This is a genomic window from Paenibacillus barengoltzii G22, assembly GCF_000403375.2.
GTDB classification, from domain to species: Bacteria; Bacillota; Bacilli; order Paenibacillales; family Paenibacillaceae; genus Fontibacillus; species Fontibacillus barengoltzii.
The window spans coordinates 636,928-687,047 of the sequence record NZ_KE159654.1 but is presented as its reverse complement, the minus strand read 5'-3'; the positions used below and the strand labels follow the sequence as shown (position 1 = coordinate 687,047).

General features: G+C 52.9%; 46 protein-coding genes, 8 tRNA genes and 1 rRNA gene (1 of these 55 running past the window's edge). 43 read left to right on the top strand and 12 right to left on the bottom strand.

The genetic code is table 11. The features are described from left to right. The first annotated feature begins 16 nt into the window (after nt 1–16). From C812_RS17875 to C812_RS17805, 15 genes are all read left to right on the top strand, one after another. Nucleotides 17–2,947, top strand: a 23S ribosomal RNA gene (locus tag C812_RS17875). A 67-nt stretch (nt 2,948–3,014) separates the two neighbouring features. Then, nucleotides 3,015–3,106, top strand: a tRNA-Ser gene (locus C812_RS17870). 19 nt (nt 3,107–3,125) lie between these two features. After that, a tRNA-Met gene (locus C812_RS17865) sits at nt 3,126–3,202 on the top strand. A 9-nt stretch (nt 3,203–3,211) separates the two neighbouring features. Then, nucleotides 3,212–3,287: transfer RNA gene (locus C812_RS17860), tRNA-Val, on the top strand. 34 nt (nt 3,288–3,321) lie between these two features. Beyond that, a tRNA-Thr gene (locus tag C812_RS17855) sits at nt 3,322–3,397 on the top strand. A gap of 9 nt (nt 3,398–3,406) precedes the next feature. Beyond that, nucleotides 3,407–3,483: transfer RNA gene (locus C812_RS17850), tRNA-Asp, on the top strand. An 83-nt stretch (nt 3,484–3,566) separates the two neighbouring features. Next, nucleotides 3,567–3,639, top strand: a tRNA-Phe gene (locus C812_RS17845). A gap of 52 nt (nt 3,640–3,691) precedes the next feature. Continuing rightward, nucleotides 3,692–3,777, top strand: a tRNA-Tyr gene (locus C812_RS17840). Nucleotides 3,778–3,785: 8 nt separating this feature from the next. Continuing rightward, a tRNA-Lys gene (locus C812_RS17835) sits at nt 3,786–3,858 on the top strand. Between the two features lie 134 nt (nt 3,859–3,992). Beyond that, nucleotides 3,993–5,093 carry a PucR family transcriptional regulator gene (locus tag C812_RS17830; protein ID WP_016314058.1) on the top strand — a complete coding sequence of 367 codons (1,101 nt, stop codon included), beginning with the start codon at nt 3,993–3,995 and terminating at the stop codon, nt 5,091–5,093. A gap of 134 nt (nt 5,094–5,227) precedes the next feature. Then, nucleotides 5,228–6,349 (top strand): ABC transporter ATP-binding protein, encoded by a 1,122-nt coding sequence (locus C812_RS17825; RefSeq protein ID WP_016314057.1) that lies wholly within the window; start codon nt 5,228–5,230, stop codon nt 6,347–6,349. A gap of 260 nt (nt 6,350–6,609) precedes the next feature. Then, on the top strand, nt 6,610–7,551 hold the full coding sequence (gene hprK, locus C812_RS17820; RefSeq protein WP_016314056.1) for an HPr(Ser) kinase/phosphatase: 942 nt from the start codon (nt 6,610–6,612) through the stop codon (nt 7,549–7,551). An 11-nt stretch (nt 7,552–7,562) separates the two neighbouring features. Next, nucleotides 7,563–8,603, top strand: a complete 1,041-nt coding sequence (gene lgt, locus C812_RS17815; RefSeq protein WP_016314055.1) for a prolipoprotein diacylglyceryl transferase — start codon at nt 7,563–7,565, stop codon at nt 8,601–8,603. Between the two features lie 7 nt (nt 8,604–8,610). Further along, nucleotides 8,611–9,264 carry a pyrophosphatase PpaX gene (ppaX, locus tag C812_RS17810; protein WP_016314054.1) on the top strand — a complete coding sequence of 218 codons (654 nt, stop codon included), beginning with the start codon at nt 8,611–8,613 and terminating at the stop codon, nt 9,262–9,264. Continuing rightward, nucleotides 9,261–9,749: an acyltransferase gene (locus C812_RS17805; RefSeq protein WP_016314053.1), complete on the top strand. Its 489-nt coding sequence runs from the start codon at nt 9,261–9,263 to the stop codon at nt 9,747–9,749. Before ppaX ends, C812_RS17805 begins: the two co-directional genes overlap by 4 nt. 308 nt (nt 9,750–10,057) lie before the next feature. Here C812_RS17805 and C812_RS17800 read toward each other — a convergent pair whose 3' ends face one another. Then, nucleotides 10,058–11,464 (bottom strand): DUF4179 domain-containing protein, encoded by a 1,407-nt coding sequence (locus C812_RS17800; protein WP_016314052.1) that lies wholly within the window; start codon nt 11,462–11,464, stop codon nt 10,058–10,060. Further along, nucleotides 11,457–11,981 (bottom strand): sigma-70 family RNA polymerase sigma factor, encoded by a 525-nt coding sequence (locus tag C812_RS17795; RefSeq protein ID WP_016314051.1) that lies wholly within the window; start codon nt 11,979–11,981, stop codon nt 11,457–11,459. Before C812_RS17795 ends, C812_RS17800 begins: the two co-directional genes overlap by 8 nt. Nucleotides 11,982–12,194: 213 nt before the next feature. Between C812_RS17795 and C812_RS17790 the strand changes: the two genes are divergently transcribed. From C812_RS17790 to tnpA, 12 genes are all read left to right on the top strand, one after another. Beyond that, nucleotides 12,195–13,412, top strand: coding sequence for an acyltransferase (locus C812_RS17790; protein ID WP_016314050.1), 1,218 nt, complete (start codon nt 12,195–12,197; stop codon nt 13,410–13,412). Between the two features lie 255 nt (nt 13,413–13,667). After that, nucleotides 13,668–14,867: an ATP phosphoribosyltransferase regulatory subunit gene (locus C812_RS17785; RefSeq protein WP_016314049.1), complete on the top strand. Its 1,200-nt coding sequence runs from the start codon at nt 13,668–13,670 to the stop codon at nt 14,865–14,867. A 60-nt stretch (nt 14,868–14,927) separates the two neighbouring features. Beyond that, nucleotides 14,928–15,548, top strand: a complete 621-nt coding sequence (hisG, locus tag C812_RS17780; protein WP_397376636.1) for an ATP phosphoribosyltransferase — start codon at nt 14,928–14,930, stop codon at nt 15,546–15,548. A 67-nt stretch (nt 15,549–15,615) separates the two neighbouring features. Continuing rightward, nucleotides 15,616–16,926, top strand: a complete 1,311-nt coding sequence (gene hisD, locus C812_RS17775; RefSeq protein ID WP_036625905.1) for a histidinol dehydrogenase — start codon at nt 15,616–15,618, stop codon at nt 16,924–16,926. Continuing rightward, nucleotides 16,913–17,524: an imidazoleglycerol-phosphate dehydratase HisB gene (hisB, locus tag C812_RS17770; RefSeq protein ID WP_016314046.1), complete on the top strand. Its 612-nt coding sequence runs from the start codon at nt 16,913–16,915 to the stop codon at nt 17,522–17,524. Before hisD ends, hisB begins: the two co-directional genes overlap by 14 nt. Nucleotides 17,525–17,527: 3 nt before the next feature. Beyond that, entirely contained in the window at nt 17,528–18,151 is a 624-nt protein-coding gene (hisH, locus tag C812_RS17765) for an imidazole glycerol phosphate synthase subunit HisH (protein WP_016314045.1), read from the top strand. Nucleotides 18,152–18,643: 492 nt separating this feature from the next. After that, on the top strand, nt 18,644–19,387 hold the full coding sequence (gene hisA / locus C812_RS17760; protein WP_016314044.1) for a 1-(5-phosphoribosyl)-5-[(5-phosphoribosylamino)methylideneamino]imidazole-4-carboxamide isomerase: 744 nt from the start codon (nt 18,644–18,646) through the stop codon (nt 19,385–19,387). Nucleotides 19,388–19,456: 69 nt separating this feature from the next. Further along, entirely contained in the window at nt 19,457–20,215 is a 759-nt protein-coding gene (gene hisF, locus C812_RS17755; protein ID WP_016314043.1) for an imidazole glycerol phosphate synthase subunit HisF, read from the top strand. Next, the gene (gene hisIE / locus C812_RS17750) at nt 20,212–20,916 is read left to right on the top strand and encodes a bifunctional phosphoribosyl-AMP cyclohydrolase/phosphoribosyl-ATP diphosphatase HisIE (protein ID WP_016314042.1); all 705 of its coding nucleotides are present in this window, start codon (nt 20,212–20,214) and stop codon (nt 20,914–20,916) included. Before hisF ends, hisIE begins: the two co-directional genes overlap by 4 nt. Before the next feature lie 18 nt (nt 20,917–20,934). Continuing rightward, nucleotides 20,935–21,765, top strand: coding sequence for a histidinol-phosphatase HisJ (gene hisJ, locus C812_RS17745; RefSeq protein WP_016314041.1), 831 nt, complete (start codon nt 20,935–20,937; stop codon nt 21,763–21,765). A gap of 116 nt (nt 21,766–21,881) precedes the next feature. Continuing rightward, nucleotides 21,882–22,829: a ribose-phosphate diphosphokinase gene (locus C812_RS17740; protein ID WP_016314040.1), complete on the top strand. Its 948-nt coding sequence runs from the start codon at nt 21,882–21,884 to the stop codon at nt 22,827–22,829. Between the two features lie 195 nt (nt 22,830–23,024). Then, nucleotides 23,025–23,498, top strand: coding sequence for an IS200/IS605 family transposase (gene tnpA / locus C812_RS17735; protein WP_016311435.1), 474 nt, complete (start codon nt 23,025–23,027; stop codon nt 23,496–23,498). Between the two features lie 147 nt (nt 23,499–23,645). Here the strand turns inward: tnpA and C812_RS17730 are convergent, their stop codons facing one another. Then, nucleotides 23,646–24,050: an iron chaperone gene (locus C812_RS17730; protein ID WP_016314039.1), complete on the bottom strand. Its 405-nt coding sequence runs from the start codon at nt 24,048–24,050 to the stop codon at nt 23,646–23,648. A gap of 322 nt (nt 24,051–24,372) precedes the next feature. Between C812_RS17730 and C812_RS17725 the strand changes: the two genes are divergently transcribed. Both C812_RS17725 and trxB read left to right on the top strand, forming a co-directional pair. Then, nucleotides 24,373–26,109 carry a tetratricopeptide repeat protein gene (locus tag C812_RS17725; protein WP_016314037.1) on the top strand — a complete coding sequence of 579 codons (1,737 nt, stop codon included), beginning with the start codon at nt 24,373–24,375 and terminating at the stop codon, nt 26,107–26,109. Between the two features lie 108 nt (nt 26,110–26,217). After that, entirely contained in the window at nt 26,218–27,177 is a 960-nt protein-coding gene (trxB, locus tag C812_RS17720; protein WP_016314036.1) for a thioredoxin-disulfide reductase, read from the top strand. 283 nt (nt 27,178–27,460) lie between these two features. On the opposite strand, the gene C812_RS17710 is transcribed toward trxB, so the two are convergent. The 4 genes from C812_RS17710 to C812_RS17695 are packed head-to-tail and all read right to left on the bottom strand — an operon-like array spanning nt 27,461 to nt 30,932. Beyond that, a complete protein-coding gene (locus C812_RS17710; protein WP_016314035.1) occupies nt 27,461–28,063 on the bottom strand; it encodes a response regulator transcription factor in 603 nt (200 codons plus the stop codon). Then, nucleotides 28,060–29,274, bottom strand: coding sequence for a sensor histidine kinase (locus tag C812_RS17705; RefSeq protein WP_016314034.1), 1,215 nt, complete (start codon nt 29,272–29,274; stop codon nt 28,060–28,062). The genes C812_RS17710 and C812_RS17705 overlap by 4 nt, the downstream gene beginning before the upstream one ends. Before the next feature lie 6 nt (nt 29,275–29,280). After that, nucleotides 29,281–30,018: an ABC transporter permease gene (locus C812_RS17700; RefSeq protein ID WP_016314033.1), complete on the bottom strand. Its 738-nt coding sequence runs from the start codon at nt 30,016–30,018 to the stop codon at nt 29,281–29,283. 2 nt (nt 30,019–30,020) lie between these two features. After that, nucleotides 30,021–30,932 carry an ABC transporter ATP-binding protein gene (locus C812_RS17695; protein WP_016314032.1) on the bottom strand — a complete coding sequence of 304 codons (912 nt, stop codon included), beginning with the start codon at nt 30,930–30,932 and terminating at the stop codon, nt 30,021–30,023. A gap of 278 nt (nt 30,933–31,210) precedes the next feature. Here C812_RS17695 and C812_RS17690 point away from each other — a divergent pair, with 278 nt between their 5' ends. The 3 genes from C812_RS17690 to C812_RS17680 all read left to right on the top strand — a co-directional run bounded on the left by C812_RS17690 (nt 31,211) and on the right by C812_RS17680 (nt 34,520). Next, a complete protein-coding gene (locus C812_RS17690; RefSeq protein ID WP_016314031.1) occupies nt 31,211–32,620 on the top strand; it encodes an ABC transporter substrate-binding protein in 1,410 nt (469 codons plus the stop codon). 70 nt (nt 32,621–32,690) lie between these two features. After that, nucleotides 32,691–33,662 (top strand): carbohydrate ABC transporter permease, encoded by a 972-nt coding sequence (locus tag C812_RS17685; RefSeq protein WP_016314030.1) that lies wholly within the window; start codon nt 32,691–32,693, stop codon nt 33,660–33,662. A gap of 3 nt (nt 33,663–33,665) precedes the next feature. Next, nucleotides 33,666–34,520: a carbohydrate ABC transporter permease gene (locus C812_RS17680; protein ID WP_016314029.1), complete on the top strand. Its 855-nt coding sequence runs from the start codon at nt 33,666–33,668 to the stop codon at nt 34,518–34,520. A 161-nt stretch (nt 34,521–34,681) separates the two neighbouring features. Here C812_RS17680 and C812_RS17675 read toward each other — a convergent pair whose 3' ends face one another. The 5 genes from C812_RS17675 to C812_RS17655 all read right to left on the bottom strand — a co-directional run bounded on the left by C812_RS17675 (nt 34,682) and on the right by C812_RS17655 (nt 39,359). After that, on the bottom strand, nt 34,682–35,422 hold the full coding sequence (locus tag C812_RS17675; RefSeq protein ID WP_016314028.1) for an ABC transporter permease: 741 nt from the start codon (nt 35,420–35,422) through the stop codon (nt 34,682–34,684). A 1-nt stretch (nt 35,423) separates the two neighbouring features. Beyond that, nucleotides 35,424–36,140: an ABC transporter permease gene (locus C812_RS17670; protein ID WP_016314027.1), complete on the bottom strand. Its 717-nt coding sequence runs from the start codon at nt 36,138–36,140 to the stop codon at nt 35,424–35,426. Next, nucleotides 36,137–37,051: an ABC transporter ATP-binding protein gene (locus C812_RS17665; RefSeq protein ID WP_016314026.1), complete on the bottom strand. Its 915-nt coding sequence runs from the start codon at nt 37,049–37,051 to the stop codon at nt 36,137–36,139. Before C812_RS17665 ends, C812_RS17670 begins: the two co-directional genes overlap by 4 nt. A 224-nt stretch (nt 37,052–37,275) precedes the next feature. Then, nucleotides 37,276–38,682, bottom strand: coding sequence for a sensor histidine kinase (locus C812_RS17660; RefSeq protein WP_016314025.1), 1,407 nt, complete (start codon nt 38,680–38,682; stop codon nt 37,276–37,278). Beyond that, nucleotides 38,679–39,359: a response regulator transcription factor gene (locus tag C812_RS17655; RefSeq protein WP_016314024.1), complete on the bottom strand. Its 681-nt coding sequence runs from the start codon at nt 39,357–39,359 to the stop codon at nt 38,679–38,681. Before C812_RS17655 ends, C812_RS17660 begins: the two co-directional genes overlap by 4 nt. A gap of 198 nt (nt 39,360–39,557) precedes the next feature. Here C812_RS17655 and C812_RS17650 point away from each other — a divergent pair, with 198 nt between their 5' ends. The 11 genes from C812_RS17650 to C812_RS17600 all read left to right on the top strand — a co-directional run. After that, on the top strand, nt 39,558–40,829 hold the full coding sequence (locus C812_RS17650; protein WP_016314023.1) for a DUF438 domain-containing protein: 1,272 nt from the start codon (nt 39,558–39,560) through the stop codon (nt 40,827–40,829). 353 nt (nt 40,830–41,182) lie between these two features. After that, entirely contained in the window at nt 41,183–42,133 is a 951-nt protein-coding gene (locus tag C812_RS17645) for an ROK family glucokinase (RefSeq protein ID WP_009224998.1), read from the top strand. A gap of 271 nt (nt 42,134–42,404) precedes the next feature. Beyond that, nucleotides 42,405–43,295, top strand: a complete 891-nt coding sequence (gene rapZ, locus C812_RS17640) for an RNase adapter RapZ (protein WP_016314022.1) — start codon at nt 42,405–42,407, stop codon at nt 43,293–43,295. 124 nt (nt 43,296–43,419) lie between these two features. Then, nucleotides 43,420–44,364, top strand: a complete 945-nt coding sequence (locus tag C812_RS17635; protein WP_009224996.1) for a gluconeogenesis factor YvcK family protein — start codon at nt 43,420–43,422, stop codon at nt 44,362–44,364. Nucleotides 44,365–44,369: 5 nt separating this feature from the next. Continuing rightward, the gene (gene whiA, locus C812_RS17630; RefSeq protein WP_016314020.1) at nt 44,370–45,299 is read left to right on the top strand and encodes a DNA-binding protein WhiA; all 930 of its coding nucleotides are present in this window, start codon (nt 44,370–44,372) and stop codon (nt 45,297–45,299) included. A gap of 109 nt (nt 45,300–45,408) precedes the next feature. Beyond that, nucleotides 45,409–45,678, top strand: coding sequence for an HPr family phosphocarrier protein (locus C812_RS17625; RefSeq protein WP_009224994.1), 270 nt, complete (start codon nt 45,409–45,411; stop codon nt 45,676–45,678). A 157-nt stretch (nt 45,679–45,835) separates the two neighbouring features. Then, nucleotides 45,836–46,591, top strand: coding sequence for an SIMPL domain-containing protein (locus C812_RS17620; RefSeq protein ID WP_016314019.1), 756 nt, complete (start codon nt 45,836–45,838; stop codon nt 46,589–46,591). A gap of 209 nt (nt 46,592–46,800) precedes the next feature. Continuing rightward, a complete protein-coding gene (locus C812_RS17615) occupies nt 46,801–47,775 on the top strand; it encodes an ABC transporter ATP-binding protein (protein ID WP_016314018.1) in 975 nt (324 codons plus the stop codon). Next, nucleotides 47,772–48,623, top strand: coding sequence for an ABC transporter permease (locus C812_RS17610; RefSeq protein WP_016314017.1), 852 nt, complete (start codon nt 47,772–47,774; stop codon nt 48,621–48,623). Before C812_RS17615 ends, C812_RS17610 begins: the two co-directional genes overlap by 4 nt. Then, on the top strand, nt 48,620–49,426 hold the full coding sequence (locus C812_RS17605) for an ABC transporter permease (RefSeq protein ID WP_016314016.1): 807 nt from the start codon (nt 48,620–48,622) through the stop codon (nt 49,424–49,426). The genes C812_RS17610 and C812_RS17605 overlap by 4 nt, the downstream gene beginning before the upstream one ends. An 85-nt stretch (nt 49,427–49,511) precedes the next feature. After that, nucleotides 49,512–50,120, top strand: the 5' portion of a protein-coding gene (locus tag C812_RS17600) for a polyamine ABC transporter substrate-binding protein (RefSeq protein WP_157274752.1). It continues 399 nt past the right edge of the window; the window shows 609 of its 1,008 coding nt (coding positions 1–609); it begins with the start codon at nt 49,512–49,514; its stop codon lies off the right edge, out of view.

The window sequence follows — 50,120 nt, the reverse complement described above, 5'->3', positions numbered from 1 at the left end:
AACAAGTGAAGTAGTTGGTTAAGCTACTAAGAGCACACGGAGGATGCCTAGGCGCTAGGAGCCGAAGAAGGACGTGGCGAACAACGATACTGCCTCGGGGAGCTGTAAGCAAGCATCGATCCGGGGATGTCCGAATGGGGAAACCCGGCTAGGGTAATACCTAGTCACTCATCACTGAATACATAGGTGATGAAGAGGCATACCAGGGGAACTGAAACATCTAAGTACCCTGAGGAAGAGAAAACAATAGTGATTCCGTCAGTAGCGGCGAGCGAACGCGGATTAGCCTAAACCAAGGAGCTTGCTCCTTGGGGTTGTGGGACGTCTCACATGGAGTTACAAAGGTTCAGATTAGACGAAGAGGTCTGGAAAGGCCCGCCAAAGAAGGTAAAAGCCCTGTAATCGAAAATGTGGACCCTCCGAGACGGATCCCGAGTAGTGCGGGGCACGTGAAACCCCGTATGAATCTGCCAGGACCATCTGGTAAGGCTAAATACTCCCTAGCGACCGATAGTGAAGCAGTACCGTGAGGGAAAGGTGAAAAGCACCCCGGAAGGGGAGTGAAAGAGAACCTGAAACCGTGTGCTTACAAGAAGTCAGAGCCCTGTTTATGGGTGATGGCGTGCCTTTTGTAGAATGAACCGGCGAGTTACGTTTGCAAGCAAGGTTAAGGTGAGAAGCCGGAGCCGCAGCGAAAGCGAGTCTGAATAGGGCGAATAAGTTTGTAGGCGTAGACCCGAAACCGTGTGATCTACCCCTGTCCAGGGTGAAGGTGCGGTAACACGCACTGGAGGCCCGAACCCACGTACGTTGAAAAGTGCGGGGATGAGGTGGGGGTAGCGGAGAAATTCCAATCGAACTCGGAGATAGCTGGTTCTCCCCGAAATAGCTTTAGGGCTAGCCTCGGTGGGACAGTCGTGGAGGTAGAGCACTGATTGGGTGCGGGGCCCGCCAAGGGTTACCAAGCTCAGTCAAACTCCGAATGCCATAGACTGAATAACCGGGAGTCAGACAGTGAGTGCTAAGATCCATTGTCAAAAGGGAAACAGCCCAGACCATCAGCTAAGGTCCCCAAGTGTGTGTTAAGTGGGAAAGGATGTGGAGTTGCACAGACAACCAGGATGTTGGCTTAGAAGCAGCCACCATTTAAAGAGTGCGTAATAGCTCACTGGTCGAGTGACTCTGCGCCGAAAATGTAACGGGGCTAAACACACCACCGAAGCTATGGCTTGATGCTTTGCATCAGGGGTAGGGGAGCGTTGTGTACGCGTTGAAGGTGTACCGGAAGGAGTGCTGGAGTGTACACAAGTGAGAATGCCGGTATGAGTAACGAAAAGATCAGTGAGAATCTGATCCGCCGAAAGCCTAAGGGTTCCTGAGGAAGGTTCGTCCGCTCAGGGTAAGTCGGGACCTAAGGCGAGGCCGAAAGGCGTAGTCGAAGGACAACAGGTAGAAATTCCTGTACCACCGTAATCCGTTATGAGCGATGGGGTGACGCAGTAGGGTAGTGACGCGAGCTGATGGATGCTCGTCCAAGCAGTGAGGCTGGTGTGTAGGCAAATCCGCACATCGTTAAGGCTAGGCTGTGATGGGGAGGGAAAATTTACAGTACCGAAGGTCATGATCTCACACTGCCAAGAAAAGCCTCTAGCCAGGAGAAGGTGCCCGTACCGCAAACCGACACAGGTGGGCGAGAAGAGAATTCTAAGGCGCGCGGAAGAACTCTCGTTAAGGAACTCGGCAAAATGACCCCGTAACTTCGGGAGAAGGGGTGCCTCGGTAGGGTGAATAGCCCGAGGGGGCCGCAGTGAAAAGGCCCAAGCGACTGTTTAGCAAAAACACAGGTCTGTGCGAAGCCGCAAGGCGAAGTATACGGGCTGACGCCTGCCCGGTGCTGGAAGGTTAAGGGGAGCGGTTAGGGAGTCATCCCGAAGCTGTGAACCGAAGCCCCAGTAAACGGCGGCCGTAACTATAACGGTCCTAAGGTAGCGAAATTCCTTGTCAGGTAAATTCTGACCCGCACGAATGGCGTAACGACTTGGGCGCTGTCTCAACGAGAGATCCGGTGAAATTTTAATACCTGTGAAGATGCAGGTTACCCGCGACAAGACGGAAAGACCCCATGGAGCTTTACTGCAGCTTGATATTGGACTTTGATACGATTTGTACAGGATAGGTGGGAGCCTAGGAAGCCGGAGCGCCAGCTTCGGTGGAGGCGCCGTTGGGATACCACCCTGATCGTATCGGAGTTCTAACCTGGTACCGTGAACCGGTACGGGGACAGTGTCAGGTGGGCAGTTTGACTGGGGCGGTCGCCTCCTAAAGAGTAACGGAGGCGCCCCAAGGTTCCCTCAGAATGGTTGGAAATCATTCGAAGAGTGCAAAGGCAAAAGGGAGCTTGACTGCGAGACTGACAAGTCGAGCAGGGACGAAAGTCGGGCTTAGTGATCCGGTGGTACCGCATGGAAGGGCCATCGCTCAACGGATAAAAGCTACCCTGGGGATAACAGGCTTATCTCCCCCAAGAGTCCACATCGACGGGGAGGTTTGGCACCTCGATGTCGGCTCATAGCATCCTGGGGCTGAAGTAGGTCCCAAGGGTTGGGCTGTTCGCCCATTAAAGCGGTACGCGAGCTGGGTTCAGAACGTCGTGAGACAGTTCGGTCCCTATCTGTCGTGGGCGTAGGAAATTTGAGAGGAGCTGTCCTTAGTACGAGAGGACCGGGATGGACGCACCGCTGGTGCACCAGTTGTTCCGCCAGGAGCACAGCTGGGTAGCTAAGTGCGGACGGGATAAGCGCTGAAAGCATCTAAGCGTGAAGCCCCCCTCAAGATGAGATTTCCCAGTATGTAAGACCCCTTGAAGACGACAAGGTTGATAGGCCTGAGGTGGAAGTGCAGCAATGCATGGAGCTGACAGGTACTAATCGGTCGAGGGCTTATCCAAAAAACTCTAAAATGCAGTTGAGTTTCGTATCCAGTTTTCAAGGATTAAACCTTGATTTTTATGGCTTGGAGAGATACCCAAGTGGCTATAAGGGGACCCTCTGCTAAGGGGTTAGACTGCGTAAGCGGTGCGAGGGTTCGAATCCCTCTCTCTCCGCCATTTGTACAAGCTTAACTGTGGCGGCGTAGCTCAGCTGGCTAGAGCGTACGGTTCATACCCGTGAGGTCGGGGGTTCGATCCCCTCCGCCGCTACCATAATATTCCGGAGGCTTAGCTCAGCTGGGAGAGCATCTGCCTTACAAGCAGAGGGTCGGGGGTTCGATCCCCTCAGCCTCCACCATGATCTTTATTTGAAACATCATAATTTACACCGTGCCGGTGTAGCTCAATTGGTAGAGCAACTGACTTGTAATCAGTAGGTTGGGGGTTCAAGTCCTCTCGCCGGCACCATTCTCTTGCGGAGCCGTGGTGTAGAGGCCTAACATGCCTGCCTGTCACGCAGGAGACCGCGGGTTCGAATCCCGTCGGCTCCGCCATTTATTTGAATATTTCCACCGTAAAGTGGGAAAGTGTTCAACTTCACCGCTTTATTTTTTTGAATTTTTACCGTGTAATGTATGGCTCGGTAGCTCAGTTGGTAGAGCAGAGGACTGAAAATCCTCGTGTCGGCGGTTCGATTCCGTCCCGAGCCACTTTTATGCTTCCAGCATTAGATTGGACTGATCTGGGTAGCATAACACATATGGAGGCTTAGCGAAGTGGCCAAACGCAGCAGACTGTAAATCTGTTCTCTTACGAGTTCGGTGGTTCGAATCCATCAGCCTCCACCAGTTTTTATGAGCCATTAGCTCAGTTGGTAGAGCACCTGACTTTTAATCAGGGTGTCGAAGGTTCGAGTCCTTCATGGCTCATGATCTAAAGCCGTTAACCTTAGGGTTGACGGCTTTTTTGCGCGTTCGGCAGGACGAGGATTTAGGTTTACTCCGGCAGTTATGATAAAATAAGTCTAATAAACTCGAAAACGCATGGAAAGAAAGGCTACGCTATGGAGATCAAATTGCTAAAGCAACAAGTGGAGAGCGTCATCGGTACATTGCTGTCGGAGAGCGTATGGGAGACAAAGGACTGGAACGAAGTTGTAAGAGCCGAGAGTCCTATGGAATCTGGTCCATATCGCGTAAATGAGCGATGGATTTGGTTCGTCGAGCAGCATCAAGGAGGCGTGCGTGTACTTGAATCGGAGGTTGCCAAAGTAACGGATTCTGAAGCCCGGTTGATTCAAATGCTCCTGACGGCTGCCCGAGAGCCGGCAACGCCTTCCTCTAACTTGAAGCGAGAGGATGAAATGCGCAGTATTCAGTTGGGGGAGTGGCTGGAGGAACGCTTGGAGCAAGGAGAGCTGACTCAACCGTTGCCTGATCACTTGACCTTGAAGGCGAAGCTCAAGGGGAGGATGTTGCCCTTTTTACTGAGTTGGGAAAGTTCGGGACAAGGGCAGACGATTTCTTTTTCAAAGCTAAACAAGCTGTTGAAGAGCTACTTCGGGGGCGAAGTGGTTCTGGCTCCGCTGAAGGAGGCGTGGCTGATTCTCCTGGGTGAAGAGCTGTTTATGAGCCTGCGGGAGGAGAGCGAAGAGGCGGCGGAAACGGAACGCGACCTGATGGCTGCCTTATGCCAAGGCTTGTACGAGCTGGTGACCAACGAATGGGTTGGAGGATTTCACCTTACGGTCGGGAGCGCCTTGATTGACGAGAACGAATTGGTGTCCGCTACGTTGTTTTTGCGTCAGACGTTGGCCCTCGGTCGAATGTTTAATGTAACAGATCCCATCCATTTCCCTTGGGAACTGAGGCTGGAGCGGTTGGTGTACAGCATACCGGAAGAGCAACGCCGGCAATTTGCTTTGGAGCTTGGGGATCGTGCAGATTTGCTGCAGGATGAGGAGATTCGAACCACGCTTGAGACGTTTTTTGCCCTGGACTGCAATGTGAGTGAGACCGCGAAACGGCTATATATTCACCGGAACACGTTATTATATCGTATGGATAAATTCAAACAGGAAACCGGGTTGGATGTCAGAACGTTTAACGACGCAGTTTTGGTCAAGCTCGAGCTGCTATTGTATAAAGTGACGAAAAGGCTTTAAGATTTTTGTGCAGTTTGTGGATGGATGGGCAGCCCCCTATCGTCTAATATATAAATATAAAATGTATCCGATTTCATAAAGCATAGAACCAATACCCTAATACCACCAAATTAAAGTAATGGGAGGACGAAGACATGGCAGGCGTACGTTTAGAACACATTTACAAAAAATACCCGGGTGCTGCTAAAGCAACTGTAGAAGACATCAACCTTGATATTAAGGATAAGGAATTCCTCGTACTGGTAGGACCTTCCGGTTGCGGTAAATCCACAACGCTTCGGATGATCGCTGGTTTGGAAGAAATTACAGAAGGTAAATTGTACATCGGCGACCGCGTCGTAAACGACGTTGCTCCGAAAGACCGCGACATCGCGATGGTATTCCAATCCTACGCGCTGTATCCGCACATGAACGTATATCAAAACATGGCGTTCGGTTTGAAACTGCGTAAAGTGAAGAAAGATGAAATCGACCGTCGCGTTCGCGAAGCAGCTAAAATTCTCGACATCGAGCATTTGCTGGATCGCAAACCGAAAGCTCTTTCCGGTGGTCAACGTCAACGGGTTGCCTTGGGCCGCGCCATTGTCCGCGATCCTCAAGTGTTCCTGATGGACGAACCGCTTTCCAACTTGGATGCTAAACTGCGCGGTCAAATGCGCGCGGAAATCACGAAGCTGGTTAAACGTCTGGAAACGACTTGCATCTACGTAACACATGACCAAATCGAAGCTATGACGATGGGTGACCGGATCGTTGTTATGCATGACGGTATCATCCAACAAGCTGCTTCTCCAGAAGAGCTGTACAACCAACCAGGCAACATCTTCGTAGCTGGCTTTATCGGTTCGCCTACGATGAACTTCGTGAACGGTACTTTGGTGGAAGAAGCAGGCACCGTTCGTTTCAGAGCTACGAACATGGATGTTGTTGTGCCTCAAGGTAAAGCAACAATCCTGAGAGATAAAGGCTACATCGGCAAAGACGTTATCATGGGTATTCGTCCTGAGGACATCCATGAAGAGCCAGTATTCCTGGAAGCTTCGCCGCAAACGACCTTTACTGCTAACGTGTATCTGACGGAAAACCTGGGTCACGAAATGCAATTGTACCTGAACGGTGCAGGCAGCGACGGCCTGATCGCTCGTGTAGACGGCCGTTCCAATACACGTGAAGGCGACAACGTTAAACTGGCGATCGATATGAACAAAATTCATATCTTCGACAAAGAAACAGAACGCAACGTGTTCTTCAGCTAATTTGTTACGCGATGAAGAAACCGCCCTTCGGGGCGGTTTTTTTGTTAGGCAGGGGCAAAAAAGCTGCAGTGGGGCGATTCCTAGGCGGCTCACGGCCCAATGATTGATTTACGTGACAATTTCCTATACGATGAATACATTGAGTGATCTCGAACCAAGATGAATTAATGCCTTAATTCAGGCAGCTGATATCGGAGCCGGAGCTCGTTAGTTGACGGGCACCCTCATGTTGAATGCCGGCAGGGGAAAGGAAGAGCACCATGGCTAAAAAAGTGAAAGTATCCGAATTAGTGAACCAATTCGGGCTCGAGGTGGTTTCCGGAGAGCAAGGGTTAAAACGTGCGATCACGGTCGACGATTTGTATCGTCCGGGCCTGGAGATGGCCGGGTATTTTGAATACCATCCGCCGGAGCGCGTTCAGATTCTGGGGAAAACCGAGCTGGCCTTCTTCGAGATGCTACCGGAGAAGGAACGGAAAGATCGCATGGAGCGGTTATGCAGCAGCGATGAGACCCCTTGTATCATCGTTACCCGCTCTTGGAAGGTACCTGAGGAGCTGATTGAGATCAGTTCAGAGAAGCAAATCCCAGTCCTTCGCAGCAGCATGGCGACGACAATCCTGTCGAGCCGGATCACTAGCTTCTTGGAACGGAAGCTGGCGCCAACTGCGACGATTCACGGGGTTCTCGTTGACGTCTATGGCGTGGGGATGCTAATTACCGGCAGCAGCGGTATCGGGAAGAGTGAAACGGCCCTCGAACTGGTGAAGCGCGGACACCGTCTGATTGCGGACGATGCGGTAGAAATCCGGCAAACGTCGGATAACCAATTACACGGTACAGCACCTGAACTCATTCGCCACCTGCTTGAGATCCGCGGCGTGGGGATCATCAACGTCATGACGTTGTTTGGTGCCGGGGCCATCCGCAACAACAAGCGAATTTCGCTGGTTGTCAGACTGGAAGCTTGGCAACAAGAGAAGCAGTATGACCGATTAGGTCTGGATGAAGAGACTACGCGGATTATCGATACCGATGTCCCGCTGGTGACGATCCCGGTGCGTCCTGGACGGAACTTGGCCGTCATTATCGAGGTAGCCGCGATGAACTTCCGTTTGAAGCGAATGGGGTACAACGCTGCGCTGCAGTTTACGACAAAACTGACCGAAACGATTTCAGAAGATATCGACGATTTGGAGTAGGAGCGTGAACGATGGGCACTTTGTTATTAGACCCGATCGCTTTTTCCATCGGGGGCTTGAAAGTACACTGGTATGGCCTGATTCTGGGCTGCGCGGCTTTGGTCGGCCTTCTGTTAGCCGTTTGGGAAGGGAAGCGGTTTCGCATCCCTCAGGAATTTTTTATGGACTTGCTGTTATTGGGTGTACCGTCGGCGATTGTCGCCGCGCGGATTTATTACGTCGCGTTTATGTGGGACGATTACAAGGATAACTTCTGGGATGTATTTAAAATCTGGAACGGCGGTATCGCCATTTACGGGGCGCTGATCGGCGCGATCATCTGCGCGGTGATCTTTGTTCGGCGTCGCGGCTATAACTTCTGGCGGATCGCTGATATTTGTGCGCCTTCCCTGATTGTGGGGCAGATGATTGGGCGCTGGGGGAACTTCGTGAACCAGGAAGCTTATGGCGGACCAACAACGGAGAGCTTCCTTCGCGACAACCTGCATTTACCTTCATTTATTGTGAATCAAATGAACGTGCAGGGGACATTCCATCACCCGACGTTTCTGTATGAATCGTTGTGGAACCTGGTGGGCTTGATCTTGCTGATGATTTTACGGAGACAGAAATTTTTGCGCGCAGGGGAATTGTTCGCCTCGTATTTCATCTGGTATTCGATCGGACGATTCTTCATTGAAGCGTTGCGGACGGACAGCTTAGCGTTCCAGGGAGCATCCTGGCTAGCGTCGTTCGTGAATGGGCTATGGACGCCAATGACCTGGCTTGGATTCGAACAAGGGTATCTGGCGCCTTCTTACGGTAACGTTCGCATTTCCCAGCTGCTTGCCTTGGGCATTGTGGTTGCGGCGATCATCTTCATTATCGTACGTCGCAGTACCGTTCGTGACCTGCCGTACTACAGTGATCCTATTACATCTACGAAAGCCGCCGCAGCGGATGCTTTGCCGGTAACGGGTGGAGCGGCTGAATCTGAGCAAGCGAAGCTGTCTAAGACGGAGGAAACGACTGTGGAGGAGTTGGCGGAAGCGCCGGAAGACAAGAAGGAGTAGCAGCCACATGATAAACACCGTGTTATTTGATCTTGATGGAACGATCATCGATACCAATGAACTGATCATTACAACCTTTTTGCACGTCATTGATAAGCATGGCTTCCAGCCGCGCACGAGAGAAGAAATCATCCCGCATATGGGGCAAACGTTAGAGCACCAGTTGCAAGTGTTCTCAGGCCGTGAGGATGTAGCGGATCTGGTAGCAGATTACCGAAAATACAACCGGGAACGCCATGATGAACTGATCCGTGAATTTCCCCAGGTCAAAGAAGTGATCTCCGATTTGCACGAACGGGGGATCACGATGGGAATTGTCACGACGAAAATTAAGGAGACCACGATGCTCGCCTTAAACATGTTCGGGTTAAAGCCGTACATGAAATCGATCGTGACGGTGGAGGACGTGAAACATCCCAAGCCGCATCCTGATCCAATTCTGACGGCGTTGCGCGAGCTGGGGGCTGATCCGGCACACACGTTGATGGTGGGGGATAGTGCCGCCGATCTGCAATGTGCGAAGGCAGCGGGTGTGAAGGCAGCCGGTGTAGCTTGGTCGTTGAAAGGTGAGGCGGTGCTGCGCCAGTATCATCCGGATTACATCCTGCAAGAGATGCGAGATCTCTATGGAATCCTAGGTTTGGAGCCGGTGAGATCGTGAGACGAGTGAGGCGTTATCCGGTTGAAGGACCCAACGCACTCTGGCAGCTGTACCGGACGGTAAGCCCTTGGAAGGGCGTCCGGAACTTTATTTTTATCCAAATCGCCCGGTATTGCCCGATATTATCGCTGAAGAACGCCATTTACCGTCGGGTTCTCGGCATGAAGGTGGGCGAGCACACCGCGTTTGGGTTGATGGTGATGGTGGATGTGTTTTTCCCGGAGCTGATTACGGTGGGACGCAATTCGGTGATCGGGTACAACACGACGATTCTCGCCCACGAGTATTTGATCAAGGAATACCGCCTGGGTGAGGTGCGGATCGGCGATGAGGTGATGATTGGTGCGAACAGCACAATCCTCCCGGGTGTGACCATCGGAGACGGTGCAGTCGTCGCCGCCGGATCAGTGGTACATAAGGACGTGGCTCCGGGCACGTTTGTTGGCGGGAACCCGCTGAGGGTGCTGGAGCGGAAGAATCCCTAGAGTTGTGGGCGTGTCCTATGTCATCATCCGGAGTCCGATGTGGCTCAGCCCGCCTCTGCGGGCGCGCTAACGCTGACCAGGAGCGCTATTTTGCTGATTTTGGTGCTTTGAAATTTCTAACGACGCTGAGACACGCTATTTCGAGAAAAACACCTGAATTCGTCAGCAGAATGGAGCAATAAGCATTGTGATAAGCGTTAGAATCGTAATACGTTGATTTTAACTGCAATAAGGTTTGTGATAAGCGTTAGAAATAAAAGCGGTCCTTGAACCAGGCAATTTGCCGGGTGGGACCGCTTTTGTGTGTTTTATTTGAGTTTGATCTTGAATTCATGGGGTTTGAACGTGCTCTCTGTGGTTTCAGTTAGGGTAAAAGTTAATGGTTGTGCATACGTTTTGGGCTCCAGTTTGAATCGGATCACTTCAGTTAAATCGCTTGAATAATAAAACGGTGAAACTTCCATCTCCTTTTGTAAGAAGCGATGCTTATTCCCCTCATGATCCGTAAACTCTTCTTTGATTTCAAATGGGTGCTTCACTTTGTTTTCTTGTTTTTTCAACGCATAGATGCTGACTTGTGTACTTTGTTGATCAGGTGCCACTAACACCTTTTGGATTGAGGGGTCGGTGGTTAGGATTTCATTTTTCTCTGTATCGATAACCAGATCAAAGGATCTCGTGCTGGTTTTGGTTACTCTGAAGCCATCGATTTGAAGTGTAACTTCGTTCCAATCCGAGTAATAAAGGCTTTCAAAGTCAATGCCTTGAAGAATCACTTCGTTGTTAGCCAGAGACTCTCGATCATAAAAGCTACTTCTGGATGACGTATAGTAGTGGAACTGGTTCTCCTGTTTCTCACCCAAGTAGAGCTTAGCCTTAAGGTTAACCGCCATGTAAACATTCGTACGCATTTCAGGCTCAAAGACGATCGTGGTGCTCAAAGGTCGGAGGACCATTTCACGAATGGCGATCTTGGTGCGATCCACCGTCGCGGTTTGCTTAACAGGAATGATCTTCTCCAGTCCCTCATAAGGACGGCTGCTCCACTCAATAGGGAATTTTACGACCAGTTGATCGCGCATGACGCCGGAATTGATCCCAAAAGTCATTCTCGTGGGTGCATTCCCCTTCGGAAAGGTGATTCTGAAGAAAGTATGTGTGACATTCTCGGAATCAACAAAGGATGTGCCGGGATCATATATCGTACCGCTAAATCGTTGCTCATCATCAACCATATGAGCAAAATATCCATCGACAGCCATAGGATCCTTCGAATTCACCATCGAGTAAAACACAACCACTGTTCTCCCATCCGCCAACACCCCGTCAACGGTGACCTTCGTTCCCTTCACTTCCGCTGATTTCCCAATAGGTTGGTACAATCCATGTTCGGCGGCACGTTCCATCTCGGAAGTCATCAAGCCATCGACATAACTAGGGATCACTTCCGTTGAACTCGCGTTAGTGGATATTGAACCTCCAAGCGGTATGCCACCTTGCCAGATGAAGAACATCAGCATACAAACCGCAATCACCCCGGCAGTGCCAGAGATCCAAGTCCACCCTCGGTGCACACGCCATCTGCTGCGTAGAGTTTGCCCCTGTTCGATCCCACGCCGGATCGCAGCGTCCATTTTCTCGTCCAGGACTTGCTTCTCGGCGAGGCGGATTCCATCAAAATAACGGACCAGCTGGTCTTCCTCCCGATCAACCATAATACAATTCACCTCCCACATTCATATGGCGGCGCAGCTGCTTGAGCCCCTGATGCAGCCAGGTCTTAACCGTCCCCTCCGGACAGTCCAGCACCCGGGCAATCTCCGTCAAGGTCATGTCCTGATAGTACTTTAAGGTGAGGACATGGCGATATTTGGGCTTAAGCTGGTCCAACGCGGAGTCCAGATCCATTTTGAACACACTCACCATTTCTCTATTTACTTGCATACGTTCTGCCACGTACGGAAGAACTCGTTTCCGCCGTTTCAATTCATCGATGCAGGAATGAATTAAGATCCGGATGACCCATGGAATGAAAGCTTCAGGGTCTTTCAAGCGCCGGCATTTGATCCAGGCCTTGCACACCGTTTCCTGAATGGCCTCCAGCGCATCCGATTCGTTGCGCAAATAGCTGTAAGCAATGCCATAGAGCTTTCGCCGGTGATGTGAGATTAATTGATAAAAGGCTTGTTCGTCTCCGCTGCAGGCAGCGACAGCCCATTCTCTCTCTTCCAATTCGGGCCCCTTCCTTCCATGTAAAATGCAGCGAAACAGGGATTACCGGCCGGTAATTTGATTCCCTAAGTAAGGACAGCCAAGAAGGCCAAACGGTTTTATGAACGTTCAAATTCTGGTATAGTGGAGAGAGTGAACTAGAAACATTTGTAAAGTTTAGATGTCTAGTACGTAAATCAGGCTTCCTTTTAATTATGAACAGGAGTTGGTTGAGTGAGCAAGGTGGTCAAGGAACGTTTGCCGCAGTTGGACATCTTTCGAGCGTTAGCGATCTTTAGCGTCATCCAGGTGCACGCTTCATCGTTCGCGGCGGCAGAACAAGCGCTGAATTCACCGGTCTACTACTTTTATAATTGGATGAACATTTTCTTTAAAATCGGTACCCCGTCGTTTATCCTGCTAAGCAGTTTCGTCCTTTTTTACAATTATTACGATCAGCCGATTAGCCGCAAGCTGGTAAGCAAATTCTACAAGAAGCGCTTGACCTATATCATCTTGCCTTATCTCCTGGTCTCCTGTTGTTATTTCATGTTGATTGCGCTTTACCGCAACGATTTTGTCAATAATTCCAAGCTGTATGAATTGAAGTCGTTAGGGACGGCGCTCCTGACGGGTACAGCGTATACCCACCTCTACTTCGTATTTATCAGCATACAGTTCTACCTGTTGTTCCCGCTCTTCCTGTGGCTATTCCAGTCCTTCCGAAATCACCGCTTCTTGCTTGCGCTCATTTTACCTTTGGGTCTGGCGCTGCAGTGGGGCTTCGTATTCTGGAACAAATACCAACTGCATCTGCCGAATAAAGGGAGCTACGCACTGAGCTATATGGGGTATTACATGTTGGGTGCAGTGCTGGCGATTTACTTCAGCAAATTGAAGGGTTGGCTGAGAACGGACTGGAAGCAAATGCCCCAATCCCAAAAAGGATGGACTGCCGCGTTGTGGATCGGATGGCTAGTTGTTGCCTTCGTTCATGTCCAGATCTGGTATGTATACCGCCAAGGTTATGCTTCGCCCAACACCCTATGGTTTGAATTGTTATGGAACGTTCACACGATGTTCTCGGCGTTAGTGCTGCTCAAACTGTCATTCTCCATTCAGCGAAGAGGCTCCGCCTTCTGGGTTCGGTCGCTGACTCGGGTGGGGGAGCTCTCCTTCGGGATCTATCTGTTCCATCCTGTCGTGTTGTTCGCGTACCGGCTCTACTGGAATGAACAACGGCTGCCGGGGGCTTCTTACGGCTACCTGGTTTACATCATCGTGGGTTCCCTCGCAGCGCTATTCCTTTCATGGGGGTTCGTGCAGCTTAGTTTCCGGCGGCTGCCGTTTGCCGCATGGTTTCTGGGGAGTGTACCGGCATCCTTGCGCAAAAATAAACCGTCCGAACGGCAGGAAAGCGGGCAAAGACCATCCGTTGGTGCAAATACGTAACTTCGATCAGTTGAACCGGTTCGGGCATACCCGACCGGTTTTTTTGCATGGAGTGGGAAGTCGCAAGGGTTTTGGCTCATGCTTGGGGAATACTGTAGGGCAGGTTAATTTGAGAAGTAGGAACCGGAGAGAAGCAATTGACGGTCGAAAAGAAATTATGATAAAATTGGGCTACTCTTTAATTTGGTAGTATGGTAGTACTTTAATATAATAAAGAAATTTCATATAAGAGAGAAAAACGGTGAGGTGAAACACTTGTCGAAACCAAAAGGCTTTGAAAAACCGGCGGGTGTCCGCGATTATCTGCCTTTTGCCGTGGATAAGCTGCGGGCGATCGAACGGCGTGTGCTGGATTGCATGGCCGGCTGGGGATACCGGCAAATTATGACGCCAACAATGGAATATTACGATACCGTGGGCGTAGCCAGCTCGACGTCGGATCAGAAGCTGTTTAAATTGTTAAATAACCGGGGGACCACGATGGTGCTCCGTTCCGATATGACGGCGCCCATCGCGCGGGTCGTCGCTTCGTTGTTGAAGGAAGAGCCGTTGCCGCTTCGCTTGTCGTATCACGCCAACGTGTTCCGGGCGATTGAGGAAGAGGCGGGACGGGAAGCGGAATTTTATCAGACCGGGGTGGAATTGGTCGGAGATGATTCCCCGGATGCGGACGCTGAGGTGATTGCGCTGGCCGTAGCTTCGCTGCAGGCAGCGGGCGTGAAGTCATTTAAGATCGCGGTTGGTCACGTTGGCTTCCTAAATGGTCTGCTGGAGGATGCGGTCCCGGGCCGGGAGGATGTTCAGGAGGCGTTAAAAGCCGGGCTGTTGCATCGCGATTTTGTAGGCTATCGGGAGACACTCTCCCAGTTGTCTCTCTCGCAGGAGCAGCGTGATGAACTGGAAGGGATTCTCCGTCTGCGCGGCGGTAAAGAAATTTGCGGCCAAGCGCTGGAGCTGAGCGCCAACCCGCTAGCCCAAGACTCGGTTCAGCATCTGAGCCAGGTGTGGGATGCTTTGGAGGACTTTGGCGTAGCCGAACATGTGATGATCGATCTGACGATGATCGGAGATTTCTCCTATTATACGGGGATGACGTTTGAGGGCTATGCTGCAGAGCTGGGGTTCCCGGTGTGCAGCGGCGGTCGGTATGACAATCTGCTGCAGCAGTTCGGACGGCCGGCGCCAGCTACCGGATTCTCGCTCAAGACGAACCGGATTCTCGACGGAGTTGGCGGGCTAGAGACGGAATCGGAGCTGCCGGTGGTGCTGCAGTATGACGCGCCGAACCGGAAGCGGGCGTTCGCCGAAGCGGAGCGGCTGCGCAGTGAAGGCCGCAGCGTGCTGATGCGCCGTGCAGAGGGGCCGGAGGATCTGCTCAGCGCGCCGGAGTCAACACGGAAGGCGGGACCGCTGGGACCAACATACGGCGATATCCTGACGTTCGTCAGCTTTTGAGTGAAGGCAGCTGCCTGAGAAGGAGGGCACAATCCATTGAATCAAATTATTAAAGTCGCAATGCCCAAGGGGCGTATTTATAAAAAAGCATCCGCCTTGTTCCGTGAGGCGGGTATCGAGATTCCAGATGATGTAGATGAAACGCGCAAGCTGGTCATTCCGCTGCCGGACATCGGCATGGAGTTCATTCTTGCGAAGCCGGTCGATGTGCCGACGTACGTGGAATACGGCGTGGCCGATATCGGGATCGTTGGTAAAGACGTGCTGATGGAGGAAAATCGGGATGTCTACGAGCTGCTTGATCTTGGCATCGCGCGTTGCCGCATGTCGGTGATTGCGCTGCCCGATTGGAAGCCGGGGATTCAGCAAAGGGTGGCTACGAAGTATCCAAACGTGGCGTCGCAGTTCTTCCGCGAGCACGGACAGCAGGTTGAGGTCATTAAACTGAACGGCTCGATCGAGCTGGCACCGCTCATCGGTTTGGCGGACCGCATCGTGGATATGGTGGAGACCGGGCAGACGTTGAAGGAGAACGGCTTAGTTGAGCTGGAGAAGATCTTTGACATCACCAGCCGTTTGGTGGCGAACCGAGTCAGCTATCGGATGAAAAACGCCGAGATTCAGGCCGTATGCGATGCGCTGAGTAAAGTGATTCAGCGGGATGAAGTCTCGCAGGCTTGAGCTTGAGACGGGCCAAGGGCAGACACAAGAACTTATAAGGATGAAGAAAGCAGGGGGATGCCGGATGATGAAACTGGTATCGGCACAGGATTTTGATTTGCGGCGGGAAGTGGAATACGGATCGCCGGAGCAAAACGAAGCGGTCAAAGCGATCGTTCAAGCGGTCAAAGCGGAAGGGGACGCGGCCTTGCTTCGGTACACGGAGCAATTTGACGGCATGAAGCTGGAGACGTCCGGGCTGCGCGTGACGAAGGAGGAGCTGGAGGCGGCATATGCGGCTGTAGAGCCGTCGTTTGTAACAGCGATCCGAGGGGCGGCCCAGAACATCCGGGCGTTCCATGCCCGGCAGAAGCGCAATTCCTGGATGGATTTGCAGCCGGATGGGAGCTTGTTGGGACAAATCATCCGCCCGTTAAAGCGGGTTGGCGTGTACGTTCCTGGCGGGAAGGCGGCTTATCCGTCTTCCGTGCTCATGAACGTGATTCCGGCACAGGTGGCCGGCGTGCCGGAGATCGTGATGGTGACACCGCCGGCCACGGGCGGCAAAGCGGGGATCGACCCGTACATTCTCGTGGCGGCGGCAGAAGCCGGCGTGCACGAGATCTATCGGGTCGGCGGGGCCCAAGCGATTGCGGCGCTCGCTTATGGCACGGACACGATCCGGCCCGTGGATAAGATTTGCGGGCCGGGGAACATTTACGTCGCGCTTGCCAAACGCGAAGTGTACGGTGTCGTCGATATCGACAGTATCGCCGGTCCTAGTGAAATCGCCGTGCTGGCCGATGACAGCGCCGATCCCGCCTATGTGGCGGCGGATCTGCTGTCCCAGGCTGAACACGATGAAATGGCGTCGGCGATCCTCGTGACGCCGTCGGAGGCGTTTGCGAAGGCGTGCCAGGCCGAGGTGGAGCGGCAGCTTGCCGCGCTGCCGCGCAAGGCGATCGCCGGAGCTTCGATCGAGCGTTACGGTGCGATCATCCTCGTCGATTCGATCGAAGCGGGGATCGACGTGATTAATCAGCTGGCGCCGGAGCATTTTGAGCTGATCGTGGACAATCCGATGGGCTATCTGGGACGTGTGGAAAATGCCGGGGCGATTTTCCTCGGGCCGTATAGCTCGGAGCCGGTGGGGGATTATTTTGCCGGGCCAAACCATATCATTCCGACCAACGGTACGGCGCGATTCTCGTCACCGGTGGATGTGGATGATTTTATTAAGAAATCCAGTCTGATTTACTATAGCAAGGAAGCGCTGCTGGAGAACGGGGCTACCATTATGGAGCTGGCGCGGCGGGAAGGGCTGGAAGGCCATGCCCGGGCGATCGAAATCCGGCTGCAGCAAGAAGGAAAGGCGGGGAACAAAGATGGCCAACAGTAACGGGGGAGCGGCGCCGCGCCAAGCGAGCATCAGCCGCACAACGAATGAAACGGACATTCAACTGACCTTTGCGGTGGACGGGAGCGGGAACGCGCAGTTGGAGACGGACGTACCTTTTTTGAACCATATGCTGGATTTGTTCACAAAGCACGGACATTTTGATCTCTCGGTTCAGGCGCGCGGCGATATCGAAATCGATGACCATCACACGGTGGAGGATATCGGCATTTGTCTGGGGCAGGTGATCCGGGAGGCGCTGGGTGATAAAAAAGGGATCAAACGTTATTCCAGCGTGTTTATTCCGATGGATGAGGCGTTGGCCCAAGTGGTGATCGACGTCAGCAACCGTCCGCATTTCGAATACCGGGCGGAATATCCTTCGGACCGCGTGGGCAGCTTCGACGTGCAGCTCGTTCATGAGTTTCTATGGAAGCTGGCGCTGGAGGCACGGATCACGCTGCACGTGATCGTGCACTATGGCCAGAACACACATCACATGATCGAAGCGGTGTTCAAAGCGCTGGGACGGGCGCTGGACGAGGCGACGAGCATTGATCCGCGCGTCAACGGGGTGCCGTCGACGAAGGGAGTGCTGTAGCTAATGAAGATTGCCATCGTCGATTACGGGATGGGCAACCTGCACAGCGTGAGCAAGGCAGTGGAACGCCTCGGCTACGAGGGGACGATTACCGGAGACGAGGCGCAGATTCTGGCGGCGGACGGCGTACTGCTGCCGGGAGTCGGGGCTTTTGGCGACGCGATGAAGCATTTGCGCGCGTCGGGCCTGGACGCCGTAGTGCGGCAGGCGGCCGCTGGGGGCACACCGCTGCTCGGCATCTGCCTCGGGATGCAGCTGCTCTTCGGCGAGAGCGAAGAGCATGGGCGAAACGAGGGGCTGGGCTTGCTGCCGGGCCGCGCGGTGCGGTTTGCGGGCACCGAGGGGTACAAGGTGCCGCATATGGGCTGGAACCGGCTGTCGTTCCTGCAGCCGGAGAATCCGCTGCTCGCCGGGCTGGAAGAAGGACATGTGTACTTCGTCCATTCCTATCACGTGTTGGCGGAGCAGCCGGGGGATGTGCTGGCCGTGACCGATTACGGCCATCCGGTGACCGCCATCGTCGGCCGCGGCAACGTCTTCGGGATGCAGTTCCATCCCGAGAAGAGCGGCGAGCTCGGCATGGCGTTGCTGCGCAATTTCCTGACGCTGGTGGAGCGGCAGGGGTAATGCCGCGAGATCGACGCGCAGGCAGCAGGTAATCGTCAGTTAGACGCAGTTGAAGTCCTCGGCTCGCTTGGAGCACTCGCGGGCAAGGGACGTCCTGAAGCTTGAGGCGCTGGGTGCGAAGAGGGATGGGGTGCACACGAAGCACACGATGCTACACGATGCGCCCCCTGCTGCCAGCTGCTAACGTGGCTGCGTATAGAGCTATTCGAAGGTAGCGGTAATTTATGGCCTTATTTTGGCAGGTAGATAGGCTTTGCGGAGAATTAGCGGTATAAAGTGGCGTTATTTGAAGCCCTGTTGCTTGAATCCAAGGATTTTGGCTGAAATAGCGCCAAGAAATACCGTTATTCTCATGGAGAGGCAGGTTTGCGCTGAAATAACGTCATAAATTACCGCTATTTCAGAACGGGAGCCACATGGATCTTTAAACCTAAGGGAAGTGCGGAATTTTAAATATTCATTCTAACCATGAACGGCGGGAGGTAAGAACACATGTCATCTTTTATTATTTATCCGGCGATCGACATTCGCGGCGGAAAGTGTGTGCGATTGGTCCAGGGCGATTATGATCGTGAAACGGTGTATAACGCGAACCCGGTTGAGGTGGCCCGTTCTTGGGAAGCCCAAGGCGGGTCGTTTATCCATTTGGTCGATTTAGACGGGGCGAAGGCAGGGCATCCGGTTAACGATGAGTTGATCGGCGAGATCGCTCGCACCGTACAGGTGCCAGTACAGGTCGGCGGCGGCCTGCGCACGCTGGACGACGTGAAGCGGCTGTTGTCGCTGGGCGTGAGCCGGGTCATTCTCGGGACGGCAGCGATTGAGGACCGGGCGTTCACGGAGGCGGTGCTGGGCACCTACGGCGATCAAGTTGCCATCGGCATCGATGCCCGGAACGGCTTCGTCGCAACTCGCGGTTGGCTGGAAACCTCCGAGGTTCAGGCAGAAGTGTTGGCGAAGGAGCTCGCGGCCAAAGGGGCGGAGACGTTTATTTTCACCGATATCTCCCGCGACGGGATGATGCAAGGGCCGAATGTGGAGGCGATTTTGTCGCTGGCTCAAGCCTCTGGCAAGACGGTAATTGCCTCCGGCGGCGTTACGGTGCAGGACGATTTGCTGCGCCTCGCAGCTCACAGAGATCAAGGTGTCGGCGGAGCTATCGTTGGCAAGGCGCTGTACACGGGGAACATCGATCTAGCCCAGGCGATCGGGGCAATTGAAGCTTTGAATCGATGATCTTGAAATCGACGAAGTTGATCTCGAAATCGACGAATAGACGAATTACGGAAAGGAAGTCGAACCAGCATGCTCGCAAAGCGAATTATTCCCTGCCTGGACGTAAAGGACGGGCGGGTCGTCAAAGGCGTGAATTTTGTGAACCTGCGTGATGCCGGTGATCCGGTGGAGCTGGCCGCATTATATGATCGCGAGGGGGCGGATGAGCTTGTCTTTCTGGACATTTCCGCATCGCATGAAGGCCGGGCGACCATGATCGAGGTTGTACGGCAAACGGCCGGCGAAATCGCCATTCCGTTTACGGTGGGCGGCGGGATCTCCCAGGTGGACGATATGAAGCGCCTGCTCCGGGCCGGGGCCGATAAGATTGGCATCAATACGGCGGCGGTGGTCAATCCAGATCTGATCTCGGACGGTGCACGCCGTTTTGGCTCCCAATGCATTGTTGTGGCTGTAGATGCCAAATATAACGCCGAGTGGGGCGAATGGGAAGTGTACACCCACGGAGGACGTAAACCAACGGGCATCCGAGCGCTGGAATGGGTACGGGAAGCCGAGAAACGAGGCGCCGGGGAAATTCTGCTGACGAGCATGGACGCCGACGGCACCAAGGACGGATTTGATCTGCCTCTGACCAGTGCGGTCAGCCGGGCGGTAGGGATTCCAGTTATCGCCTCGGGCGGAGCAGGGAAGACGGAAGATTTCTACGAGGTATTTACCGAAGGACTTGCGGATGCGGCGTTGGCGGCGACGATTTTTCACTATAAAGAAATTGCCATACCGGATTTAAAACAGGAGTTAAAAGCTAAAGGGGTGGAGATACGATGACCGCAGGAAATCAACAGGCTCTGCAGCTATCGCTTTCGATTGAAGCGTTGGAGCAGACGGTGAAGTGGGACGCAGCCGGTCTTGTGCCGGCCATTGTTCAGGATGCGCGCAGCAAGGAAGTGCTGATGCTGGCTTACATGAATCGCGAGTCGTTGCGTAAATCGGTGGAAACCGGCCAGACCTGGTTCTGGAGCCGATCGCGCGCGGAGCTGTGGAACAAAGGGGCGACCTCCGGCAACACGCAGCAGATTACGGCCTTGAAGTATGATTGTGACGGCGACACGCTGCTGGTCGAGGTTATCGCGAACGGACCGGCTTGCCACACTGGAGAGTCTACTTGCTTCTATCGGACGGCTGCTGCTGAGGTTGCTGCAACCTCCACGGGATCGGGAAGTACCGACGAGCGGTTCAAGGTGCTGGCTGAGCTGGAGCAGTTGATTGCCGAGCGTTACACGGAGCGTCCGGAAGGGGCGTATACCACGTATTTATTTGATAAGGGTCTCGATAAAATCCTCAAGAAGGTTGGCGAAGAGACCGCAGAATCGATCATTGCCGCCAAAAACGGCGACAACGATGAGCTGCGTTACGAAGTCAGCGACCTGATCTACCATCTGCTGGTGCTGCTGCGCGAACGCAATTTGCCGTTGGATGAGATTATGCAGGAGCTGGAGCGTCGTCATGAACGGCCGCGGCGTGACTAAAGCGGAGGTGGGCAACGAATGTTGATCGACTACCATACCCATCATGAACGCTGCGGGCATGCCGTTGGCACGCTGGAGGATTATATCCGCCGGGGAATCGAGATCGGATTGTCCCAGCTCGGTGTCTCTGACCATATGCCGTTGCTGCATGTGGATCCGGCTGCCTACTATCCGGAAATGGCGATGCCGATGGAGGAGTTGCCGCGGTACGTGGAGGAAGCTTTTCGTTTGAAGGACAAATACCGCGGGCAGATCGACGTACGCGTCGGCCTGGAGGGCGATTATATCGAAGGCTGGGAGGAACAGATCGAACGGATCGTCACGGGCTATCCGTGGGATTATGTGATCGGGTCGGTGCATTTTCTCGGGGAATGGGATGTATCGGATTTTCGCCAGGTTCACAACTGGGAAGAAAAGGATGTATTCGCGGTATATACGCAATATTATGATGCTGTGACCAAAGCGGCGCAAACCGGGTTGTATGATTTCCTCGGCCATCTCGATGTGATCAAGCGTTTTGGGCACAAGCCCGGGCCAGAGCTGGAGCAAGAGACGATTGCGCTGGAGCGGAGGGCCTTGTCTGCCGTGAAGGAAGCCGGAATCGCCATCGAGCTCAATGCTTCGGGGCTATCCAAGCCTTGCGCGGAGATGTTTCCCAGCGAGCGGATCTTGCAGGCGGCTATCGAGATGGGGATTCCGCTGACCGTAGGGTCGGATGCCCATGATCCCCAGAAGCTAAGCGAACATTTGGATCAAGCGCGAACACTGCTGTATAAACTGGGAGTGCGGGAGTTGGCAACCTTCGAGGGCCGCAAGCGAACGATGATTCCTTTGGAAGCAGGGAAATAAGAGCTCCAGAGCCGCTATCTGGAAAATGCTGGACGACCAGGTCGAATCCATGTACGATAATCGTGTAGGGATGTCCAAGTCTGAAATGTCATAAATCAAGGATTCGGGAGGATGTTATGGAAGCCAAAATGCGCATGTTTTCCGGTTCGTCCAATCCGAAGCTGGTATCGGATATCTGCAGTCGGCTTGGGATCGAACCCGGAAAGGTGAAATTGTCGCGCTTCAAGAGCGGAGAAATTTATGTGCATTATGAGGAAAGTATCCGTAATTATGATGTGTTTCTCGTACAGTCGCTATCCCATCCGATCAATGAGTTGTTCGTCGAGCTCCTGGTGATGATCGATGCGGCCAAGCGGGCTTCCGCTCGCACGGTGAACGTCATCATGCCCTATTACGGCTACGCCCGGCAGGAGCGTAAATCGGCGCCGCGGGAACCGATCTCTGCCAAGCTGCTCGCTGATGTGCTGACGACGGCGGGGGCGAGTCGGGTCGTGACGATCGATTTGCACGCGCCGGCAATTCAGGGCTTCTTCAACATTCCGGTCGATCATTTGACCGCGTTAGACTTGATGACGGATTACCTGCGGGCTCAGCAAATTCCGAATCCCGTGATCGTCTCGCCGGATGCGGGACGGGCCTCGATGGCGGAGAAGCTGGCCAACGGGCTGGATTCGCCGTTTGCAATCATGATCAAGAAGCGTCCCGCACACAACCAGTCGGTGATCACGCATGTGATCGGTGATGTGTCCGGGCATACGCCAATCATCATCGAGGATTTGATCGACACGGGCTCCACAATTGTAAACGTTGTCGAAGGGTTGAAGGAACGGGGGGCGGCGGACGCCTATGTGTGCGCAACGCACGGGCTCTTCTCAGACAATGCCCTGGAGAAGCTGAAGCATCCCAATATCCGGCAAGTGGTCGTTACGGATTCGATTGCGCAGCCGGAGCTGCATTCGCCCCATGTGCAGGTGCTCTCTGTAGCGCCGATGTTGGCTCGGGCGACGCAGTTTATTCTAGAGGGCGGTTCAATTGCCGCTTTGTTCAAGGATCGGGGGATTTAACCGTCCATCTCGTTCGATGAGAAAGCCGCTTAGGAAGCGGCTTTTTTTTGTTATGGCTTTAGCCAGTTGAGCTCGCGAAGCGTGCGAAACAAAAAACCACCCGCTATGCGGGTGGAGGAACGAAGGTTTGACCAACTAGACCATTCCCATAAAATTGAGATGTTCAGGCTCAATAAAAGAAAGGAATGGTCTTAGATGGCAAACAAGAGCTATAGTTTAGCTCACACGAAGTGGATGTGCAAATACCATATCGTGTTCACCCCGAAGTATAGACGGAAAGAGATCTATAATCAAGTGAGGAGAGATTTGATCGAAATATTTAAGCGTCTGTGCAAATACAAGGGAGTGGAGATCATAGAAGGCCACATGATGCCGGATCATGTACACATGCTGGTAGCGATACCACCCAAAATCTCAGTATCCTCATTTATGGGGTATCTGAAGGGAAAGAGCTCACTAATGATATTCGAAAAGCATGCCACCCTAAAGTATAAATATGGAAATCGGAAATTTTGGGCGGAGGGATACTACGTAAGCACAGTGGGCTTGAATGAGGCCACTGTCGCAAAGTATATCCGCGAGCAGGAAGCACATGACCAGGCAATCGATAAACTGAGCGTCAAAGAGTATGAAGATCCATTTAGCAGAAACGGTAGCAAGAAAAAGTAAACCAGTTTAACTGGTAAGTGAAAGTGACAAAAACACTGAGCCTGAACAATTTTATTGTCAGGCTAGCGTCTTTAGGCGCAGTTTGGCAACAAGGGGTTATACCCCAAGAGCAAACCACCCGTTGGACGGGTGGTTATGATTGGCGAGTTAGGGGTTCTTCCTCGGCTTCTTAGCCGCTTTGGCTTCGGCGGCCCGGCGATTTTCCTCTGCGCGGAAGAGAACCATGCGGCGAATCAGATCCAGCGGCAGCGGCTGGTCCAAAGGAAACTGTACGGACCCTTTTCCGCCTTGGTACTGGGACAGTTCCTCGGCAAATTGCTCCGTTCCACTCGGGGTTGGGTAGAAACCGATATGTTTCTTAAACGCTGCAAAATGTACCAGAACTTTGCCATCAGTTTCAAAAGTCGGCATTTTGTAACTGATCCGCTCAGTGGCGTGAGGCGCAATCTCATGGACCAGCTTACGGATTTGCTGCAATCTGTCCTGAATCTCCGGCGGAAATTGGGCGATATATTCGTCGATCGTCGTAAATTGGGGGTGGTTCGTGTCCATCGTCCGGAAGCCCTCCTTTAGTGTCGTTTTTTTCTAAGAAGAAAAAACCAGATTCCGTAAATGACCAGAAAGAGAATCAATAAGGTAATAACCGTGTTTTCCCAAACGAAATACATTATAGGAATAGATCCTTTCTCTGCAAATATCTTAGTCATTCGATTGCGGAGCGTGGATTTCCTCCCAGACGCGGCACATCCGTTATTTTCCGCTTGGATTCCCCGTGGGAGGACAGCTTCTCCTATGTTATACTGTGGAATGGAGAGTTTACCTGAAACGTACGGAAAGTAGACTTGGAAGATTGAAATCAAAGGAGGTGCCTTGCTTGAAGGAAAGAAAGCGACCGGCTAAGAACCAGCGGGGGAAAGTACTGCCGATCTCGATGGATGCGGGATTTTTCTTCGAGAGAGCCGTTTCTTCGTTGGACCGTTATCGCTATGACAAGGCATTAAAATATTTCCGCAAAGCCGTGGAATACGAGCCGAGCAACCCGGTGAACCACTGCAATATGGCCGGGATTCTATCGGAGATGGGAGACTATGCGGCATCCAATGAGGTGCTCCAGACCGTGCTGGAGGAGATCGACCCGTCCATGACGGAATGTTATTTCTATATGGCGAACAATTACGCCAATATGGATATGTTTGAGGCGGCCGAAGAAGCGCTCATCCGTTATTTGGAGGAGGATGAACAAGGACAGTTCCTGAGCGAGGCCGAGGAGATGATCGACCTGCTGCAATACGAGCTGGATCGCCCGACGAAATTAAAGAGCATCAAATCGCGCCATGGCGTCTATGAGCACGATCAGGCACGTGCGTTGCTGGAGGAAGGCAAGTTCGCACAAGCCGTTAAAATGCTGGAGGAGCTGGTGCAGACTCGTCCTGATTTTCTGGCGGCCCGCAATAATCTGGCCTTAGGGTATTACTACCTCGGCTTGTTCCGCAAAGCGGTAGAGACCGTGGAAGAGGTGTTGGTGCAGGATCCGGGTAATTTGCACGGCTTGTGTAATCTGGCGATTTTTTACCAGTATGCCGGGAACCGTGAGGCGTTGGAAGAGTTGGCCGGGCGATTGGAAAATATCGTTCCTTTCCACCAAGAGCACGTATTCAAGCTGGCAACAACGATGGGCATCTTGGGGCGGCACGAAGCGGCCTTTGGCCATTTTCAGCGGCTGATGCGCGGGAGTGAGACGAACTTGGATGCCAGCCTGTATCACTATGCGGCTGTGGCTGCCTACCATACGGGGCAGAAGGAGGAAGCCGAGAAGCTCTGGAAGGCTGCGAAAAGAATGGACCCCAGCTCGAGTGTGCCAGGCTATTACTTGAACATTCTGTCCCAGGAGCGTGAACATCCCGAGGCAGATCCGGTTCCGGTGAATTACCAGTATCTGCTCCCATTTGAGGAGCAAATGAAACGCTGGGAGGCTTCGGAAGAAGGGATCCCGGCCGAGATGAAGGAGAACCCGCTGATTCGTTCCTCGTTCTTCTGGGCGTTGCGCCACGGGGATCATAAAACCAAGCTTCAAGTCATTCAAGCGATGGGCCTGATTGCTGACCAGGAGGTTGAGGAGGCGCTGCAAGCCTTCTTGCTGGAGCCGGATGAGGATGCGTATTTGAAAGAAATGGCTTTGTTTGTCCTCCGCAATCTTGGCGTGAACCAGCCGCTGCCCGTTCGTTCTGGTGCAACGACAACGCTGGTTGATCCGAGCCGGGTATCTACACAGCTGCCGGTATGGCGGAGCGAGTGGCAAGCGGTGGTAGATTTAGCGCTGGAGCGGATGAAGCCGAGCTTCGATCTTCAGCAGCAGCATGATATGGAGACGTTGTGGGCGGAGTTTCTTACCCGGTTATATCCGGATACGCCAACGGTCTCCCATTTGGAGGGCTGGGCCGCAGCGCTTGAATATTTGACGGCCAAAATGCATGGGCAATCCGTCACCTACGAGCAGGTGGCGCAGAAATACAATATTTCCGCTTCTACGGCTCGTCGTTACGTTCAACGGGTGGATGAAGTTTGCGGCGTGAAGGAGAAGCTCGCGGACATTTTTCCTTCGGTCCAATAGTTTGATGGGTAAAGCAGGTCCAACTTGGGGAAAATTTGATGGAGTATTCCATTTACATAGGAATCGACGGGTCGAGCTATTTCCTAGGAACCAAGGAGGTACGAGCGTATGCACAAAGTATTGGTGATTGGAACGGGGCCGGCCGGATTAACGGCGGCGATTTATTTGGCGCGGGCGAATCTGAGCCCGGTGGTGATCGAGGGGCTGGAGCCGGGCGGCCAGTTGACCACGACGACGGAAGTAGAGAATTTCCCCGGCTTTCCGGAAGGCATTATGGGCCCTGAGCTGATGGACAATATGCGCAAGCAGGCAGAACGGTTTGGCGCACAATTTCGGGCCGGCTGGGTGGAGAAGGTGGATTTCTCCAAGCGGCCGTTTCAAGTGACGCTCGAAGGCGGTGAAGTGCTGGAATCCGAATCGGTGATTATATCGACCGGAGCCTCGGCGAAATATTTGGGCATCCCGGGCGAGCAAGAGAATGTAGGACGAGGGGTCAGCACCTGTGCCACCTGTGATGGGTTCTTCTTCCGCGGCAAAAAACTTATCGTCGTCGGAGGCGGTGACTCCGCCATGGAGGAAGCCAATTTCCTGACGCGATTCGCGACCGAAGTGACGATCGTGCATCGTCGGGAGGAGCTGCGCGCCTCCAAAATCATGCAGGATCGCGCCAGATCCAACGAGAAAATCCGCTGGGCACTTAACCGCACACCGTTGGAGGTGGTGACGGATGAGGACGGCGTCAAAGTGAAGGGCCTGAAGGTGCGGAACAATGCCGATGGGCAAGAGGAGCTGCTGGAGGCCGACGGAGTGTTCGTGGCGATTGGTCATACGCCAAACACGAAGTTTCTCGGCGGCGCAGTAGAGACCGACGACCACGGCTATATCGTGGTGAAGCCGGGAACCACGGAGACGAACGTGCCGGGGGTATTTGCTTGCGGCGACGTCCAGGATACGCGTTACCGCCAAGCAATCACCGCGGCGGGTTCCGGCTGTATGGCGGCGATGGACTGCGAGAAGTTCCTGGAGGGCAGCATGGTACATGATTGGAGCGGCCCGACGGGGAGTTAACGTTGGGGACACAGGACGGTCTTTTGCTGTCCGAAATGTATTCGAAAAATCGAGTACATTTTGGGGATTTCGGCGATTTCAAAGGATTGTATATGAAATTTCATCCACATTTTGCCGATTCGATCCTAAACTGCAAGAATCTATATGAAAAATCGAGTACATTCCAGGTTTTCGATTATCTCACACCTGAATGAACGCGAAAAATCGAATAGATTTCACGCTAAAATTTAAGAGAGGACGCCGAAATCGGCGTCCTTTTTGGCGTTATGATATCCGCGTGTGCTTAAATCCATCCGTTCTCTTCGGCGAGGCGAACCGCTTCGATGCGGCTCTTGACCTCCAGCTTGTTCAAAATTTCGGAAATATAATTACGAACGGTGCCGTAGGACAAGTGCAGAGAAGCCGCGATTTCGCTGGCGGTGCAGCCTTTGGCAGCCAGCCGCAGAATCTCTTGCTCGCGGGCGGTTAAGGGATTGTCCCGGCGGAGGCTGCCGAAGACCAGCTCCGGCGAAGCTTCGCGGTGGCCGGCCATCACCCGTCGGATCGCCTCTGCCAGCCGATCGCTGGATTCATCCTTGAGCAGGTAGCCCTGGACGCCGGTCTTCACTGCCCGTTCGAAGTAGCCGGGACGCGCGAACGTCGTTAAGATGATGACGCGGCACGGCGATCCCTGGGCCTGCAGCCGCTCGGCTACCTCCAGCCCGCTCATCAGCGGCATCTCGATGTCCATGAGGCAGACATCGGGGCGCAGCCTCTCGATAAGCGCCAGCGCCTCCGCGCCGTCTCCGGCCTGGCCGACGACCTCAAGGTCGTCCTCCAGATCGAGCAGGGAGGCCAGCGCCCCCCGCAGCATCCGTTGATCCTCGGCGATGACGATGCGTATCATGCGGTTTCACCTTCTTTAGCAGCTTCTTTCACGATGAGCGGGATGGTGATCTGCAGCCGAGTGCCCTGGCCTACCCCGGCTTCGGAACCATCCGAGCTTTCCAAGCTCCCCGCTCCGACGGTTAATGTGCCGTCGATCAGCGACAACCGCTCGGCCATGCCTTTCAGGCCATTGCCAGCGACGCTGTCGCCTGGCGGCGGGGCCAGCCGATCGCTGCCCGCCTTCCCCGAGGACAACCCGATCCCGTTGTCCTCGATCTGCAGCCGCACCTCCGCCGGTGCGGTCTCGATCGTGACGACGCAGCGCGTGGCCCGGCTATGCTTGACGATGTTCGTCACCGCCTCTTTGATGCAGAGGCTGACGATGTTCTGCGTCAAGTCGGACACGCCGGCGAGCCGCGGATCGCCTTCCACGTCGAGGGCGATGTCGGCCGCGCGCAGAATTTCGCCCGCTTCCGCCAGCGCCTCCGCGACGGTGATCGCCCGCATGTCGGAGACGAGCTCCCGCACTTGCCGCAGCGCGGCCCGGGAGGTGCGCTGGATTTCCCGCGCCTCAGCTTGGGCCCGTTCCGCGTCTTTGGCGGCGAGCTTCTCGACGAGCTGGCTTTTGAGCGTGATTAGAGATAAGGTATGGCCGAGCGTATCGTGCAAATCGCGGGCGATGCGCATACGTTCCTCCCGCTTGATCAGTTCCTTAATCTGCTCGTTCGCCCGGTCCAGCTCCCGCTCCAATTGCTGTCGTCTCGACATTGAACGGATACCGTAAGGCATCACCAGCATGATGACCAGAAAAGGCAACATGAACGGCAGGTCGCTGGCCACTAGATCCCGGGCGCCAAGCAGGAGCGACAGCACTTCCACCACAGCAAAGCAGGAAATGGCGATATGGAACTTCTTGTGATCAGTGTACCAACCGATGAAGTTCGAGGTGAAGAAGCCCAAATAGAAGTTATACGGACTATAAAACATACAGAGCGCCAGAATGAGTGCCATTTGCAGCGCAAGCCACAGGTTAAAGACTTTACCGGTAACCCAGTATAACTGGCGGTAGGTCACGGCAAACAAGACGATTATCGCGCAGCCGATCCACAGCTTGATTCCATGCTCTCCCCGAATATTGAAGAAGGGAAGAACTAAGTAGATCGGCCAGATGTAGGGGAACCAGCCGTATTTTTTCGGAAACCATTCCAGTTCGAACTTACCCAACCTCATTTGGAATTACACCGCTTCCTGTTTTTTTCGGATATATGTGGATAGTATCATAAACAGGAAGAGGTAGCCCAGCAAAATCAGCACGCTTTGCCAGCTCGGCGCATCCCCTTGAACGATGGACCAGGCCCCGCTTCCGAACTGGTAGGAGGGCAGCCATTTGCCGATGGCCTGCATCACCTTAGGCAGCACTTCGAACGGCATCCACATACCGCCTGCGACGGCGAGAAGTAGGTATACAATGTTGCTGACGCCGCTCGCCGTATCCACGCGCTTCATCAGACCCACCAGCGTCCCCAACGCGAGAAAAGGAAGCGAAGCTGCAATGATCCACAACCCGCTGGAAATCCACAGATACCAAGGCAGTGTTACCCCGTTAATTAAATACCCCGCGATAAAAATAAACACCACGGAAAACAGGTGCATCATGATTTGGCCGAACATTTTGCCGAAGAAATAAATCGAACCGGGCAGCGGCGTGATTCGCATGAAGGTCGCCCAGCCTTGGGTACGCTCCTGCACCAGGCGGATGCCAAGCGTCATAATCGCCGACCCCATTACGCTGAAGGTCGTCATGGACATCAGGTAATACGCCCGCCATTCGCTCGGATTGTCGGCCCCGGTATTAACGACCCGCGTGAAGATAAAGTAGAACAAGACCGGCATCAACAGCGACCAAAATACATAATAGGGGTTGCGGATCACCCGAAGCATCTCCGCTTTGCATTGCATCGTAATGGTACGCATCGTTAGATTGCCTCCTCTTCATGGTTTGTCGTCAGCTGTTCGAACGCTTCATCCAACCGTCCTTGCTCGATCTGGATGTCATGCACGGGCAGACCGGCGGTAAACAACGCTGCCAATGCTGCATCGGTATCCTCCGTTGTCACATGGATACGTCCGTCTTTGTTGTAGCATTCCGCGACAGGGGAGAGCGCTAACAATCGGCTCCGCAGTTCGGGACCATCGCCGTCGGCAAGGAAGGAAATCGAACGTTTGACAATCCGCGATTTGATCGCTTCAGGCGTGCCGTCTGCGACTAAGGAGCCCCGGTTAAACAACAAGATTCGATCGGCGATATCGTCGGCTTCTTGCAAGTAATGCGTTGTGAAAACGATCGTCTTCCCTTGTGTAGCCAACTTGCGAACGCTGTCCCAGAAGCGGCGGCGCGACGTGATGTCCAGCCCCACTGTGGGCTCATCAAAGAATAGCAACTCCGGGTTCCCTGCCAAGGCAAGGGCAAAGCTAAGGCTGCGCTTCTGCCCTCCGGACAGCTTCTCGGCATAGCGGTTTAAATCGCTATTGGACAACCCCGTCAGACGAACCAATTCGTCCATCGCCATCGGGTTGGGGTAGTAGCTGCGAATCAGCTCCAGGATTTCGCGTACCTTTAGCCGATCCATCACGCTGACCTCCTGCAGCATCGCCCCAGTCCCCTCGCGAACCAAGCGGTCTTTCGGCGGCTTTCCGAACAGCTGAATCGTTCCGGCTGTTGGTTCCAGCAAGCCGAGCAGCATCGAGACCGCCGTCGTCTTCCCGGCTCCATTTGGTCCAAGAATGGCGGTGATGGTGCCTTTGGAAATGGTAAATGATAGATGATCTACCGCTTTTTTATCTTTGAAGCTCTTGCTGACGTCCTTCATTTCAATCATAGGTTCCACGAAAGCTTCGCCTCCGATCAAGTTTCATCTTGGTTATTTCTTCCTCGGTTAACTTAAGCATAAAGGAACTGAGGCCCCTCTGTTAGTAAGGACTGTCATGACATTGAGATGACAATTGTCATTCTGATTTGAGTCTGAAGAAGCCCCCTCGATCTCAAGACCCAAAAATAGTTGAACTTTTCCCAATAAGCGCTTACTTATGGAGAACAAAAAGATGTATTAAAATGTGAATGCGGTTACAAAATACCGAGAAGAGTAAACAAAAGGGGAGGCAAAGCATGAAACGCATGAAACGTATGAAACACCTGTTGATCGGGATCTCCGCCTTGCTGGTGATGACAACAGCTCTCACGGCTTGCGGCGGCAATTCCAAGAATGAGTCGTCCTCGAACAATACAACACCTACGGAAACGAATTCTTCCGCAGGTAAAGGTTCCAGCGGCGAAAAGGTTACCATCAATCTGTGGAGCTTCACGGATGAAATTCCAAATATGACTACAAAATATTTGGAAACGCATCCAGACGCTAATGTTGAATTCAAAACAACGGTTATCGCTACAACTGATGGCGCTTACCAACCTGCGCTTGACCAAGCTTTGGCTGGCGGCGGCAAAGACGCCCCGGACATTTATGCTGCTGAAGCAGCGTTCGTTCTGAAATATACGCAAGGCGACGCTTCCGGGTATGCAGCGAACTACGCTGACCTGGGCTTGACTGACCAAATGGTTAAAGATGCTGGCATCGCTCAATACTCCGTAGATATCGGTAGTAAAGATGGCGAGCTGAAAGCTCTTGGCTACCAAGCAACTGGCGGCGCTTTCATCTATCGTCGTTCGATTGCGAAAGACGTATTCGGGACAGATGACCCAGCTGCTATCAAAAATGAAGTTGGTCCTGGTTGGGATAAGTTCTTCGATGCAGCTGCGAAGCTGAAAGCTAAAGGCTATGGTATCGTATCCGGTGACGGTGATATCTGGCACGCGATCGAGAACAGCTCCGACAAAGGATGGATCGTTGACGGCAAACTGCACATCGATCCGAAGCGTGAACAGTTCTTGGATCTCTCCAAGAAGTTGAAAGACAACGGTTACCACAACGACACGACAGACTGGACGGAAGCTTGGTATGCTGACATGTCCGGCTCCGGTGCTCAACCGATCTTTGGTTTCTTTGGTCCAGCTTGGTTGATCAACTATGTCATGAACGGTCAAGTTAAAGATACAAACGGTGACTGGGCTGTAACTGAACCACCAACAGGGTTCTTCTGGGGCGGTACTTGGCTCTTGGCTAACAAAGAGGTAACGAAAGACGAAGCGAAGAAGAAAGCGGTTGCTGATTTCATTAACTGGGTAACGTTGGATACCTCTGAAACCGGCCTCCAATATTTCTGGGCAAACGGTACGATGAAAGAGGGCGAAGCAGGTACGAAGGATAGCGTAGCTTCCTCCGTGGTGATGGCAAAATCGAACGGTGAAGTTCCAATGCTGGGCGGTCAAAACATGTTTGACATCTTCGTTCCAGCGAACGAGAACGCTTCCGGTAAGAACTTGACGCAATACGACGAAACGATCAACAAACTGTGGCGTGATCAAGTTCGCGAATACACGGCAGGCAACAAATCCCGTGAAGATGCGATCAAAACCTTCAAACAACAAGTCAAAGACCAACTTGGCATCGACAGCGAATAAGAATACGCAGTAGATGCGAAGGGGCGGGGAAAACAACCCGCCCCTTCATATCCATGAAAGAGGTGAAATCATGCGCCGCAAAGGTGTCAACTATTCGAGATACGGTTACTATTTTACGTTGCCATTTGTGTTGGCTTTTTTGGTTTTTTCACTGTATCCGATTCTTTATACGGCCGTAATCGGCTTTACTAACTTACAGGGGATCATCCCTAAACCATTGGAAATTCTCGATAATCCGTTTCAGAACTTCAAAGACCTGATCCTAGAAAATGCTTCTTTCAAGAAGTCACTTGTGAATACGTTTATTCTCTGGATTGTGAACTTTATTCCGCAGATCGGTCTTGCGCTGCTGCTAACGGCCTGGTTTACGAACAAACGTCTGAACATCAAGGGCCAAGGCGCGTTTAAGATCATGCTCTATATGCCGAATATTATCACTGCAAGTACGATTGCAGTGCTTTTTAGCTCTCTGTTTGCATATCCGATGGGGCCGGTAAACAGCCTGTTCCAGCTGTTAGGTTGGTCGGATGCTCCAATCTTCTTCCTGCAAGATAAGACGACAGCACGTGGGATCGTTTCCTTCATTCAATTCTGGATGTGGTACGGGAACACGATGATTATTTTGATTGCAGGTGTCATGGGGATCAATCCGGCGATTTTCGAGTCTGCTGCGATTGACGGAGCCAACGGCTGGCAGACCTTCTTCAAGATTACCCTGCCAAGTCTGCGCACCATCATGCTATATACGTTAATTACGTCCATGATCGGTGGCCTGACGATGTTCGATATTCCGCAATTGTTCCTTCAAGGCGGACCGGACGACGCTACGTTGACCACCTCGATGTTTATCTATGGGCAAGCATTTAAAGGAAGCTATATGTATAACCGTGCGGCTGCCGCTAGTATGATTCTGTTCGTCATTGCCGCTGCATTGTCCGCTATCCTGTTCTATCTGATGCGTGACCGGGATGCGGCGAAATTAAATAAATTGATTAAGCAACAAAAGAAAGCAGATCGTGCAGCTATGAAAGGGGAGGTGTAAGCCATGGAAAAAATTAAAGAAGGCAGTGCGGTCGCTCTCCGAATTAATCGGACGATTGTATATGTCGTATGTATTTTGCTGGCACTCCTCAGCATCCTTCCATTTTGGATCATGTTCGTGAACGCTACGCGTTCGACGGCGGAAATCCAAGCGGGCCTCTCGTTGCTCCCATCTACTCATATGATGAGCAACCTGAAGGTGCTGCTGGACAAGAGCTTTGATCCGCTTCAAGGCTTCATGAACTCGTTTATTATCTCGGGTTCAGCGACTTTGTTGACGGTTTATTTTTCGTCCTTGACAGCTTATGGTCTGGTCGCTTATAGCTGGAAGCTGCGTCAGCCATTCTTTACCTTTATTATGGCGGTCATGCTGATTCCAGCTCAGGCCAGCTCGATCGGTTTCTATCAATTTATGTACAAAATTCATTGGACCAACAACCTGTTGCCTTTGATTTTGCCAGCTATTGCGGCTCCGGCCGTTGTGTTCTTCATGCGTCAGTACCTGCTGGGTACGCTCTCGCTTGAAATCGTGGAAGCGGCGCGTGTTGACGGCTCCGGTGAATTCAAGACGTTTAACCGGATCATTCTGCCGCTGATGATGCCAGCGATTGCAACGCAAGCGATTTTCGCCTTTGTTGCGAACTGGAATAACCTGTTTATGCCGCTCATTTTGTTGACGGATAAGAGTAAATATACGATGCCGATTATGGTCAGCTTGCTGCGCGGCGATATTTACAAGACAGAATTCGGTTCGATCTACATGGGTCTGGCTTTGACGGCGTTGCCTCTGTTTATTGTCTACTTCTTGCTGTCCCGGTACATTATTGCCGGCGTAGCGTTGGGCGGCGTCAAAGAATAATTGAGCAATTCACTTACATGGCTTGAAAAGCCAAATGAATAATGAATAACCTCCCCATAAAATAGAAGGCCTGTAGAGGGTCTGGATGGGCAACATGCTCATCCGGCTCATCTACAGGCCTTTTGTTCTTCAGTGGGTCAGGCAGTTGCGGTGTGATTGATTTATACCGCTTTACGGCGGAAGTACAGCATCCCGGAGATCAGAAACAACAGGAAGCTGCCGAGAACCGTGATGAACAAGCTCTCGTACGGCAAATTAAAAGCACCATAGTCCGCTTGCCCGCGCGGCATCATGGCCAACAGCGGCTGTGCCCAAGGATAGAAAGGGCCAATCTTGTCTGAATTGATGATCAGCAGGTTTGGAATCGTCAGCGATACGTTCACCGCAAGCGGCGCTGCGAAGCTGGACCACACCAGCGAGACGCCCAGCTGCAAGGCAACCAGCGGCATACAGGCAATCCAGCCGCCGATCAGGCTCGTCGCGATCATCCCCCATGGCATTGGGCCAGAGATCCCTTGGACTAGGGCTACAATCAACAGCGCAGCTAGAAAGAGCAGCTGAGAGGCAGCCAACAAGACGGCAACGACGGTGAATTTGGCCAGATAAACGGCGCTCCGTGAGACAGGAAGCACCAGCAGCTGCTTCCAACCGCCGCCTGTGTGCTCATAACGGCAGAGGAACGACGGAAATAAGCCGGACATGATTGGCAGAAATAGTAGTGCATGAAGCATCGACATGGCGCTGATCAAGAGCGGCCAGACTGCTGCATCGGCCCCCTTTGGCAGATTAACCAGGGCGCCGATCAAGGCAGACAGGGCCGGGCTGATCAGCAGGACGAGCCAGAGGCGCGAGCGTGACATTTTGAGCCGTTCTGCGGTCAGTACGTTCAGGAACGTCTTCATCTTAATCCACGTCCTTTCGGTTGAAATGAACAAGTCCAGTCAACAGGATAACTGCGCCGCAGGCAAGTCCGGCTGCGACAAACCATTCGCGGTGTGGTCCTTCGAACCCGAACAACGGCCAGTTCAGTGGAAACCACTCGGACAGGTTCAATGTAAACGGCGAAAGGATGGAAATCGTGACGCCAAGGGATACCGGCAACGACTGGTTCCGATAGGAGAGCGACAGCCAGAGCTGGAGGGCCAGCAGCGGCAACGCGGCAAAAAACGGATAGAACCCAAGGCGAGCCAAATTCGCGTAAGGGATGGAACTGGCCTCGAAACCGAGAGCGATACCTAGAATTACGGTTACGACCGATAACAGCACGCAGGAAACGGACAGCAACAGGAAGCACAGCAGGAATTTGGCGCAATACACCGCGGTCCGTGAGATCGGCAGAGCCAGCAGTTGCTTCCAGGAGCTAAGCTGATGTTCGACGTTCGCCACTAGCGAGCTGACCAAGGTACAGCCGAGATATATCGCAATCGGCACGAAGAAGGAAATATTCTGCAGGAGACCTCCCCACAGGTCATCGGCATATTGCTTGGTCAACCAGTCGTAGCGCAGCCCGAAATTGAGCGCCTGCATGGCGACCAATCCGAGCGGAGCGAGAAAGATAAGAAACCAGATACCTTTACGCCGGATCTTCAAAAAGTCGGCTGAGAGGGAGCGTAACATCATACCGCGGTCCCCTCCCCAATGACCTGCATAAAGATATCCTCCAGCGACTTCTTCTTCTGCTCAACGCGATAGATCGCATGTCCGTTCTCCACCAGCTGTTTGACCAGGCGTGCGACCTGGGCGTCAGCCATCCCCGGGAACGAGAGAACTCCGCTTCGCAGCTTGCCGATGGCGCCTAGATCACGGGCTACCCAAAGGGCTTCATCCGGCTCTGAAACAACGAGTTCCATATCGTGAGCCGCCTGAAGCCGCAGATTGTCGATCGTATCCTGAAACACCATCCGACCTTCGCGGATAATGCCCACTTTGCTGGCCATCAGCTCCATCTCCCCGAGCAGGTGGCTGGATACGAGCACAGTGATGCCGTAACGCTTCGGCATGCTCTTAATTAATTCGCGGATCTCATGAATCCCGGACGGGTCCAGTCCGTTGGTCGGTTCGTCCAGGATGAGCAGTTCAGGGTTACCCAGCAACGATGCGGCGATGCCCAGGCGCTGCTTCATCCCCAGGGAGAAGCCCTTCACCGGCCGTCGTGCTTCGCTAGACAGCGAGACGATATCCAGCACCTCGTCGATGCGCGATTTCGGCACCTGCAAGATACGGCGGATCGCTTCCAAGTTGTCGATGGCGCTCAAATGTCCATAATAGGACGGGGATTCGACCAGCGAACCGATGCGGCGCAGAATCGCCAGCTTATCGCGTTGCAGCTCGCGGCCAAAGATGCGGATGCTGCCCGAAGTGGGCTGAATTAAGCCCAGCAGCATGCGGATTGTTGTGGTTTTCCCTGCACCGTTAGGTCCGAGGAACCCGTAGATGTCCCCCTTCGCAATCTCCAGGTTTAAGTGGTCCACGGCGTAACGGCCGCGATATTTTTTGGTTAAACCTTCCGTTTGAATGATCATTTCACTCACGAATTATCACCTCGTCATGATCATATCGCCCGGAGGTTAAAGGCAAAGGCGGGATAAGTTTAAGATTCGTTTAATTTTGGAGCGTGGAACATTTTTACACACAAAACGGGGATTGCTCCCTCACAAAAATGTATCATTGCAGGAATCGCGCATTCGCGTAGAAGTGTTGCGATACTGCCTCCGAATCGAGGGAAAAGAAGCAGCTTTGGAGACAGTCTCTCTCCTTATTTCAACGACAATTTCGCCGCTGGATAAATATACACTTTCGTTCCGGCTTCACTGGATATGGTGGCTCGTGCGAGTCCCATTTCTCGGAGCAGCAGATCGACGATTTGCAGGCCTAGCCCCGCGCCTCCATTTGCGGAAACCGACTCCATTCCAGGGCCGTGGTCGCTGATCGTAAGAGCCGTAGTGCCCTCGTATGGTTCTACCGCAATCCCGGCATACCGACCCGATCCGGCATGGCGGACCAGGTTCTGGAACAGGTTATCGAGTACGCGGCGGAACCCTTGGGCATCCACGTTCCAGTAAATCGGCTGTTCTGGCAGCTCAATATCGGCTGTGATCCCGTTCTTCTCCCAGACAGGGTACCAGGCCGCCGCACTTTCCCGCACGATCCGCAGGATATCCAGCCGCTCCAAGGACATGGCATACCGTCCGCTGGAGAGCAGGTTGTACGATAACAGATGATCCATCAGTCCGGATAAATCGCTGATTTTCGTCTCCATCAAAGCCAGGGATTGCTTTCCCTGTTCGGATAGGGATTCCTGACGGAGCGAATACAAATGGCTGCCCAGCACGGTTAACGGCGTCCGCAAGTCATGGGACAGGTGGCTGATCAGGCTCTTGCGCAGCTCCTCTTCCTCACGCTCCCGCTGGCGACTGTCCTTCAGGGCGAACACCATATGGTTAAAGGCGAGCTCCAATCGGCCGATTTCGTCCGGACGCCCTTCCTCGATGGGGGACGGGAGACCATCGGGACCCGGACGGGTCATGCCGGCTTCCAGGCGCAGCAGGCGCTTGCGGATATCGCTGAAGAATAGATAGGAGAGCAAGACGAACGCCCCTAGCAGAATCGCGATGAACACGCCGTAAAAGCGATTGTCGCTAAACTGCTCCCCTTTTTGAATCACCATATATTTACGCGGGAGCTCCAGCACCATGAAGCCTTGTTGAGCTTGTTCGTCCCCGCCAATAAAAGCGACGACCGTAAAAGGATCAGCATCTACACGCTGCTTCATGAAGGCGATGGTATCCTCTAGGGACCATTGCGGGGGCACCGACGCTTGTTCCGGCAGCTGCAGGCGGGTCATGCCGGCGGTGTCGACCCAATACAGCGCGGCGTCAGGATACCGCTGCTTCATCTCTTTGAGCTTCGCGTCGATGGTCTCATCTTGAGCTCCCTTGAGCTCAGCAGCCGCTTGATGCCAAGCGGCCTCAATTTGTTTTCCGGTGCCATAAGGACGGATCTCGTGTCCGTAATGGTCAGGGTTTAGGAGCACATTCACCCCCCAGGCTGCAATGAAGCTGATAGGAATCATGACAGGAATAAAGACAAATGCGATCCCTAAAATCAAAACGTATCGCGTCAGCAGGGATTTACGGAACTTGCGCACTGGACGAAATTTCATGCTCTCACCCGATAGCCGATCCCGCGGATGGTCTCGATCACTTCAGGATTGGCAGGATCACGTTCGAGCTTCTCGCGCAGGTGGCGGATATGCACCATTAAGGTTTTGTCCCCGTCGAGGTAGGGCTCGTTCCATACCGCCTCATAGATCTGCTCCTTGGTCAGGATTTGCCCGAGATGGCGCAGCAGGTAGGCAAAAATATGAAACTGCTTGCCGGTCAGCACGATCTCCTCGTTGGTATCCTGATGGATAATCCGGTTTTCTTTCTCATACACAAGCAAATGTTTGATCCGCAGCGGCGCTGGGTCAGCGATCCCCCCGCTGCGGCGAAGCAGCACCTCGATCCGGGCAGCCAGTTCATCCGGATGGAACGGCTTCGTTAAATAGTCGTCGGCGAACTTCAATCCTTGCAGTTTGTCGTCAATCGAAGTGCGAGCCGATAGCATCAATACCGGCAGCTCCGGATACTTCTGCTTCAACCGTCCCCCAATCGTGAAGCCGTCTAACCCTGGCAGCATTACGTCCAGGATAACCAGTTGGCAATCGACAGCTTTCTCCACCGCCTGATCCCCGTGCTTCAGCCAGGTGACTGTATACCCGCGCGCTTCCAGGTTGGAGCTGACCCATTCCCCGATTTCGGGATCGTCTTCAATATATAGCAAATGTGTAGTAGGCATAATGACACTCCTCCTGACTCTATTTTGGCAAAAGACGGAACAAAAAGAAACGGGGGGTTCCGTGAAATATTTGTGATTGCAATCACAAGTCGGTGATTTTCCCTGTGCTACGTTGTTATTGAGAATGGTTATCAACGAAAGTCAACGGGACATTTCGAAGCTGAAATCAGATCGATTTCTATAAGGAGGGGTTAGGCGATGAGCGAACTGATTAATAACCGGGAGTATGGCGCACCGGAACAAAGCCGCCGGCAGCAGATGCTAAAGGAGATTATTAAGGAGCTGCATCAGGGGAAGAGCGTGGAGGAAGTGAAGGCGCGGTTTGAAGAGGCTGTCGGTGACGTGACGGTTGCGGAAATTTCTGCGATGGAGCATGCGCTGATGGATGAGGAGGGCATTCCAGTCGAAGAGGTTCAGCGGCTGTGCTCGGTGCATACGGCGATTTTTAAGGGCTCGATTGAGGACATTCACCGGTCGTCCAAGCCGGAGGAGCAGCCGGGGCACCCGGTGCATACCTTCAAGCTGGAAAATCGCGAGATTGAGCGGCTGGTGAATTTCAAGCTTCAGCTTCATCTGGACAAGTACCGAAAGGCCCCCAGCAGCGAGATCGTATACAAATTGTTAGAGGATTTGAACCTGCTGATGGATCTTGATAAGCACTATAGCCGTAAGGAAAACCTGCTGTTCCCGTATCTGGAGAAGTACGGCATCTACGGACCGACGAAGGTGATGTGGGGCGTGGACGACGGCATCCGCATGATGATCAAGGAAACGAAGGGCAAGCTGGCGGACGGCAGCGCGGATCCGGAGACGATAGTAATGGATCTGGAACGGATTATTAAGGAAGTCAATGAGATGATTTTTAAAGAAGAAAATATTCTGCTCCCGATGGCCCTTGAGAAGTTAACGGAGGACGAATGGGTCAGCATTGTCCGGGAAAGCGATCAGATCGGCTTCTGCTTAACCGCGCCGGAGCGCGAATGGATTCCAGAGCGCGTACCGCTGCAATCCTTGGGTGAAGAAGAGGAAGGAACCGCGCAGGCAGGTACGGAAGCAGGAGTTCCGCAAGGGTACGTTAAATTTGAGACCGGCGTTCTCTCGATGGAACAGCTGGAGGCGGTAATGAACCATCTTCCAGTGGATCTGACGTTTATCGATGAGAACGATGTCGTCCGATATTTCTCCCACGGTAAAGAGCGCATCTTTGCCCGGACGAAGGCGGTCATTGGCCGGACCGTACAAAATTGCCACCCGCCGCAAAGTGTCCATGTCGTCAACCAGCTGTTGGAGGATTTCAAGGCGGGGCGGAAGGATGTCGAGGACTTCTGGATTCCGGTGAAGGACAAATTTGTGTACATCCGCTATTTCGCTGTACGCAGTGAGGATGGACGTTATTTAGGAACGCTGGAGTTCACGCAGAACATCGCTCCTATTCGCGAGCTGCAAGGGCAGAAACGTATTTTGTCCTAGTTCCGAGCAAAAGCGGCTCGATCCTGTCCAATATGGCTCACTCCTCTTCTTGCATCCGGCGTTTGCATTTGCGAATGCCGGTTTTTTCATATAACGGAAACTACACTCGCTGACGCTTGCCTGTGATCTGTGTCATTTACGCAAAATCCCTTATCGGTATTGGGATTGCCGTTTCTTCCCTTCTCTTGACCGAACCGATGGGTTCGCTTATAGTTGGTACGTAGGAGAAAACTACTTGCGAAGGCGTTTTCAGTCATGGCGCGGAATAAAGCGGCGATGGATCGAGAATGGCCTTTTTGCACGTATAGGTATGTAAATGATCTATATATTTATGAAAAAGGTGGCTTGTGAAAATGTCTGAAAAAATCTACATTGGCGTTGACCTGGGAGGTACGGCAGTCAAAGTCGGCATTTGCAATGAAGAAGGGCAGCTTCTTCATACGTACGAAGGACCGACCGAAGTCGATAAGGGCGCGGATACGGTCGTGGCGAATATCGAGAAGTACGTCCGGCGTGTCGTGGAAGAATCGCCGTTCGCCTGGGAACAGGTGGCCGGGGTAGGCGCCGGGGTCGCCGGGTTTACGAATGTCCGCGAAGGGATCATCATTTTGGCGCCGAATGTAGGTTTGAAGGATTTCCCGATTCGCGCCATTTTGGAGGAGCGACTGGGCAAGCCAATCAAAATAGACAATGATGCCAATGTGGCCGCACTTGGTGAAGCTTGGGGCGGTGCAGGCAAAGGCATCGACAATTGCGTATGCTACACGCTGGGAACCGGCGTTGGCGGCGGGATCATCATTAACGGGAAGATTTATCAAGGCTTCTCCGGAATGGCCGGAGAGCTTGGACATATGTCTGTAGTTCCGGATCTGGAAGCGATCGGCTGCGGCTGCGGCCAAATGGGCTGCTTGGAAACCGTATCCTCGGCTACGGGGATTATTCGCATGGCGAAAGATGCCGTAGCGCGCGGTGACCGGACTTCGCTGGCTCATGTGGAGAACATTATGGCGAAGGACGTCTTTGATGCAGCTAAAGCGGGTGACGAGGCGGCAATTCGCATCGTGAACCGGGCGGCCTTCTATCTGGGCAAATCGATGGCGGCTGTCGCTGTCGTTCTGAATCCAGAGCTGTTTATTATCGGCGGGGGCGTGTCCAAAGCCGGTGACATTCTGTTTAACGAAGTTCGCAGCGTGTTCGCCAAATTGACGCCGGAGCCGGTGCAACGCGGCATGCAAATCGTTCCTGCAACCTTGGGCAATGACGCGGGAATGGTCGGTGCCGCTGGCCTCTTCCTCCGTTCTTAATCATAAGGTAGTTCAAGAGGTCGTCTTTCCATCACGAAGCATCTAACGGACACCAGAGCCGTTATTTGCCTGTCGTGAACGGATGACAGTTTCTAACGGACTGAGGAGACCTTATTTGTGGGAAATGCTGCTCAGTGGCCATTCTCAGAGCCCTTTAAGGTATCTGGGGTCCGTTACAGTGGGAAATAGCCGGGAAATCGAGAAATAGAGTCATTACGGTCCGTTACAATTAGATTATGGACAAGGAGAAGTACGCGAGGAGGGAATACTCATGCCGGAGAAAGAAACAAGTTCGGTCGCCAATCTGATCATTATCACGGGCATGTCGGGGGCAGGCAAGTCGTTGGCCGTGCGCAGTTTGGAGGATCTCGGATTTTTTTGCGTAGATAATTTGCCTCCGGTGCTGATTCCCAAATTCGCAGAATTGATTGAACAATCCAAAGGGAAAATCGCCAAGGTTGCGCTGGTCATCGACCTGCGCGGCCGGGAGTTCTTCACGGCGCTTTCGGAGTCGCTTAGCTTTATTAAGGAGCATTTCACCATTAAGTGTGAAATCCTGTTCCTCGATGCCACCGATTCGATCCTCGTGCAGCGGTATAAGGAGAGCCGCCGCCGCCATCCGATGGCCCCGGACGGGATGCCGCTGGACGGTATCCGGCTGGAACGCAAAATGTTGGATGATCTGCGGATGTCGGCAACTCAAGTGATCGATACCAGCAACATGAAGCCGGCACAGCTTAAGGAGAAGATCATTTCCCGATTCTCGCATTTGGAGAGCAGCAATTTATCGGTGAACATCACTTCGTTTGGATTCAAATACGGGATTCCGATCGATGCCGACCTGGTGTTCGACGTGCGCTTCCTGCCGAATCCCCATTACATCGAGCAGCTGCGGCCGCTCACGGGACAAAACAGCGAGGTATATGAATATGTTATGAAGTGGCCGGAGACGCAGACATTCTTGACTAAATTGCTGGATATGCTGCATTTCCTGCTGCCGCAATATCATAAAGAGGGGAAAAGCCAAGTCATCATCGGCATCGGCTGTACCGGCGGCAAACACCGTTCGGTTGCCATTGCCGAGTACCTGGGTAAGATGCTTGGCGTCAGCGAAACGGAAACGGTTCGCGTCAGTCATCGCGACGAAGGCCGGGACCGCTAACCAAGCCCCCTGCAAGTATAGAGGACATTCAAAAGGATAACCTGTTCCCTTTTTGAACCCTCATTAAGAGGTGAACCTAGTGATACATCGGGCTAAGGATATAAGAGTTCCGCGGATCGTTGTGATGGGCGGCGGTACTGGCTTGTCTGTCATGCTCCGCGGGTTGAAAGAGAGACCGCTCGATATCACGGCTATTGTAACTGTAGCCGACGATGGGGGCAGCTCCGGGATCTTGCGCAACGAATTACAAATGCCGCCGCCCGGGGATATTCGCAACGTACTTACCGCACTGGCTGACGTCGAACCGTTGTTGTCGGATATGCTGAACTATCGGTTTGCATCGGGTTCGGGGTTGGCCGGGCACAGTCTGGGCAATCTGATCTTGGCGGCAATAACCGATATTTCCGGTGATTTCGTCACCGCGGTGCGTGAGCTGAGCCGCGTCTTTGCCGTACGCGGGCGCGTGTTGCCGGCTGCGGGTCAGGCGGTCGTGCTGCACGCGGAGATGGAAGATGGTACAATCGTGACTGGGGAATCGAAGATCCCGGAGGTTCGAGGCAAGATCAAGCGCATTTTCCTTGAACCGGAAGAGGTCGAGCCATTGCCGGAGGCCGTAGAGGCCATTCGGGAGGCAGACGCTATTCTGATTGGACCGGGCAGCTTGTACACCAGCATTATTCCGAATTTGCTTGTACCGAAACTGGCAGAGGCGGTATTGGAAAATACCTCCGCAATCAAAATATTCATATGCAATGTTATGACCCAGCCGGGCGAAACGGACGATTATACGGTCAGCGACCATTTGCAAGCCGTGTATAATCACGTGGGCAAGCATTTGTTCGACTACGTTATCGTGAACGACGGCGAAATTCCGCCGCAGGTTCAGGATTTTTACGCGGAGAAAGGCGCCAAGCCCGTCCAGGTGGACTGGGATAACGTGACGGGTCAAGGCTATAAGGTGATTGCCGATACCCTGGTGTTGTTCCGCAGATATTTGCGGCATGATGCCGATAAATTAAGCCATCATATATACCAACTAGTTGAAAACTGGATTTTACGAAAGAGGTGAGTCTCTTGTCCTTTGCGGCGCAAACCAAAAAAGAGCTGACGATGGTCGAAGCCTCAGACTGCTGTGAGCAGGCTGAACTATCCGCCCTCATCCGAATGAACGGATCAGTGCAGGTTTCGAACAAGAAGATCGTTTTGGATATTTCCACCGAAAACGCCGCGATCGCAAGGCGGATCTACTCCTTGTTGAAGAAGCATTTCCACATTCACACGGAGCTGCTAGTCCGCAAAAAGATGCGCCTCAAGAAAAACAATGTCTACATCGTTCGCATTCCGGCTCGGGTGGAGGAGATTCTAAAGGAGCTGAAAATCGTCTCCGAGGGGTTTATTTTTCATCCCGGGATTAATCCGGAGCTCACACGGAAAAACTGTTGTAAGCGGGCTTATCTGCGCGGGGCGTTCATGGCCGGCGGGTCGGTCAACAATCCGGAGGGTTCGTCTTACCATTTGGAGATCGCCTCGATGTACGAAGAGCATTGCAAGGCGCTGGTCGATCTGGCGAACGAGTTTCATCTGAACGCACGCTGCATCGAGCGGAAGAAAGGCTTTATTTTCTACATCAAAGAAGGCGAAAAAATCATCGAGCTCCTCAGCATCATCGGCGCACATCAGGCGTTGTTCAAATTCGAGGACGTGCGAATTATGCGCGACATGCGCAATTCCGTCAATCGCATCGTGAACTGCGAGACGGCCAACTTGAACAAAACGATTGGCGCTGCGGTCCGGCAGATTGACAACATCAAGCTGCTGCAGAAGGAAGTTGGGCTCGAGAACCTGCCGGAGAAGCTGCGGGAGGTCGCCGAGGTTCGCTTGGCTCATCCGGATATGAACTTGAAGGAAGTGGGCGAACTGCTGAAAGGAACCGTCAGCAAATCGGGGGTAAATCACCGGTTACGCAAGATCGATGAGCTTGCTGAAAAAATTCGCGGAGGCTAATCTGGTTTTGCTGCTAGTGTGATTTGTATTCCGTATGCTATAATGATAGAAATTATAATGTCAACGAATGTGACGAAATGGATTGAATTCGTATAGGGGGTAAGTTTTCATGGTTAAACACCCGGTTACCGTTCGTTTGAAAACGGGGCTGCATGCTCGGCCGGCTGCGCTTTTCGTTCAGGAAGCGAATAAATATTCTTCAGAGATTTTCGTTGAGAAAGACGATAAAAAAGTGAACGCCAAGAGCATCATGGGGATTATGAGCCTTGCAATTAGCACAGGTACCGAAATTTACATTAGTGCGGAAGGTGCGGACGCTGAGCAGGCTGCAAACGCTTTAATCAATTTAGTCAGCAAAGAGGAGCTGGAGAACCAGTAAACGCTGGTTAAGCCTTAGCGAAACAAGGGGATGTTTCCGTGGAAGGATCACGGGATCATCCTTTTTTTGCTTTATACTGCAACATTTGTCCACGATTTACGTTTAGAAGGTAAAATTACCAATCTTTAACCGAAAACAGAATGGAGGTCATGAAAAAATGAAAACCTGGTTGAAGCCGGCAGCTTCTTTGCTGGTTGCGGGAACCTTGATTGCCGGAGGAATCTTTGTAAGCGGTGCCCTTAACGCGCCGGTGCCGGTTTATGCGGATGGCGAAATGCAAAAGAATGTGGTGACGGTGGTGGGGAGCGGTGAGCTGTCCGTGAAGCCGGACGTGGCGTATCTGTCCATTGGGGTAGTGACGGAGGCCAAGACAGCGAAAGAGGCTCAAAGCGCCAATGCGACTAAAGTGGCTGCGCTGACGAAGCTGCTGAAGGAGACGTGGAAGATTGCCGACAAGGACATTCAAACCGGTCAATTCTACGTACAGCCGAACTATACGTACAGCGACAAGGAAGGCCAACAGATCAAGGGATACAGCGCTTCGCACTCGTTGGAGGTCACTTACCGGGATTTGTCGAAAGTAGGACAATTGCTGGATGCGGCATCTGCGGCGGGAGCCAACCGGATCAATAATATTCGCTTCAGCACCGAAAATCCGGATCTGTACCAAGACCAAGTGATTCAAAAAGCGATGAATGATGCGAACAAGAAAGCCGCCTCGATCGCGAAAGCGGCCAACCGCCAGCTGGGGATTGTGCTTAGCATCAGCCAAGGGAGCACAAACACACCGATTTTCACACAGAACGTGAAAATGATGGAAATGGCGGCAGCGGATTCTGCGGTGAGCACACCGGTGGAACCAGGCGAAATCGACCTGCAAACCACGTTAACGGTGATGTATGAGTTGAAATAAATAGTCAATTTTAGACCACCTCTCATTATTTGGAGGTGGTTTTGTTTTTGACTCCCATAGAACCCAACAAAAACTATTGTAACCCGCGCCAAAACAAGGTATAGTGAATATGCGAAAAAATGAATCGAAGTACCCGATAAAGCCATACCAATGGATATGGCTTTTTTTTCTTAGGAAGACAAGCCTACATTGAAGGAGTTGATGCAAAGATGATAGAACTGGCCGCGGTGGAGAAGCACTTTGCGGGACAGGTCGCCTTGCATCCGCTATCGCTCACGATTAAGGAAGGGGAATTCCTCACCTTGCTGGGCCCAAGCGGCTGCGGCAAGACGACGATTTTGCGCATGATCGCCGGGTTTGAGCAACCGACCTCCGGGAAAATCCTGCTGGACGGAAAGGACCTGACGAATTTGCCGCCAAATCGCCGGGATTTGAACCTTGTCTTTCAACATTATGCTTTATTTCCTCATATGACGGTGGAAGAGAATGTCGCCTTTGGATTGAAGATGAAGAAGATGCCGATCAAGCAGCAACAGGAACGTGTGCGGGAGGCGGTTGAGATGACGCAACTGACCGCGCTCACGAAGCGATACCCGCACCAGCTGTCCGGCGGGCAGCAGCAACGGGTGGCGATCGCCCGGGCGATCGCCAACAAGCCGCGGGTGCTGCTGCTCGATGAACCGCTGGGTGCGCTCGACCTGCAGCTTCGTAAGAGCCTGCAGGCTGAGCTCAAGCAGCTGCAACGCAGCCTGGGCATCACGTTCGTTTACGTCACGCATGACCAGGAAGAAGCGATGATGATGTCTGACCGCATCGTCGTGATGAACAGCGGCAGAGTGGAGCAGATCGGCACCCCGCGGGAAATTTACGCACAGCCGGCCACGTTGTTTTCGGCCACCTTCGTTGGTGAGAACAATATTTTCTCCCGAGACGGGCAGTTATTCGCTGTACGTCCGGAGAAGCTCAAGGCCGTGCGGAGCGGGGAAGGCGTGGAAACGAAACGCAGCGGCGAGCTGATGGACGTGCAATACCTCGGCGGCGTGCATAAGCTGATCGTGCAGCTGGAGAACGAACCGATGACCGTATCCATCGTGCTGGATGTCAACGATGAGCGTACATGGCAAATCGGGGAGACGGTTGGGGTGGATTGGAAGCCGGAGGATGAGGTGGTCATCGGATCATGAAAAAATCTGGCTTAAGCATGCTGCCGGTGTTCCTGTGGTTATGCCTGTTCCTAGTTGTGCCGATGCTGATCGTCGTAGGCATCTCTTTTATGGGACGTGACGAGCTGGGCAATGTGGTACTGGACTTTAATTTGGATGCCTATGCGTTATTTTTTGACCCGTTATATTTGGGCATCTATTGGGATACGATTGTGTTATCCGTGCTGACGACCGCATTATGTCTATTGCTTAGTTACCCGTTGGCCTATTATATCGCAAACACCGGTCCGAGAATGCAAACCTGGGGCCTTGTGCTAATTACCGTGCCGTTCTGGATCAACTTCCTGATCCGTACCTATGCCTGGGTGCTGCTGCTGCGGACGCAAGGGATCGTTAATGAGTTCTTGCTTGGCATCGGACTGATCTCTGAGCCGCTGCAGATGCTGTACACGAAGGGCGCGGTGTTGCTCGGTATGGTGTATACGTTTATTCCGTTTATGGTGTTGCCGATCTTTGTCGCGTTGGAGCAGATGGACAAACGACTGCTGGAGGCGGCCAGCGATTTGGGCGCGTCGCGCTGGAAAGCGTTCTGGCACATTACGCTGCCGCAAACGAAGTCGGGGATTATGACGGGTTCTGTGCTGGTGTACGTTTCGACGACCGGCATGTTTGTCGTGACGGATATTCTCGGCGGGGCGAAATCGGCGATGATCAGCAACATCATTCAAAGTCAGTTTCTTGGGGCGCGCAACTGGCCGTTTGGTTCGGCGCTGTCCGTGATCTTCGTGATCACCTCGCTGATTCTGATTGCGCTGTTTAATCGGGCGATGACGTCCCGTTATCAAAGGGTGCGGGAGGTGCGTTCATGAAAACCAAAAGCCATCCGCTGCTCGGCGTTCATTCGCTGATTATGATGATTTTCATCTATGTGCCGATCCTGTTTATCGTAGCTTACTCATTTAACAGCTCCAGGCTGGCGGCTGATTGGAGCGGATTTACGTTTGACTGGTACATCTCGCTGTTTGATAATCGCCATGTCATGGAGGCGCTGGCCAACAGCTTAACTGTAGCGATCGTCTCAACGGTGATCTCGACGGTGCTTGGTACACTAGCGGCGCTCGCGATGCGGAAGATCGGACGTCGCTTGAAGTCGGGGATGGGCGGCTTGCTGTATTTGCCGATTATCATTCCGGATATCATCATGGGCTTGTCGTTGCTGGTGTTGTTTAATCAGCTCCATATGCCGCTGGGCAAAATAACGATCATCATCGCTCATATCACGTTCAGCTTGTCCTATGTCTACGTTGTTGTCACCACCCGGCTTTCCGGTATGGGAGGTCAACTGGAGGAAGCGGCGCAGGATTTGGGGGCGAGCTCGTGGCAAACCTTCCGATATGTGACGTTGCCGCAAATTGCTCCGGGTATTATCTCCGGGGCCTTGATCGCGTTTACGCTGTCTTTGGATGATTTCATGGTCAGCTTCTTTGTCAGCGGGCCAAATTCGACCACATTGCCGATATATATCTATGGGCAGGTCAAACGGGGTATTTCCCCGGAAATTAACGCACTGTGTACGATTTTGATTCTGGTGACGGTCACTTTGATCTTCCTGGCGCAATTTGTACTCAATCGCGGCAAGGGCCAGAAGAAACAATCAGTGCTGCCATTTTAGGCGATTTTTGATATTCCATAAGACGAAATCGAAGGGAGATTGGGAATTGAACAAAAAGAGATGGGCCGGTTTCGTACTGGCAGGGATGTTGGTTGCCGGACTGTTGTCGGGTTGCGGATCGTCGAAGGAGACGCTTAACATTTACAGCTGGGCCGATAACTTTGACGAAGAAGTGCTGGAGCAGTTCGAGAAAGAGTTCGACGTAAAGATCAATTATGACGTATTTGCCAACAATGAGGATTTGCTGGCTAAAATTAAGGCGGGCGGCGGCGGTTACGACTTGATTCAACCGTCCGATTATATGGTGGCCACGATGATCAAGCAGGATCTGCTGGCGCCGCTGGACATGAACAACATTCCGAACTTCGCCAACGTGTCAGACGCCTATAAGAACCCTTCCTACGATCCGGGAAATAAATACTCGATCGTATACACCTCAGGGGTGACGGGGATTGCATACAACAAGAAATACGTGAAAGATGAGATCGACAGCTGGGAGGATCTGTGGAATCCGGAATACAAGGGCAAAGTCATTTTGCTGGACGATAACCGCGAAGTCATTGGCATGGCCTTGAAAAAGAACGGCTATTCCAACAGCTCCACCGACGAAGGTGAAATCACAACGGCTGTGGAGGACTTGAAGAAGCTGCTGCCAAGTGTGCTGGCCTTCGATACGGATAACATCAAGCAAAAA

Coding starts and splice junctions, on each gene's coding strand:
- C812_RS17645 (WP_009224998.1), top strand. CDS start 41,183: ATGTCTGAAAAAATCTACATTGGCGTTGACCTGGGAGGTACGGCAGTC.
- C812_RS17730 (WP_016314039.1), bottom strand. CDS start 24,050: ATGGACACGAACCACCCCCAATTTACGACGATCGACGAATATATCGCC.
- rapZ (WP_016314022.1), top strand. CDS start 42,405: ATGCCGGAGAAAGAAACAAGTTCGGTCGCCAATCTGATCATTATCACG.
- C812_RS17700 (WP_016314033.1), bottom strand. CDS start 30,018: ATGCGTACCATTACGATGCAATGCAAAGCGGAGATGCTTCGGGTGATC.
- lgt (WP_016314055.1), top strand. CDS start 7,563: ATGGGCACTTTGTTATTAGACCCGATCGCTTTTTCCATCGGGGGCTTG.
- C812_RS17705 (WP_016314034.1), bottom strand. CDS start 29,274: ATGAGGTTGGGTAAGTTCGAACTGGAATGGTTTCCGAAAAAATACGGC.
- ppaX (WP_016314054.1), top strand. CDS start 8,611: ATGATAAACACCGTGTTATTTGATCTTGATGGAACGATCATCGATACC.
- C812_RS17830 (WP_016314058.1), top strand. CDS start 3,993: ATGGAGATCAAATTGCTAAAGCAACAAGTGGAGAGCGTCATCGGTACA.
- C812_RS17635 (WP_009224996.1), top strand. CDS start 43,420: ATGGGCGGCGGTACTGGCTTGTCTGTCATGCTCCGCGGGTTGAAAGAG.
- trxB (WP_016314036.1), top strand. CDS start 26,218: ATGCACAAAGTATTGGTGATTGGAACGGGGCCGGCCGGATTAACGGCG.
- C812_RS17710 (WP_016314035.1), bottom strand. CDS start 28,063: ATGATACGCATCGTCATCGCCGAGGATCAACGGATGCTGCGGGGGGCG.
- C812_RS17740 (WP_016314040.1), top strand. CDS start 21,882: ATGGAAGCCAAAATGCGCATGTTTTCCGGTTCGTCCAATCCGAAGCTG.
- C812_RS17615 (WP_016314018.1), top strand. CDS start 46,801: ATGATAGAACTGGCCGCGGTGGAGAAGCACTTTGCGGGACAGGTCGCC.
- C812_RS17680 (WP_016314029.1), top strand. CDS start 33,666: ATGGAAAAAATTAAAGAAGGCAGTGCGGTCGCTCTCCGAATTAATCGG.
- hisB (WP_016314046.1), top strand. CDS start 16,913: ATGGCCAACAGTAACGGGGGAGCGGCGCCGCGCCAAGCGAGCATCAGC.
- C812_RS17685 (WP_016314030.1), top strand. CDS start 32,691: ATGCGCCGCAAAGGTGTCAACTATTCGAGATACGGTTACTATTTTACG.
- C812_RS17800 (WP_016314052.1), bottom strand. CDS start 11,464: ATGGTTGATCGGGAGGAAGACCAGCTGGTCCGTTATTTTGATGGAATC.
- C812_RS17655 (WP_016314024.1), bottom strand. CDS start 39,359: ATGCCTACTACACATTTGCTATATATTGAAGACGATCCCGAAATCGGG.
- hprK (WP_016314056.1), top strand. CDS start 6,610: ATGGCTAAAAAAGTGAAAGTATCCGAATTAGTGAACCAATTCGGGCTC.
- hisG (WP_397376636.1), top strand. CDS start 14,928: ATGCCCAAGGGGCGTATTTATAAAAAAGCATCCGCCTTGTTCCGTGAG.
- C812_RS17670 (WP_016314027.1), bottom strand. CDS start 36,140: ATGATGTTACGCTCCCTCTCAGCCGACTTTTTGAAGATCCGGCGTAAA.
- hisA (WP_016314044.1), top strand. CDS start 18,644: ATGTCATCTTTTATTATTTATCCGGCGATCGACATTCGCGGCGGAAAG.
- C812_RS17690 (WP_016314031.1), top strand. CDS start 31,211: ATGAAACGCATGAAACGTATGAAACACCTGTTGATCGGGATCTCCGCC.
- hisIE (WP_016314042.1), top strand. CDS start 20,212: ATGACCGCAGGAAATCAACAGGCTCTGCAGCTATCGCTTTCGATTGAA.
- C812_RS17620 (WP_016314019.1), top strand. CDS start 45,836: ATGAAAACCTGGTTGAAGCCGGCAGCTTCTTTGCTGGTTGCGGGAACC.
- hisD (WP_036625905.1), top strand. CDS start 15,616: ATGAAACTGGTATCGGCACAGGATTTTGATTTGCGGCGGGAAGTGGAA.
- C812_RS17625 (WP_009224994.1), top strand. CDS start 45,409: ATGGTTAAACACCCGGTTACCGTTCGTTTGAAAACGGGGCTGCATGCT.
- C812_RS17605 (WP_016314016.1), top strand. CDS start 48,620: ATGAAAACCAAAAGCCATCCGCTGCTCGGCGTTCATTCGCTGATTATG.
- C812_RS17650 (WP_016314023.1), top strand. CDS start 39,558: ATGAGCGAACTGATTAATAACCGGGAGTATGGCGCACCGGAACAAAGC.
- C812_RS17825 (WP_016314057.1), top strand. CDS start 5,228: ATGGCAGGCGTACGTTTAGAACACATTTACAAAAAATACCCGGGTGCT.
- C812_RS17610 (WP_016314017.1), top strand. CDS start 47,772: ATGAAAAAATCTGGCTTAAGCATGCTGCCGGTGTTCCTGTGGTTATGC.
- hisH (WP_016314045.1), top strand. CDS start 17,528: ATGAAGATTGCCATCGTCGATTACGGGATGGGCAACCTGCACAGCGTG.
- C812_RS17675 (WP_016314028.1), bottom strand. CDS start 35,422: ATGAAGACGTTCCTGAACGTACTGACCGCAGAACGGCTCAAAATGTCA.
- hisF (WP_016314043.1), top strand. CDS start 19,457: ATGCTCGCAAAGCGAATTATTCCCTGCCTGGACGTAAAGGACGGGCGG.
- C812_RS17660 (WP_016314025.1), bottom strand. CDS start 38,682: ATGAAATTTCGTCCAGTGCGCAAGTTCCGTAAATCCCTGCTGACGCGA.
- hisJ (WP_016314041.1), top strand. CDS start 20,935: ATGTTGATCGACTACCATACCCATCATGAACGCTGCGGGCATGCCGTT.
- tnpA (WP_016311435.1), top strand. CDS start 23,025: ATGGCAAACAAGAGCTATAGTTTAGCTCACACGAAGTGGATGTGCAAA.